Source organism: Bradyrhizobium sp. USDA 3240 (assembly GCF_054063295.1).
Map to the genome: position 1 here is coordinate 2,874,470 of NZ_JBSSGD010000002.1, position 56,067 is coordinate 2,930,536.

General features: G+C 65.0%; 53 protein-coding genes and 1 riboswitch (2 of these 54 only partly in view). Of the genes, 23 read left to right on the forward strand and 30 right to left on the reverse strand.

Translation table 11 applies throughout. The features are described 5' to 3' along the window. From ACVIGA_RS14360 to ACVIGA_RS14370, 3 genes are all read left to right on the forward strand, one after another. Positions 1–206: the 3' portion of a hypothetical protein gene (locus ACVIGA_RS14360; RefSeq protein WP_456666886.1), read on the forward strand. It extends 193 nt beyond the left edge of the window; 206 of the gene's 399 nt are visible here — the last part of the coding sequence; its start codon lies off the left edge, out of view; it ends in the stop codon at positions 204–206. A gap of 77 nt (positions 207–283) precedes the next feature. After that, the gene (locus tag ACVIGA_RS14365) at positions 284–1,054 is read left to right on the forward strand and encodes a COG4705 family protein (RefSeq protein WP_456666887.1); all 771 of its coding nucleotides are present in this window, start codon (positions 284–286) and stop codon (positions 1,052–1,054) included. A gap of 383 nt (positions 1,055–1,437) precedes the next feature. Continuing rightward, positions 1,438–3,438, forward strand: coding sequence for a hypothetical protein (locus ACVIGA_RS14370; protein ID WP_456666888.1), 2,001 nt, complete (start codon positions 1,438–1,440; stop codon positions 3,436–3,438). A 28-nt stretch (positions 3,439–3,466) separates the two neighbouring features. On the opposite strand, the gene ACVIGA_RS14375 is transcribed toward ACVIGA_RS14370, so the two are convergent. Next, a complete protein-coding gene (locus tag ACVIGA_RS14375) occupies positions 3,467–4,444 on the reverse strand; it encodes an MDR family NADPH-dependent oxidoreductase (protein WP_456666889.1) in 978 nt (325 codons plus the stop codon). A 125-nt stretch (positions 4,445–4,569) separates the two neighbouring features. On the opposite strand from ACVIGA_RS14375, the gene ACVIGA_RS14380 reads away from it, so the two are divergent. After that, positions 4,570–5,145: a TetR/AcrR family transcriptional regulator gene (locus ACVIGA_RS14380; RefSeq protein WP_456666890.1), complete on the forward strand. Its 576-nt coding sequence runs from the start codon at positions 4,570–4,572 to the stop codon at positions 5,143–5,145. Between the two features lie 126 nt (positions 5,146–5,271). Next, the gene (locus ACVIGA_RS14385) at positions 5,272–5,625 is read left to right on the forward strand and encodes a hypothetical protein (protein ID WP_456666891.1); all 354 of its coding nucleotides are present in this window, start codon (positions 5,272–5,274) and stop codon (positions 5,623–5,625) included. A gap of 54 nt (positions 5,626–5,679) precedes the next feature. Here the strand turns inward: ACVIGA_RS14385 and ACVIGA_RS14390 are convergent, their stop codons facing one another. The 5 genes from ACVIGA_RS14390 to ACVIGA_RS14410 form a co-directional block, all read right to left on the reverse strand. Then, the gene (locus tag ACVIGA_RS14390) at positions 5,680–7,755 is read right to left on the reverse strand and encodes a 2Fe-2S iron-sulfur cluster-binding protein (RefSeq protein ID WP_456666892.1); all 2,076 of its coding nucleotides are present in this window, start codon (positions 7,753–7,755) and stop codon (positions 5,680–5,682) included. Between the two features lie 48 nt (positions 7,756–7,803). After that, a complete protein-coding gene (locus tag ACVIGA_RS14395; RefSeq protein WP_456666893.1) occupies positions 7,804–8,421 on the reverse strand; it encodes a glutathione S-transferase family protein in 618 nt (205 codons plus the stop codon). A 158-nt stretch (positions 8,422–8,579) separates the two neighbouring features. Further along, positions 8,580–8,993, reverse strand: coding sequence for a Rieske (2Fe-2S) protein (locus tag ACVIGA_RS14400; protein ID WP_456666894.1), 414 nt, complete (start codon positions 8,991–8,993; stop codon positions 8,580–8,582). Between the two features lie 231 nt (positions 8,994–9,224). Next, on the reverse strand, positions 9,225–10,337 hold the full coding sequence (locus ACVIGA_RS14405; RefSeq protein WP_456666895.1) for an amidohydrolase family protein: 1,113 nt from the start codon (positions 10,335–10,337) through the stop codon (positions 9,225–9,227). A 74-nt stretch (positions 10,338–10,411) separates the two neighbouring features. Then, positions 10,412–11,476, reverse strand: a complete 1,065-nt coding sequence (locus ACVIGA_RS14410) for an amidohydrolase family protein (protein ID WP_456666896.1) — start codon at positions 11,474–11,476, stop codon at positions 10,412–10,414. A 247-nt stretch (positions 11,477–11,723) separates the two neighbouring features. Here ACVIGA_RS14410 and ACVIGA_RS14415 point away from each other — a divergent pair, with 247 nt between their 5' ends. Beyond that, positions 11,724–12,203, forward strand: coding sequence for a hypothetical protein (locus tag ACVIGA_RS14415; protein ID WP_456666897.1), 480 nt, complete (start codon positions 11,724–11,726; stop codon positions 12,201–12,203). Positions 12,204–12,210: 7 nt separating this feature from the next. Here ACVIGA_RS14415 and ACVIGA_RS14420 read toward each other — a convergent pair whose 3' ends face one another. Continuing rightward, positions 12,211–12,921, reverse strand: a complete 711-nt coding sequence (locus tag ACVIGA_RS14420; RefSeq protein WP_456666898.1) for a DJ-1/PfpI family protein — start codon at positions 12,919–12,921, stop codon at positions 12,211–12,213. A gap of 64 nt (positions 12,922–12,985) precedes the next feature. Between ACVIGA_RS14420 and ACVIGA_RS14425 the strand changes: the two genes are divergently transcribed. Next, positions 12,986–13,981 carry a GlxA family transcriptional regulator gene (locus tag ACVIGA_RS14425; protein ID WP_456666899.1) on the forward strand — a complete coding sequence of 332 codons (996 nt, stop codon included), beginning with the start codon at positions 12,986–12,988 and terminating at the stop codon, positions 13,979–13,981. A gap of 57 nt (positions 13,982–14,038) precedes the next feature. Here the strand turns inward: ACVIGA_RS14425 and ACVIGA_RS14430 are convergent, their stop codons facing one another. Further along, entirely contained in the window at positions 14,039–14,587 is a 549-nt protein-coding gene (locus tag ACVIGA_RS14430; protein WP_456666900.1) for a carboxymuconolactone decarboxylase family protein, read from the reverse strand. A 252-nt stretch (positions 14,588–14,839) separates the two neighbouring features. Here ACVIGA_RS14430 and ACVIGA_RS14435 point away from each other — a divergent pair, with 252 nt between their 5' ends. The 3 genes from ACVIGA_RS14435 (at position 14,840) to ACVIGA_RS14445 (ending at position 15,786) form a co-directional block, all read left to right on the forward strand. Further along, positions 14,840–15,121: a hypothetical protein gene (locus tag ACVIGA_RS14435; protein WP_456666901.1), complete on the forward strand. Its 282-nt coding sequence runs from the start codon at positions 14,840–14,842 to the stop codon at positions 15,119–15,121. Beyond that, positions 15,121–15,345, forward strand: a complete 225-nt coding sequence (locus tag ACVIGA_RS14440) for a hypothetical protein (protein WP_456666902.1) — start codon at positions 15,121–15,123, stop codon at positions 15,343–15,345. Before ACVIGA_RS14435 ends, ACVIGA_RS14440 begins: the two co-directional genes overlap by 1 nt. Before the next feature lie 96 nt (positions 15,346–15,441). Beyond that, the gene (locus tag ACVIGA_RS14445) at positions 15,442–15,786 is read left to right on the forward strand and encodes a hypothetical protein (RefSeq protein ID WP_456666903.1); all 345 of its coding nucleotides are present in this window, start codon (positions 15,442–15,444) and stop codon (positions 15,784–15,786) included. Between the two features lie 31 nt (positions 15,787–15,817). On the opposite strand, the gene ACVIGA_RS14450 is transcribed toward ACVIGA_RS14445, so the two are convergent. Next, positions 15,818–16,732, reverse strand: coding sequence for a LysR family transcriptional regulator (locus ACVIGA_RS14450; protein WP_456670810.1), 915 nt, complete (start codon positions 16,730–16,732; stop codon positions 15,818–15,820). 115 nt (positions 16,733–16,847) lie between these two features. Here ACVIGA_RS14450 and ACVIGA_RS14455 point away from each other — a divergent pair, with 115 nt between their 5' ends. From ACVIGA_RS14455 to rnk, 3 genes are all read left to right on the forward strand, one after another. Next, the gene (locus ACVIGA_RS14455) at positions 16,848–17,414 is read left to right on the forward strand and encodes a chromate transporter (RefSeq protein WP_456666904.1); all 567 of its coding nucleotides are present in this window, start codon (positions 16,848–16,850) and stop codon (positions 17,412–17,414) included. Next, entirely contained in the window at positions 17,411–17,941 is a 531-nt protein-coding gene (locus ACVIGA_RS14460; RefSeq protein ID WP_456666905.1) for a chromate transporter, read from the forward strand. Before ACVIGA_RS14455 ends, ACVIGA_RS14460 begins: the two co-directional genes overlap by 4 nt. A 320-nt stretch (positions 17,942–18,261) precedes the next feature. Then, positions 18,262–18,681, forward strand: a complete 420-nt coding sequence (gene rnk / locus ACVIGA_RS14465) for a nucleoside diphosphate kinase regulator (protein ID WP_456666906.1) — start codon at positions 18,262–18,264, stop codon at positions 18,679–18,681. 260 nt (positions 18,682–18,941) lie between these two features. Here the strand turns inward: rnk and ACVIGA_RS14470 are convergent, their stop codons facing one another. The 3 genes from ACVIGA_RS14470 to ACVIGA_RS14480 form a co-directional block, all read right to left on the reverse strand. Continuing rightward, positions 18,942–19,136, reverse strand: a complete 195-nt coding sequence (locus ACVIGA_RS14470; RefSeq protein WP_163162778.1) for a hypothetical protein — start codon at positions 19,134–19,136, stop codon at positions 18,942–18,944. Between the two features lie 149 nt (positions 19,137–19,285). Next, positions 19,286–20,350 (reverse strand): ketopantoate reductase family protein, encoded by a 1,065-nt coding sequence (locus ACVIGA_RS14475; RefSeq protein ID WP_456666907.1) that lies wholly within the window; start codon positions 20,348–20,350, stop codon positions 19,286–19,288. Between the two features lie 124 nt (positions 20,351–20,474). Next, a complete protein-coding gene (locus tag ACVIGA_RS14480) occupies positions 20,475–21,284 on the reverse strand; it encodes a LytTR family DNA-binding domain-containing protein (RefSeq protein WP_456666908.1) in 810 nt (269 codons plus the stop codon). A gap of 94 nt (positions 21,285–21,378) precedes the next feature. Between ACVIGA_RS14480 and ACVIGA_RS14485 the strand changes: the two genes are divergently transcribed. From ACVIGA_RS14485 to ACVIGA_RS14515, 7 genes are all read left to right on the forward strand, one after another. Next, positions 21,379–22,446 carry an alpha/beta hydrolase family protein gene (locus ACVIGA_RS14485; RefSeq protein ID WP_456666909.1) on the forward strand — a complete coding sequence of 356 codons (1,068 nt, stop codon included), beginning with the start codon at positions 21,379–21,381 and terminating at the stop codon, positions 22,444–22,446. Positions 22,447–22,645: 199 nt separating this feature from the next. Next, positions 22,646–23,869, forward strand: a complete 1,224-nt coding sequence (locus ACVIGA_RS14490) for a TetR family transcriptional regulator (protein ID WP_456666910.1) — start codon at positions 22,646–22,648, stop codon at positions 23,867–23,869. A 235-nt stretch (positions 23,870–24,104) separates the two neighbouring features. Next, positions 24,105–25,343, forward strand: a complete 1,239-nt coding sequence (locus ACVIGA_RS14495; RefSeq protein ID WP_223966933.1) for a branched-chain amino acid ABC transporter substrate-binding protein — start codon at positions 24,105–24,107, stop codon at positions 25,341–25,343. A 135-nt stretch (positions 25,344–25,478) separates the two neighbouring features. After that, on the forward strand, positions 25,479–26,426 hold the full coding sequence (locus tag ACVIGA_RS14500) for a branched-chain amino acid ABC transporter permease (protein ID WP_173638683.1): 948 nt from the start codon (positions 25,479–25,481) through the stop codon (positions 26,424–26,426). Beyond that, the gene (locus ACVIGA_RS14505; protein WP_456666911.1) at positions 26,423–27,715 is read left to right on the forward strand and encodes a branched-chain amino acid ABC transporter permease; all 1,293 of its coding nucleotides are present in this window, start codon (positions 26,423–26,425) and stop codon (positions 27,713–27,715) included. The genes ACVIGA_RS14500 and ACVIGA_RS14505 overlap by 4 nt, the downstream gene beginning before the upstream one ends. Then, complete coding sequence (locus ACVIGA_RS14510; RefSeq protein ID WP_456666912.1) at positions 27,712–28,461, forward strand: ABC transporter ATP-binding protein; 750 nt, start codon at positions 27,712–27,714, stop codon at positions 28,459–28,461. Before ACVIGA_RS14505 ends, ACVIGA_RS14510 begins: the two co-directional genes overlap by 4 nt. Further along, positions 28,461–29,156, forward strand: a complete 696-nt coding sequence (locus ACVIGA_RS14515; RefSeq protein ID WP_342709301.1) for an ABC transporter ATP-binding protein — start codon at positions 28,461–28,463, stop codon at positions 29,154–29,156. Before ACVIGA_RS14510 ends, ACVIGA_RS14515 begins: the two co-directional genes overlap by 1 nt. A gap of 300 nt (positions 29,157–29,456) precedes the next feature. Here ACVIGA_RS14515 and ACVIGA_RS14520 read toward each other — a convergent pair whose 3' ends face one another. Next, a complete protein-coding gene (locus ACVIGA_RS14520; RefSeq protein WP_456666913.1) occupies positions 29,457–30,419 on the reverse strand; it encodes an AraC family transcriptional regulator ligand-binding domain-containing protein in 963 nt (320 codons plus the stop codon). 398 nt (positions 30,420–30,817) lie between these two features. Here ACVIGA_RS14520 and ACVIGA_RS14525 point away from each other — a divergent pair, with 398 nt between their 5' ends. Beyond that, positions 30,818–31,372 carry a hypothetical protein gene (locus tag ACVIGA_RS14525; protein ID WP_456666914.1) on the forward strand — a complete coding sequence of 185 codons (555 nt, stop codon included), beginning with the start codon at positions 30,818–30,820 and terminating at the stop codon, positions 31,370–31,372. Positions 31,373–31,390: 18 nt separating this feature from the next. Here ACVIGA_RS14525 and ACVIGA_RS14530 read toward each other — a convergent pair whose 3' ends face one another. Both ACVIGA_RS14530 and ACVIGA_RS14535 read right to left on the reverse strand, forming a co-directional pair. Further along, entirely contained in the window at positions 31,391–31,516 is a 126-nt protein-coding gene (locus ACVIGA_RS14530) for a hypothetical protein (protein WP_375777068.1), read from the reverse strand. A 49-nt stretch (positions 31,517–31,565) separates the two neighbouring features. Continuing rightward, on the reverse strand, positions 31,566–32,480 hold the full coding sequence (locus tag ACVIGA_RS14535; protein ID WP_456666915.1) for a LysR family transcriptional regulator: 915 nt from the start codon (positions 32,478–32,480) through the stop codon (positions 31,566–31,568). A 107-nt stretch (positions 32,481–32,587) separates the two neighbouring features. On the opposite strand from ACVIGA_RS14535, the gene ACVIGA_RS14540 reads away from it, so the two are divergent. Then, positions 32,588–33,178: a GNAT family N-acetyltransferase gene (locus ACVIGA_RS14540; RefSeq protein ID WP_456666916.1), complete on the forward strand. Its 591-nt coding sequence runs from the start codon at positions 32,588–32,590 to the stop codon at positions 33,176–33,178. A 48-nt stretch (positions 33,179–33,226) separates the two neighbouring features. On the opposite strand, the gene uca is transcribed toward ACVIGA_RS14540, so the two are convergent. The 15 genes from uca to ACVIGA_RS14615 form a co-directional block, all read right to left on the reverse strand. Continuing rightward, entirely contained in the window at positions 33,227–36,769 is a 3,543-nt protein-coding gene (uca, locus tag ACVIGA_RS14545; RefSeq protein ID WP_456666917.1) for an urea carboxylase, read from the reverse strand. A 3-nt stretch (positions 36,770–36,772) separates the two neighbouring features. Beyond that, positions 36,773–37,411, reverse strand: coding sequence for an urea amidolyase associated protein UAAP2 (locus ACVIGA_RS14550; RefSeq protein WP_456666918.1), 639 nt, complete (start codon positions 37,409–37,411; stop codon positions 36,773–36,775). Continuing rightward, positions 37,408–38,253 carry an urea amidolyase associated protein UAAP1 gene (locus ACVIGA_RS14555; RefSeq protein ID WP_456666919.1) on the reverse strand — a complete coding sequence of 282 codons (846 nt, stop codon included), beginning with the start codon at positions 38,251–38,253 and terminating at the stop codon, positions 37,408–37,410. The genes ACVIGA_RS14550 and ACVIGA_RS14555 overlap by 4 nt, the downstream gene beginning before the upstream one ends. Continuing rightward, positions 38,250–39,083 carry an ABC transporter ATP-binding protein gene (locus ACVIGA_RS14560; RefSeq protein ID WP_456666920.1) on the reverse strand — a complete coding sequence of 278 codons (834 nt, stop codon included), beginning with the start codon at positions 39,081–39,083 and terminating at the stop codon, positions 38,250–38,252. The genes ACVIGA_RS14555 and ACVIGA_RS14560 overlap by 4 nt, the downstream gene beginning before the upstream one ends. Next, the gene (locus ACVIGA_RS14565) at positions 39,080–39,898 is read right to left on the reverse strand and encodes an ABC transporter permease (RefSeq protein WP_456666921.1); all 819 of its coding nucleotides are present in this window, start codon (positions 39,896–39,898) and stop codon (positions 39,080–39,082) included. Before ACVIGA_RS14565 ends, ACVIGA_RS14560 begins: the two co-directional genes overlap by 4 nt. 32 nt (positions 39,899–39,930) lie before the next feature. Beyond that, entirely contained in the window at positions 39,931–41,004 is a 1,074-nt protein-coding gene (locus ACVIGA_RS14570; protein WP_456666922.1) for a putative urea ABC transporter substrate-binding protein, read from the reverse strand. Positions 41,005–41,082: 78 nt separating this feature from the next. Then, a riboswitch (guanidine-I (ykkC/yxkD leader) is annotated at positions 41,083–41,193 on the reverse strand. Positions 41,194–41,492: 299 nt separating this feature from the next. Next, positions 41,493–42,137: a glutathione S-transferase family protein gene (locus tag ACVIGA_RS14575; protein ID WP_456666923.1), complete on the reverse strand. Its 645-nt coding sequence runs from the start codon at positions 42,135–42,137 to the stop codon at positions 41,493–41,495. Positions 42,138–42,141: 4 nt separating this feature from the next. Next, complete coding sequence (locus ACVIGA_RS14580; RefSeq protein ID WP_456666924.1) at positions 42,142–42,885, reverse strand: SDR family NAD(P)-dependent oxidoreductase; 744 nt, start codon at positions 42,883–42,885, stop codon at positions 42,142–42,144. A 64-nt stretch (positions 42,886–42,949) separates the two neighbouring features. Next, positions 42,950–44,146, reverse strand: coding sequence for a CaiB/BaiF CoA transferase family protein (locus ACVIGA_RS14585; protein ID WP_456666925.1), 1,197 nt, complete (start codon positions 44,144–44,146; stop codon positions 42,950–42,952). 120 nt (positions 44,147–44,266) lie between these two features. After that, entirely contained in the window at positions 44,267–45,139 is an 873-nt protein-coding gene (locus ACVIGA_RS14590; RefSeq protein ID WP_456666926.1) for a helix-turn-helix domain-containing protein, read from the reverse strand. A gap of 263 nt (positions 45,140–45,402) precedes the next feature. Further along, entirely contained in the window at positions 45,403–46,083 is a 681-nt protein-coding gene (locus ACVIGA_RS14595; protein WP_456666927.1) for a hypothetical protein, read from the reverse strand. Positions 46,084–46,162: 79 nt separating this feature from the next. After that, positions 46,163–46,741: an invasion associated locus B family protein gene (locus tag ACVIGA_RS14600; protein WP_456666928.1), complete on the reverse strand. Its 579-nt coding sequence runs from the start codon at positions 46,739–46,741 to the stop codon at positions 46,163–46,165. Then, a complete protein-coding gene (locus tag ACVIGA_RS14605) occupies positions 46,738–52,155 on the reverse strand; it encodes a beta strand repeat-containing protein (protein WP_456666929.1) in 5,418 nt (1,805 codons plus the stop codon). The genes ACVIGA_RS14600 and ACVIGA_RS14605 overlap by 4 nt, the downstream gene beginning before the upstream one ends. A gap of 336 nt (positions 52,156–52,491) precedes the next feature. Then, positions 52,492–53,739, reverse strand: a complete 1,248-nt coding sequence (locus tag ACVIGA_RS14610) for a helix-turn-helix domain-containing protein (RefSeq protein ID WP_456666930.1) — start codon at positions 53,737–53,739, stop codon at positions 52,492–52,494. A gap of 546 nt (positions 53,740–54,285) precedes the next feature. Then, the gene (locus ACVIGA_RS14615; protein WP_223966901.1) at positions 54,286–54,720 is read right to left on the reverse strand and encodes a hypothetical protein; all 435 of its coding nucleotides are present in this window, start codon (positions 54,718–54,720) and stop codon (positions 54,286–54,288) included. A 374-nt stretch (positions 54,721–55,094) separates the two neighbouring features. Between ACVIGA_RS14615 and ACVIGA_RS14620 the strand changes: the two genes are divergently transcribed. Continuing rightward, a protein-coding gene (locus tag ACVIGA_RS14620) for a putative bifunctional diguanylate cyclase/phosphodiesterase (protein WP_456666931.1) crosses the window boundary here: on the forward strand, positions 55,095–56,067 show its 5' portion. 602 nt of this gene lie beyond the right edge of the window; 973 of the gene's 1,575 nt are visible here — the first part of the coding sequence; its start codon is at positions 55,095–55,097; the stop codon falls past the right edge of the window.

Genomic DNA, 56,067 nt, shown 5'->3' on the forward strand with positions numbered 1-56,067 from the left:
GCGCCAAGACGCGGATCAAGGATCTCGAGACCAAATGGGACGAAGCGGAAGCCGGATTGAAGCCGCGCGCGGCTACGGACTGGCACACGGTCGACAAGGCGATCGATCGCGCGCTCGAGGCGGTGCGTGAGAGCAATCCGGATGCGGCCAAGTGCAAGAAGGCGCTCGCCGAGCTGCTGTCGATCATGGACTCGATGAAGGCCTGAGATCTCGATCCAGCATTTCGACCACCCGCCGGCGGCATCGTCCGCCGGCGACCGGCCTCCCGGAGCGAAAGAACCCCATGGAATTGTTATTGCACGACACCGCTGCGGACGAGCGCGCGGGAAAAGTCCCCGCCGTCACGCTCGGCTTCTGGGTCATCAAGATTCTCGCCACCACGCTCGGCGAGACCGGCGGCGACGCCGTCACGATGTCGATGAATCTCGGCTATCTCGTCGGCACCGCAATCTTCGCAGTCGTCTTCGCTGCTGCCGTCGCAGCGCAGATGGCGGCGAAGCGCTTTCATCCGGCTCTCTACTGGATGGTGATCATCGCGACCACGACCGTCGGCACGACCTTTGCCGATTTCGTCGACCGTTCGCTCGGCATAGGATATCTCGGCGGCTCATCGCTGCTCGCCGGCCTGCTCGTTGCGTCCCTTGTTGCATGGTATCGCACCATGGGAACGGTCTCGATCGCATCGATCGACAACAAGGCGGCCGAAACCTTCTACTGGATCACGATCCTTTTTTCGCAGACGCTGGGCACCGCGCTCGGGGACTGGATGGCCGATTCCACCGGCCTCGGCTATGGCGGCGGCGCCATCGTGTTCGCCGCCGGCATCGCCATCGTCGCCGCCGCCTATCTCTGGACCACTGTGTCGCGCACGGTGCTGTTCTGGATCGCCTTCGTCCTGACCCGGCCGCTCGGCGCCACCGTCGGCGATTTCCTCGACAAGCCGCTCGATCACGGCGGCCTTGCGCTCAGCCGCTACACGGCATCGATCGCTCTTGCCGCTGCGATTGCGGCCCTGGTCTTCATCCTGCCGCAACGGGCCGGTGAGCACGCGTGAACCTCAAGCCTCTGCCCGCACCGGACATCGTTCTCCGAGTGCGGGCAGGTTGGCGCGTCGCGATCACGTCTCGCGATCAATCCGATCGGGGTCGATGCTCCGCCGCGCGAACTCCGTGAACGGAGCCCCTCTGTGTGACGTGGTTACGAAGCGAGCTCTAGGACGTTTTGCCGCAGTTGGCTCGGCCAGCGGGTGTGACGCCGGTCATAGATGACGCGCTCAAATCCTGCGATCCTGATCTCGATACTGTCTGCTTTTTTGATGCGCTGCTCTCGGCCCAATGACGCTGGTTCAGCACCAGCGCGCTTCGCGAGCACAAAATTGATTGCCTTGCACCTTGGACATTAGCCGGCTTCGACCGGCGCACCACGAGGACGCAAACCATGGCCAATACCGCACCGGTCGTCACGATTGGTAACCACAGCCTGTTGTACAATCAGTGGCAGAAGATGCAGCCATGGCTGACTTATTTCGACGCCGACGGCAATCCCGCGCAGAGCTTTCAGTTCTTTGACAGTGGCACGTCCGCGAGCAGCGGCTATTTCTGGACTCCCAGCAATAGCCATTGGGATGCCGGCACCGTCATCGACGTTGCAGCGTCCGATCTCTCCGATGTGTGGGTGCGTGCCGGCTCGGTCGGAGGCTCCGAGACACTCTGGGCACGCGCCTCCGACGGGACGGACTGGAGCAACTGGACCGCGTTCACCTTCACGACGATTCCAAACACGCCGCCCGTCGCCACGATCAACGACCAGCAGTTGCACACCAACACATGGGCGCAGGTCACGAACTGGCTGAACTACTCCGACGCCAACGGCGATGCTGCGACCAAGTACCAGTTCTGGGACAGCGGAACGTCCGCCACCAGCGCATATTTCTGGACTCCTACCAATTCCCACTGGGCTGCCAACACGACGATCGACGTTTCGGCCGCCGATCTCGCCAATGTCTGGGTCCAGGGCGGCTCCACGACCGGTTCCGAGACCATGTGGGTGAGAGCGTTCGACGGAACGGACTGGAGCAACTGGGATACCTTCACGTTGACGTCGACGAACACGGCCCCCGTCGTGACGAGCGGCGACCATTCCGTGCACATGGGCCAGTGGGCCACCGTCGGCAACTGGTTGACGACGTCGGATGCCGACAACGATACGATCACGAAGTATCAGTTCTGGGACAGCGGCACGGCGGCGACCAGCGCCTATTTCTGGACGCCGACCAATTCCCACTGGGACGCCAACACCGTGATCGACGTTTCGGCCGCTGACCTCGCCAATGTCTGGATCCAGGGCGGCTCCGCGACCGGTTCGGAGACGATGTGGGTCAGGGGCTTCGACGGCACCACGTGGAGCAATTGGGATACTTTCACGCTGACGTCGACGGTCAACACGCCGCCGGTCGCGACCATCAACGACCAGTCGGTTCACGTCAATCAATGGGTCAAGCCGGAGGCCTGGCTCAGCACCAGCGATGCCGAGGGTGATACGATCACCAAGTATCAATTCTGGGACGGCGGTACGGGCGCGACCAGCGCCTATTTCTGGACACCGACCAATGCGCACTGGGCGGCCAGCACCCCGATTGACGTTTCGGCGTCCGACCTGGACAACCTCTGGCTTCAGGGCGGCTCGACGCCCGGCTCCGAGACCATGTATGTGCGGGCCTTCGACGGCACCGCGTGGGGCAATTGGGACCCCTTTACCGTGACGTCCACCAATACGCCCCCGACGGTTGCGATCAGCGATCATTCGCTGAACGCCGCGCAGTGGGCACAACTCATCAACTGGACGACGGCATCCGACGCCGACGGCGATGCGATCACCAAGTACCAGTTCTGGGACGGCGGCAGTGCCGCCAACAGCGCCTATTTCTGGACGCCCGCCAATTCACACTGGGCAGCCAGCACTCCCATCGACGTTGCAGCGTCCGATCTGGCCAATATCTGGGTGCAAGGCGGCACCGCCGGCGGTTCCGAAACCATGTATGTGCGGGCCTTCGACGGGACCGCTTGGAGCAATTGGGACAGCTTTATCCTGACCTCGCTGCCAAACCACGCGCCGGTCGCTTCGATCAGCGATCAGACCTTGCACGTCAACGAGTGGAGCCAGGTCAGCAATTTGTTGTCCTACTCTGATGTCGACGGAAATCCCGCGACCGGGTATCAGTTCTTCGACGGCGGCAATACCGCCGACAGCGGCTACTTCTGGACCTCCGCGAATTCGCATTGGGCAGCCAGTACCATCATCGACGTCAGCGCCGCTGCTGTCGATGACGTGTGGGTCCGCGGCGGCGCGGCCACCGGCACCGAGCCGATGTATGTCCGTGCGTTCGACGGCATCGACTGGGGCTCCTGGCACGCATTCGTGCTCACGACCATCGTCTAGCGGCGCTGCGGTTTCGCTCGATCACGCGCTAGTTCGGCGTGAAGATGACCTTGCCCTTGAATGCTGCCGCCTGCGCGATGGCCTCCGGGAATCCTTCGAGGCCATAGCTCCCGACAACCGGTGCGCTGATCGCGCCGGATGCGACCATCGGCACGAGATGGTCGTACATTTTGCCCAGGGTTTCGTCGGTTGCAGTCTTGCCCCAATGGCCGAGCCAGAAGCCGCGGACGGACACTTCATTGAAGATCACGCTCAAGGCCGAGCCGGAGAACGGCTGTCCGCTCATCGCACTGTAGATGACGAGCATAGCCTTCGGCGCCAGGCAGTTCATCAGGTTCAAGGCGGACGTGCCGCCGACGACGTCGAGCGCCAGCAGGATCGGCGCGCTGCCGGTCTCCTTCGCCACCCGCTTGGCGAGATCCGGCCCGTCGACCAGCACGATATCACCGCCGACCGACTTGACCTCGTCGACGACCTCCTCGCGCCGGACGACGTTGACCGTCTTCAGTCCGAGCGATTTGGCGACGGCGATTACGGCGCGCGCTGTCGCCGAATTCGCGCCGTTCTGGATCACCCAGCCGCCCTGCGGGATCTTCACGAAATCGGTTAGCAGCAGATAGGCGGTCGCCGGATTGACCGCGATCATCGAGAGTTGCCGGATATCGGCTTTCTCTGGCAGCGGCCGCTGCCAGGACGCCGTGAACTTGACGCGTTCGGTCCAGGTCGGGACGGTGAACGGGATCAGCGTGCGATCGCCGACCTTCAGGTTCTTGACTTGCGATCCCGCGGCGACGACCCGCCCGACGCCCTCGATCCCGAGCGTCGCCGGCGGCGTCGGCAGATAGCCGTAGCGCCCGGCGATGATCATGAAATCCGAGTTGTTGATCGGCGCGGCCTCCACCGCGACCACGACCTCGCTGGGGCCCGGACTGCCGACGTCGGGCACCTCATTGAGCTTGACCACATCCTGGGTACGTCCGAACGCAACGACCTGAACAGCCTTCATGGCAGCAACTCCCGATTTCGTTATGTACTATTAAGTACAAAATAAGAATGACGTCAATGGTCCGGATTGCATTCACGGCAAGGTGAAGGCTTCACATCCGACGCGGGAGTACATAAAACAGCGACATGGCAAGGCCGCGCAGCTTCGATCCGGACGACGTCCTGGAAATCGCCCGTCAGGTATTCTGGCAGAAGGGATTTCAGGCGACCTCGCTCGACGAGATCACGGCCGCGAGCGGCGTCGCCAAGCCCAGCCTCTATGCGGCGTTCGGCGACAAGAACGCGCTGTTCCTGAAAGTGCTCGACCGCTATCACGACGGCATCCTGGGCTGGGCCGAGCGCACCCTGGCACAGCCTGTGCCGGCCCGCGAAGCCATCAGGCAGTGGCTTACCGGCTTCATTCCGTATTGCTCGGGCGAGAAGGGACAGCGCGGCTGCCTGTCGATCAATTCCGCGACCGACGGCTCGCTCGATCAGGCTGAGCTCCGCAAGAGCATCGAACGCTACAACCGGCGGCTCGAAGAGCTGCTGCGCGCGCGGCTGCGCGCCGACCGCGCCGAATTCAGGAAGGGCTTCGACCCCGACGTTACCGCCCACACCATCATGGTGGTGCATGCCGGACTGCTGGCGCTAGCGCACCAGAGGCCGGATTCAAAACGGGTGAAGGCCGTGATCGACCAGGTGATGGGCCTGCTCGCCTGAGCCCCGGCGGCACACCGCGCCCTCGCACGAATGTGAATATATGTCGTCCATCATCTTATTGATGTCGCGCGTGCGATGACCATGTCCGGATTGGCTGCTGCTCGGCCGTCCGGATCTGGGGATCAGATGAACAAACCGTTTTGGCGTGCGACGCTTTTTGCCTCCGGCTTGCTGGCGCTGCCGGCGCTCGGCCCAGTGCGAGCCCATGATCACCAGCATCCCGAGTTGAACGGCTGGTACGAGAGCCTGCATAGCGGCAAGGGACCCTGCTGCGACGGCAGCGACGCGCAGCGCGTCGATGATGCCGACTGGGACACCAAGGACGGTCACTATCGCGTCCGCCTCGAGGGTGAGTGGGTTGACGTTCCCGACGAGGCCGTCGTCGCCGGCCCGAACCGCGCCGGTCGCACCATGGTCTGGCCGTATTACCTCAATGGCCACCCGAGGCCGCGTTGTTTCATGCCCGGCAGCATGGGCTGAACGTCAGCAAAGACGCCGCGTCGCGCGGGTTGCGTGGTCGGCGAACTCGGTTGATCAAAGATCCAGCTGGACCCGCCCCTCGCCGTCGCCATCCGGCTTCGCCGGCACCGCGCAGCAGATCAGCACCTCGTCGTCAGCCACCTCGGCGGTCGGCTGCTTCAGGTAGGTCACGGCGCCTGCCAACAATTTGGTTCGACAGCTGCCGCAATTGCCTTCCCGGCAGCTGAACGCGGGGCTGAGACCGCGTTCCTCCGCCAGTTCGAGCAGCGTTCCGGACTCCGGCGTCCAGCGTGCCTCCTTCATCGATGCGGTGAAGGCGACCGGGACCGGCGTGGTCGCAGGCGGCCGGCGCGGCGGCACCGGTGTGGCCACGTCCGGCTTCCGCACCAGCGACGACGGGCCGAACGCCTCGGCGTGAATCCTCCCGTCGGCGATGTTGTAGCCGCGCAGGGCGTCATAGAGCGATTGGGTGAACTGCGGCGGGCCGCACAGATAGAAATCGTAATCGTTGAACGGCAGGACACGCGACAGCAGCACCATGTCGATCCGTCCCGCGGCGTCGTAATCGATACCCTGCTCGGCGCCATCGACGTCACCGAGGACGCGGATGATCCGGACCGCGCCGCCTGCGGCCTCGGCCAGTTGCTGCAACTCGTCGCCAAACGCGCGTTCCTCCTTGGCATGCGCAGCCTGGAACAGGAAGGTCGGCCGGATGCCGCGGGTGCGCAGGCCCTCATAGACCACGTGGCGAAGCATCGCGAGCATCGGCGTGATGCCGACGCCGCCGGCGAGCAGTACCGCGGGCCGCTTCTCGCGCGCATCGATCGTGAAGCCGCCGCTCGGCGCCCGCGCCTCGATGATGTCGCCGACATGGATCGTGTCGTGGAGATGCTGCGACACCAGGCCGTCGCGCTTCGCGCTGATGCGGTACATGCCGTCCGACGGTGCGACCGACAGCGTGTAGGTGCGAATGACCGGTCTGTCGGAGCCCGGCAATGCAAGGCGAATCGGCAGATGCTGTCCGGCCTGATGCGGCAGCAGCCCCGCGCCATCGTCCGGCTGCAGATGAAACGAGCGGATCGAGCGGCTCTCGTCGACGATCCTAGTGACCTTGAACGGGCGCCACCGCGTCGCGCGTTCAGCCGCGCGGAGCCGGTCGGCGGCCTGCGCCCAGTCGCCGGTCATCAAGGCATTCGGCGACCAGCCTTCGGCACGGAACGCCCAGCGCAGCGGCAGCGCACCGCGCCTGCGCACCACGCGGCGGGCACGGAAGCTCCAGAGCCGTTCGGCGCCCTGAAATGCGGCGATCTCCGGCGAGTCCAGGATCACCTCGGCGTCGCCCGTCAGTTGCAGCATGTCGCCGGTTTCGAAATCGACGAACGCTAGCCCGGCCTTGCCGTTGACGAGGATGTTGCCGAGCGTGTTGAAGAACAGGTTGCCGGCGAAATCGGGGATCGTCAGCGTGCCGTCGGCGGCGACGCGGACGAAACCTGCTCTGCCGCCACGATGCGAGACGTCGACCTGGCGACGATCCTCGCGCTCGGCATAGGACGCGACGAAGAACGTATCGGCCGCCTCGATCGTGTCGCGCGCCGCCTGATCGAGCGTCGTGCTTTCCTCAATCTCTCCCTTGAACGGTTCATCCGGTTCGCGCACGAAGGCGAAATCGCGCAGCTGGATATACTGCGGACAATTGCCAAAGCTCTGATCGAGTTCAAAGCTGAGCGCCTTGCCTGACGATGCACGGAGCAGCCCGTTGGCACGGTTACGACGCCGCGTGTGCAATTCGATTCCGAGCAATCCGATCGCATCGCCCTCGCGCATGCCCTCGCTGACGGGATCGCTGGGGTCGGGCCGTGCATCGATCTCAAGGCTGCGCGGCGTCGGCGAAGAGATAAAGCCGGGCCGGCCGGCCAGCAACGAGGCCCAGGCGTCGCCGCGGCGGTCCACGCTGCCGACCACGATGAAGGGAATTTGCGCGAAGAAATCGCGATGCTGGTCGGGCATGAAGTCGCGCACGGCGCGCTGGCCGACGGCCGCCATCTTCTCGGCGACGCCGACCTTCTGCTGTATCGCCATCTCGCCGGCATGCCAGGTCGCGAGCTTGCTCTTGGTTCGCCTGTCGCTCATCGCATCGCCCTCCCCTGCGGGGTTGGACGGGCACGCCCGGTCGACATGTCACGCAGCGGCCGCCAGACCGGCGCGCGTCTTGGCAAAGGGGACGAAGCCCGGCAACGCCTCGATCCGGCGCAGGAACGCGTTGACGCGCGGATAGGCGGAGAGATCGACATTGCCCTCGGGCGCACTCGACAGATAGCTGTAGAGCGCCACATCAGCGATCGTCGGCTGCGTGCCGACCAGAAAGTCGCGATCGGCAAGGTGGGCTTCGAGCCGCTTCAGCAGCATGTGGGCGCGCGCGATCACGTCGTCCGGATTGAACTTCGCGCCGAACACCGTGATCAGCCGCGCAGCGGCGGGCCCGAAGGCGAGATCGCCGGCGGCAACCGACAGCCAGCGCTGCACCGTGGCCGCGCCCTTCGCATCCTGCGGCAGCCAGTCGGTGCGCCCGAGCTTGGTCGCGAGATAGACAAGGATCGCGTTGGAGTCGGCAATGATAGTGCCGTCATCGTCGAGCACCGGCACTTGGCCGAACGGATTGAGCGCGAGGAACTCCGACGTCTTGTGCGCGCCGGACCTGAGATCGACGTCGACCACCTCGTGCGGAATGCCCAGCAGGGACATGAACAGGCGGGCGCGGTGCGCATGGCCGGAGAGAGCGAAGTGATAGAGCTTCATGGTGCCGTTCCTGATGTCGTGGACGGGGTTATCCCGACCGCGACCTCAAAGTGGCCCATTGCAGCGGATATTATAATGATCGCTGACGGAACTTCATTATTGCAGATATCGCAATAACACCCGTCATGGTCGAGCACAACAAAATTCGCGGCAGCCCGTTACAGCTCGACAATCACGTAGTTGTCCTCGATGTGCACCGGAAACGTCTCGGCGACATACGGTCCCTTCTGCAACTCGGCGCCGCTCTCGACCGCGACCGGATAGGAGCGGATCCTGAACCGCTTGGGATCGAACCAGGACTGACCGTTGCGCATGTCAAACTCCCAGCCGTGCCACGGACAGCGCAGCATCTCGCCGACACGGTCGCGCTGGTAGATGCCGGGCTCCGGCGAGGTCAGGCGCGCCACGCAGGCCGCCTTCTCCAGCGGCGCGCCCTCATGCGGACAGCGATTGAGCAGCGCGAAGAACTCGCCATTGACGTGGAACACGACGATGTCGCGGCCCTCGAGGCCGAACACCTTGTTGCCGCCGGCAGGAATCTCACTGGTGCGCGCGACGATGTGACGGGTCATTGGAATCCTGGTGCAGGATGAGGTCAGGTTGAAACGGTCTCGCAACAGACTCCCTGCACCTCTCCCGCTTGCGGGGGAGGTCGTATCGCATCGTTAGATGCGATACGGGTGGGGGTTCTCTCCACGCGAAGAGTGTCGCGAGCGGCGATACCCCCACCCCAGCCCTCCCCCGCAAGCGGGAGAGGGAGCGCAGTTCCGTCGCGGTTGCTGCTCGATCCAATCTCATCACACTCAGAACTTGTAGACCGCGCGGGCGTTGCTGTTGAAAATCTTGCGCCGCTCGGCCTCCGTCAGCGGCGTCTTGAAGGCGTAGCGCGCGTCGTCATAGTCCCAGTGCGGATAATCCGACGAGAACAGCAGCCGGTCGATGCCGACCCATTCGATCAGCTGGCGCAGGTGCTTGGCTTCATCCGGCTCGTCGATCGGCTGGGTCGTGAACCAGAAATGCTGCTTCACATATTCGCTCGGCTTGCGCTTCAGATGCGGCACCTCGCTGCGGAAGCGCTCGAAATGCTGGTCCATCCGCCACATCGTCGCCGGGATCCAGCCGAAGCCGCCCTCGATGAACACGATCTTCAGTTTCGGGAAGCGCTCGGGAACGCCTTCCAGCACAAGGCTCGTGAGGTTCGAGGCCACCGTATGCGCGTTCGACTGGTGCTCCTCGCAATAATAGGACGGCCAGCCACCGCCGGTCGGCGCATGCCCGCCATAGCCGCCGACATGGATGCCGAGCGGTAGATCGAGCTCTTGCGCGCGCTCGTAGATCGGCCAGTAGCGGCGGCGGCCGAGCGGTTCGTTGGCGCGCGGCGAGACGTTGATCTGGATGTACTCACCGGTTTTGGCGCAGCGGTCGATCTCGGCGAGGCCGAGGTCGGAGCCGTCCTGCCCGACCAGGATCGAGGCCTTCAGGCGCGGATCGCGGTGCGCCCAGAACGCGAGCTGCCAGTCGTTGATGGCGCGCTGGATCGCGGCGCCGAATTCCAGGTTCTGCTGCGAGAAGATGAAGAGGTCGAGCACCTGCAGGATGCCGAACTCGACATCGAACGGATCGAGATGCTGCTTGCGCATGAAATCGAGGTCGGAGCCGGGCACGCCGCCGGTCGGCGGCCAGGCATCGCGCCGCGCGATCAGCGGCGAGGAGCGCGGATACGGCGTCGTGCCGATGTAGGGCGTACGCAGATGGCTGCCGTATTCCTTCAGATGCTGCTGCCAGCGCTTCGGCAGGAACTCGTTGAGGTCGCTGTGCGCGTGAATGCTCGGATGGATGTCGCAATCGATGATCTTGAGCCGCGTCGCGGCGGCCGTCTCCTGGTCGAGCATCGGGCGGTCGATGACGTCACTCATGCGATCCTCCATTTTGTTTGGCGCATGATCTATTCGGAAAACCGGTTCCCACTTTTCCGGATCATGCGCGCGAACTACGAGTTGAGCTTCAGGCGCGGAAAGGTTTCCAACGGGTTGTCTTCGCACATCCGCTTGACGAGGCTATCAGGCAGATGCGGCGGGACTGGATCGTCACCGTCGAACTGCCAGTGCGGATAGTCGGATGCAAACAGGAACATCTTGTCGGAGCCGATCTGGTCGATGATGTCGGCGACACCGGTCGCATCCATCGGCGCGTCGAACGGCTGCATGGTGACGCGGAAATGGTCGCGGATGATCGCGGCCGGCTCGCGCTCCACCCACGGCACCTCGACGCGGACGCCGCGCCAGGTCTTGTTGGCGCGCCACATGAAGGCGGGCAGCCAGCTCACGCCCGACTCCATCAACACGACAGTCAATCCCGGATACTTTCCGAACACGCCCTCATAGATCAGGCTCAATGTCTGCGCCTGGAACGCCTGCGCTTCGGCCAGATAATATTCGTAGCGATAGGACGGCCAGCCGACCGAGCTCGGCGCGCCGCGGTAGGCGCTGCCGGCGTGGATCGCGATCGGCAGTTTGTGTTTTTCCGCGGCCTGATAGATCGGCCAGTAGTGCCGCCGCCCGAGCAGCATCTCGCCCTGCGAGGGCACCAGCACCGAGACGAAGCGGTTATCGCCGGCGCGGCGCTCGATCTCCTCGACCGCAAGGTCCGGTGCCTGGATCGGCACCACGATCGAGGCGCGCAGCCGCGTGTCCCTGGCAAGCCACTCGGCCGCGATCCAGTCGTTGATCGCCTTGCAGAAGTCCGCCGCCATGTAGGGATCGAACACCGCCTGCGCGCCATAGACGACGTTGCAGATCGCGTGGCTGGCGCCGAGCTGGTCGAACGCGCTGCGCTGCACCATGACGAGATCGCTGCCGGGCTTGCGGCCGTCGGCCGGCCGCCAGTCGGCGCGGCCCGACAGCGGCATCGACGGCGGATAGGAGTTGAGATCCAGCCCATCGATGGCGCGGCTGACGACCTGTTCCTTCCAGTGATCGCTGAGATACGGCAGCAGCGTGGTGCGCGTTCCCCCCACCGCGGGATGGATGTCGCAGTCGATGCGCGTGGCCGCCATGGCGTTCCTCGAAGTGAAATTCTTGTCTTGGTTGTTGGCGGCACCGCTGCCGCGCAGCGGACTGTGACGCCGATGGCGCGATCGTGCAAGCGGGTCCACGCGGGGCCGCCCTGCCCTGTGCGCGCAGCGGCCTCACGTGAAGTTGCAGAATGGCATGTGAACGGCATCACCCATGCGCGCCGTCAGACATGCTAGCGATTTCGCGTCGCGGAAAGCGCAGCTTCGGGAGACGGGAATGAGAGTTGGAATGAGGCTTGACCGATTGGCGATCCTCGCATGTTCATTGTCGCTGGCCTCGTCCGCCGCATGGGCCGCGCCCGCGACCACGTCCGGCTCGGTCGCGTTGGCGCTCGCCGGCGTGGTGGCGCCCTACTCGCCGCTGCCGGCCAGGGAGAAGAAGGCGGTCGCCGCGTTCTTTGGCGGCGACAGCAATGTCCGCACCACCAGGAAGATCACCATCACCGCCGACAAGGTCGTCTGCCGCGCCAGCAATGTCGACATCACCTCGCGCTCCTGCGCGCTGACCTTCGGCAGCAGGACCCACACCGTGAAGGGCCGCGAAGCCAACGCGATCTACGCGACCGTGGCGCTCGCCGGCGTTCCCGGCGACGGCGCCGCCGGGACGATCTACGAAGCACTGTCGAAACTGTCCTGCACACTCGATCCCGCCGTGATCAAGGACAAGGCCGGCGGCGGCGCCGACTGCAGCTTCGAGCCGGGGAATTAGTCCGGGCTCAAGCTACGACGACGACGCCCAGCCTGGCAGCCACGCGGCGTGCGGTTTCCTCCCGCTGCGCCGTGATCGCGCGCACGGCCTCGCGTGACTGCTGCAGGATCTCGGGTGGCGCGGTCTCCGGCGTGCCGCTGTCGAACGGCGGCTCCGGCGCATACACCATATAGAGCTGGATCGCTCGCGCCGCATCGTCGCCGCGCAATTCAGCCGCGAGCCGCAATGCGCCATCGATGCCTGCCGTGACTCCGGCGGTAAAGACAAAGCTTCCGTCCACCACCACGCGTTCGTTCACCGGCGTCGCGCCGAAGAACGGCAGCAGATGAAACGACGCCCAATGCGTCGTCGCCCTGCGCCCCTTCAGAAGGCCCGCCGCTCCGCAGATCAGCGCGCCGGTGCAGACCGAAAAGATGCGGCATGCTCCCGCCGCCTGCCGGCTGATCCAGCCGAGCACTTCCGCGTCCTCCATCAGGGCTTGCTGGCCAAAGCCGCCCGGCACATGCAGCACGTCGAGCGGCGGCGCTTCGGCCAGCGTCGCATCCGGTGTCAGCCGCAATCCCTTGATGTCGCGGACCGGCTCGGCGGTCTTGCCGTAGATGCGGTAGGTCGAATTCGGAATCCGCGACAGCACCTCGAACGGCCCGGTCAAATCGATTTGATCGACGCCTTCGAACAGCAGTGATCCGATCCGCAAGTGGACATCGTGAGCAATCATCGCACTTCCCTCAAACTTTCTTTGCACTATGGACAAAGCGAATCTAGCGCGGCAGGTTTCGGCGATGACGCCAACCAGCCCACGTTTCTCGCCAAACGGCCGCCGCCTGATCGAAGTGCTGGCTTACCCGGCGGTGCAACTGCTCGATGTCACCGGGCCATTGCAGGTGTTCGCTTCCGCCAACGCGCTGGCGGCGAGGGCAGGCAATGCCGAGCCATATGAGGTTCGCGTCGTCGCCAAGGACGGGCCCACGATCGAAGCATCGGCCGGTGTCGGGCTCGCGGTGCACCCGCTGCCTGCCGTCAGCACAGCGGTCGACACGCTGGTGATTCCGGGCGGCGACGGCGTCAACGCAGCGGCGGCCGATCGCGCTTTGGTGGACTGGGTACGCGGACGCGCCGGGCGGGCACGCCGCACCGCATCGGTCTGCACCGGCGCGTTCCTGCTCGCCGCATCGGGCGTTCTCGATGGCCGACGTGCCGCGACCCATTGGCAATTCTGTTCGGAACTCGCCGAGCGCTTTCCCGATGTTCGTGTCGAGTCCGATCCGATCTTCGTGCGCGACGGATCGTTCTGGACGTCGGCCGGCGTCACCTCCGGCATCGATCTCGCGCTGGCCCTGCTGGAGGAAGACCTCGGCCGCGCGGCGGCGCTTGCCGTCGCTCGCTATCTCGTGGTGTTCTTCAAGCGGCCCGGCGGACAGGCGCAGTTCAGCGAAATCCTGTCGCTACAGACGACCGACGACAGGTTCGGCGCGCTGCATGACTGGATCAGCGGCCATCTGGCCGACGACCTCTCGCTTTCGACGCTGGCGAAGCAGGCCGGCATGAGCGAGCGCAGCTTCAGCCGGCACTACGCCGATGCAACCGGATTGACGCCGGCACGCGCGATCGAGCGATTGCGGGTCGAGGGCGCCCGGCACCTGCTCTCGGAGACGCGCTTGCCGGTCAAGCGAATCTCGCAGCGCTGCGGCTTCGGGTCAGAGGAGACCATGCGCCGCAGCTTCCTGCGCGTGCTGTCGACCACACCGCAGGATTACCGCGCCAGGTTTGCGCGCTGAAGCGCACGTCGGCCGCATGGCCGACGTGCAATAATTGACGCTCCGGAGAGAACCGGGTCAGCCCTTCCAGGCATGGTCCTGCAATCCCGCCTCCAGCGGTGGATTGGTCACGCTGCCGGTGTAATTCGTGATGGTCGATGCCGCCACGATGGTAATCACTTCAAGCACAAGGTCCTTGTAGAACCCGGCCGCCAGGAATCGTTCGATCTCCTCGTCGTCGAGCCGCCCACGCTTTTCGATCAGCGACCTCGCCAGCGTCGAGAGCGCACCGAGGGTCTTGTCGGCAGGCGAGCGGCCGGCACGCATCGCGTCGACATCCCGGGGATCGAGCCCGGCCTGCAAACCGAGCGCGGAATGCAGTGCGACCGCCCAGGTGCTGCCATTGGTCACCGCATCGGTGAGCAGCACGGTCTGGATCTGCTGCTCGGTGAAGCTGCCGCCGTGAACCTTGTCGAAGATGCCGATGAAGCTCTGGATCAGCACCGGCGACGTCGCCATCGTCGCCGCAAGGTTCGGGATCATGCCAAACCGCGCCTCGACGTCACGCAGTGCCGCCTTCGAGGCTTCCGGGGCGGAGTCGAGCGTATGGACAGGAAAACGTGCCATTGAACTGCCTTTCACTGTGGTGATTGAACCCGAGGCCGCCGGACGCAACCGAGCTGTTGCGATCGACGCGTCGGCATCAGGGTTCGATGGGAGCTATCTAGCCGCGCCCCGACGCGCGCGTTCGCCAAACTCCCCACATTCCACGCCATCCCTGCCGGCCGGTTCGCCCCGCGGGCCGCACGGATGCGCACAAACGCGGACAAGTCGACACAGCGCCATCGGCGGTGTGCCTAAGCTTGCAGGGATTGACCGTTGCGGCAGCTCGGCTTGTCGCCGACGTTCTGCGCGCTCACCTCATCAATTCCGACTGGCGACATGAACCTCATAAAAGCACCCGGCCTTTCGCGTTTGCAGCCCGTGACCTGGTCCACCTGGCTCGCCTGGGAGTTCGTCTCCGCGCTGATCCCCGTCTTCACCGTGCTATCGGCTACCGCCATCGGCAAGCAGGTCTCGCGGACCGCCGAATACCGCGGGCTGATCATGAATGGCCTGCTGGCCGCTGTCGTGCTCGCCACGCTGGCCCCCCACCACTGATGCAGGGGATCGTCCTCAAGTGCATCCTGCCACGGCTGAGCATCGCGGTCTGGTTCCTGGGCGCGCTGCTGTCGTCAGCACTGTGGCTCGTAACGGCCCTGCACGTCGCTGGCCGAGGGCCCCTCGCGATCAGCTTCGAGTCCGAGTTCCGGCTGCAAAGGGCTGCGCTGGCCGAGCGCGTGCACGGCACGCTGACCGCGTCACGTATTCTCGATTTGCCGTGAGGACCGTTTCTGGTCTGGACGATCGTGATCGGTGCGTTGACGTCGTTGATTCCCGCCTGCGTGCTCGGCATAGCATCCGGACGGCGAAGGACAGCGTTGACCTTCCTCAGCGCGTCGATCGTCGGCAGCGTCATCTCGGCGATCGTTGCACAACTCGATCACATGACCATCGACCCGCTATTCCTGGACCGGTGGGCACTCAATGGCCAGCCGTGGTCTCGTCGCCTTCAGGTGCTGGCCGGCCATTTCAGCGCCGGCGCGATCTGGGGCGCGACCACTGCGACTTTCGTGACGCTGATGACGCGAGGTCTGGCGGATACCGCCCCGCCGCGAGACCATGTCCTCGCGCTTCATCGCGCCTGTGGCATCGCCGTGGCATTGATCGCGCTCTTGCCTCTTGCGTTGCTGGCGCCGCTCGCAACCTGCTTTCTGAGACCGTGAGCTCTCGCTGCCGTCGCTTCCGAGGCTCACGCTACGCGCTAGCCCGGTCCTTCACCCGCCGCGTCACGATGCCGAGCAGGCGGCCGAGCGTGCCAGCGGCGGGGCCCTTCTTGCGCGCCAGTGCGAGCGGCGCGACGAGGCCGGTGGCGCGGTCGAGGCGGAGATAGGACACGCCTGCGGTCTCCAGCCGCGCCATCGATTCCGGCACGATCGAGATCCCGAGCCCGGCCGCAACCAGGCTCAGCGTCGACACCATCCGCGTCGCCTCCTGCGCCACCTTCGGGCTGAAACCCGCTGCACGGCAGGCGGCGATGATGCTGTCGTAGAGGCCCGGACCGGTCGGGCGGCGGTAGAGGATCAGCGGCTCGTCGGCGAGCGAGGCCAATGAGATCCGCCGGCGCGTGTCCTTGCGGGCGCGCGGATGATGATCGGGCAACGCGACCAGCATCTCCTCGTCGAGCAGATGCGTGATCGTGAGGTTCTCCAGCCGCTCGCTCGGCGAGCGCACGAATGCGGCATCGAGCCGGTCGGCCTCGACGGCTTCGATCAGCTCGCCGGTCGAGGCCTCTTCCAACGACAGCGTGATCGCCGGCGCGCGCTCGCGCATTTCGCGCATCACCCCGGTGACGAAGGGATGGAAGGCTGCCGACGACGTGAAGCCTATCGCAAGCTGGCCCTCCTGGCCGCGGCTCGCGCGGCGCGCCGCTTCCACGGCGAGCTCGGTGTCGCGCAGGATCGCGCGCGCCTTGCCGACGAAGGCGCGCCCGGCGGCGGTCAGCTCGACCCCGCGCGGCTGCCGGCGAAACAGCGGCGCGCCGATCGCGGCCTCCAGCGCGCGGATCTGCTGGCTCAGCGGCGGCTGCTGGATGCCGAGCCGCGCGGCGGCGCGGGTGATGTGACCTTCCTCGGCGACCGCGACGGCATAGCGGAGATGGCGCAGTTCGATCATCAGGCGATCCATATGCAATAGATATGCAAATTAACTTATCCATATATTGGATATTTGGCACATGGCCAACTAAAGTCAGGTCAGCAACGAACGAACCGGAGCCGCCCCGCCGATGGACGCCATACCCGCCGCACAGACCGCCAAGCACGACGCACCTGATATCGGCGAGTTGTTCACGGGCTTCTTCATTCTCGGGCTGACCGGCTTCGGCGGCGTATTGCCGCTGGCACGCCACATGATGGTGGAGAAGCGCGGCTGGTTGACCGGCGCCGAGTTCACCGACCTGCTCGGGCTCTGCCAGTTCCTGCCCGGCGGCAACATCATCAACATGTCGGTGGCGGTCGGGCTGAAGTTTCGCGGCATTCCCGGCGCCCTCGCTTCGATCCTCGGCCTGATCGCGGTGCCGACCGCGGTCGTGATCGGCCTCGGCGTGATCTATGGCCACTTCGCCGACGACCCGGTGGTGCGTCATCTGTTCGGCGGCCTCGCCGCAGCAGCAGCCGGGCTGCTGATCTCCACCGCAATCAAGATCGCCTGGCCGTTGCGGCGCGATGTGCTCGGCCTCGTCATCGGCGCGCTCTGCGTGCTCGCGATCGCGGTATTCAGATTGCCGTTGCTGCCAACGCTGTTGACGCTCGCGCCGCTCAGCATCGTCCTCCGGTCGAGGCAGGCGTCATGACCGCAACCCTCGTTACGCTCGCCCTGATCTTCGCCGAGCTCTCGCTGCTCGCCTTCGGCGGCGGCAACACCATCCTGCCGGAGATGCAGCGCCAGGTGGTCGACATCCATCACTGGATGACCGCGCAGGAATTCGGCGCGCTGTTCGCGCTGGCGCAGGCCGCACCGGGACCGAACATGATGGTGGCCCCGCTGGTCGGCTGGCATGTCGCCGGCTTTTCGGGCGTATTGGTGACCTCGCTCGCCAAGTTCGGGCCGTCGTCGCTCGTCACCGGCTTCGCGCTTCGGCTCTGGGAACGCTTCAAGGACCGGCCGTGGCGCCGCACAGTGCAGGCCGGGCTCGTTCCGGTCACCGCCGGCCTCGTCACCGCCAGCGCCATCGTCATCACCCGTTCGTCGACCTCGAGCTGGGGCACCATCCTGATCGCGGCCATGGTCGCGATCGCGACCACCACGACCCGCATCCATCCGCTGCTCGCGCTTGCCGCCGGCGCGGTGCTCGGCCTCACCGGCATCGGCCAGCCCTGACGCAAAGCCGTTGCGGCGATGTCGCGTCGTTCCGCGGCACGCGCATGCGCGCTTTCGCCGCAATGGATGCATCGTCATGAGCGGCTATGTTGATGGTGCCATGATCGACATGTTGAGCATCGACACCCGCATTGCGCGCTTCGGCTTGCGCGCTGGACGTCTGCACGCAGGCACTTAGCCGGCCGGCGATCGCGCGCCGTCCGGATTCTCGTCATCGTCAAAATCATAGCTTCATCGAAATCATTCGCTCCGTCGCGTCGCGTCAGACATCCGCGCGACGGCGTCGCCGCGCCTGCGACCAACCGCAAAGATCATCCGACATGACCCGAACCATTCAGAACGACTTCATCGCTGCCGCATTGCCGCCGATCGTGATCACCGCCAGCGAGGCGCATCGCCTCAGCGCGCTGGCCGATTCCAGCATGGCGGTGTTTCCCCGCGTGGCCCAGTTCCTCGCCCGCGAGACCGACCGCGCCCAGGTCGTCGCCGACGATTCCGAACTGCCCGACGTGGTCCGCATGGGTTCGCGCGTGCGCTACCGTGACGACGAGACCGGCGACGTCAGGGAAGTCGTGCTGGTGTACCCGCACGAAGCCGACATCGCGCTGCGACGGATCTCGGTGCTGACGCCGGTCGGCGCCGCGCTGATCGGGCTTTCAGTCGGACAGACGATCGATTTCCAGACCCCGAGCCACCGGACACGCGCGGTGACGATTTTGGCCGTGAAGCAGCAGAGTTAGCGGCGTGTAAGGGAGCCACCGCCGGGAGGGCTCCCTCTCCCCTTGTGGCAGAGGGTTGGGGAGAGGGGTGCCACACGACGTGCTCTCTCCGAATTCGTTGCGGCGACATGCGAACACGATTGCGCGGTCAGAGCCCTCGTCAATCATCTCGCCCGGGGCCACCCCTCTCCCCAACCCACCCCACAAGGGGGGAGGGAGCCTGGTTAGCGCGCTCACCTCACGAGGATAGGTTCCGATACCCGAACGCCGTGTTCGCAATCCTACGCCGCAAGATGGCACTGCCCCATCTCGAGCCCGTGCCGGCGTCCACGCGCGATGCCCTCGGCGATCGCCTTCACGACGATCTCGGCATCATCAGGGGAAAGATGGTCGAGCGGCTGCCAGGCGCGCATGATGTCGCGCGCGCGATCGAGGTCGCCATAGATGGCAAGGAGAGGAAGCGATTTGATCGGCATGTCGGTGGCTCCCAACCGCAAATCTCGTGCGAGCCTACCTCAGCTGAACAAGTCGAGCCATGCGTTCGGCAACCGCGATTGCGCGCTTTTGCCGAGCGCCGACGCATGGCGAGGGCGCTTCCCACCCCCACCATCAAGGTGCGTTCCCGTTACTGGGCGCCCGAGCCGCCCTGCACGATCTTCTCGTTCAGCTTCTGATCGACGGTCTCCACCGTGCGGTCGATCTCGGCGCTCGGCGTGCCGAGCTGGTGCGAGATCAGCTTCACCAGCAGATCGACGCGCTCGATGAACGGCGCGCCGGCGGCGACCGCGCGGGCCGCCGATGACGGCTTGAGCAGGCTTTCAGCCGCCTTGGCGTATTTCGCGAACGGCACCTGATCGGCGGGATCGGCGCCGAGCTTCCGCGCGATGCCGTCGACATGGTCATAGATCGCCTGCGAGCGCGTCAGGTCGCCGTGGACGGCATCGCGGATCGATTGCGGCTCTGTCGGCGTGATGCAGCGGTAATTGCCGGTCAGCAGCATCGACCATTTCGCCAGCGGCACGAACAGCGAATCGAACACTTTCAACTTCACCGGAACGTCCTGGCCGTCGAGCGTCACCGCGTCGATGTCAGCTTCGAGCTCGCGCAGCACCTTGTTGTGCTTGTCGTCGGCGAAGACGGAGGCCTTGAAGTTGGTCGGCAGGCCGACATGCAGCACGTTGGCCTTCTCCTCCGGCGGCCGGAACGCCTGCGGATCCGGCGAGCACAGCGTGACGAGGCCCGGCTCGAAGCGCTCCCAGACCTGGGCGTTGGTGTAGGCCTCCTCGAGGTCCATGCCGGCGAGCGCGGGGATCCGCTTCAGATACGGCAGCGGCGGCATGTTCATGATCGACAGGCAGGGTAGCTTCGCCGCCGCGATCTTGATCATCAGCACGCGAACAGTGTGGTTGGTGTATTGCGGCTCCTGCATCGCAAGGCCGACCATGTCGTAGCGCGACACGTCGACCTCGGCGGGCGTGACGGCGTCGAGCTTGCCCGGCAGGTCGCGTGAGAAGATCGAGCGGTGCTCCTTCTCGTCACGCAGCTTGATCCGAACCTCGGTGCCGTCGCGGTTGATCAGATCAGCGGTGTTCTTGCGGCACACCAGGGACACGTTGTGCCCCGCCATCAGAAGCTTGGTCCCCAGCAGGGAGCCGTAGGAAGCCCCAAGGATCAGAATGTTGCGCGCCATGTTCCCTCTCTCAAAGACCAATCCCGGACCTCTTGCCGGTGGCCCGTGGTATACCAGATACTTGTCTTACGATGTTCCGGCGATCCGGCCAAGCGCCTTGGCGCGATGATGGGGCTTGGTCGGCTTAGGCGCCGAGCGGCATTCTATCCTGCTGATTACGCAGTAGTTTCTGTCCGGTGCGGCTCACCGGCAGCACCAGATTGTCGTCGAGCCGGACGCCGAGCCGGCCGGACTGACGCGTCAGCACGCGGACGGCGGTGTGGGCGACCCAGTGCGACCGATGGATCCGTACCCCGGTTTCCGGGCCCAGGGCTGCGACGGCATCGGCTAGCTTGATCAGGATCAGGGCCTCACCACGATCGGTGCGGACGCGGACATAATGGTCCTCTGCGCTCAGGGACAGGACGGCCGCGCTGCGGAGTGCAAACGGCAATTTCGACCGGAACGAGCAAGCTGTGGCCAGCGGGGACGTCGGCTGTGACGGGGCGATGGCAGGATCGGTGGCTCCGACGGGCACCCGCCGGACCGCCCAGACCAGCGGGCCGAGGAACAGGTTGATGGACAGCACCTGCAGGGTGAGGTCGCGGTAAGTCACGAAGGGAAGTGCCTGCGGCGCCAGCAGCCATAACAATTGTTGAACGATCCAGCCGCCGGCCGGCGCAACCGCTATCGCGACGCCGATCGCGGCCCAGAACGGCTCGGCACCGGAGAACAGATAGCGCCGCACCAGCGCCGTCACGCCAATGACCAGGGTGGTGATCAACAACGCGCCCGCAACGAAATGGACCAGCCGCGTCAGCAACCCCATACCGACATAGGTGCCGAACGCGCCCACGATCGCGAGCCCGACACCGGTCACCACAGGCAGCACCAGCGCGGCGTGGCGCCGCGGCAAGGCCATTGAATCCTGGCGAAAAAGCTCGGTGATGGTCATTGGCGAATAAGAACTGCCGTTCGCGAAGTGGACGTGGACCCGAGACCGCCCCTTCCTATAGCAGCCGGACGGTCGATCATTCGAGGACTCGCACATGAAATTTTCGTTGGTTCCGGCGGCTCGCCTTCCGCTGCTCTGCTCCTGCCTCTGGTCCTGTCTTGGCTTGCTGGCCCTCCCGGTCCTGATGCCCCCCTCCGCGGCCGAGGCCGCCGAGGCGGGCTGGCGCCAGATCACGATCCCGGTCTCCGCCACCAACCCGGCGGCGATCCCCGTCGCACTTTATTACCCGACCCAAATGCCGGCCCGCGCCATCCCGATGGGGCCGTCCACGCTCCGGGTCGCGATCGGGGCGACGCCAGACGCGAAGGTCAAGGGGCTGATCATCATCAGCCATGGGACGGGCGGCTCCGAGCTCGGGCATACCAGCCTCGCCGAAGCGCTGGCCCGGCACGGCTATCTGGTCGCGGCCTTGCGGCATCCCGGCGACAATTGGGAGGATCATTCGATCTGGCAGCAGCCACCGGGGACGTTCTTCACCGAGCGGCCACGCCAGGCGTCGCGGGTGATCGATGCGCTGCTGGCCGACCCCGAATGGAACGACAGGATTGCGACCGATGCGCAGGGTCCGCGCATCGGGGCGGTCGGACACTCCGCCGGCGGCTACACCGTGATCGCGCTGGCGGGCGGCCAGGTCGACCTGTCCCGCATCGGCGCGCATTGCAAAACCGACAGCAAGGACGATCCGTTGTTCTGCAGCATGGGGGGCGACTCCAAGTCACCGCCGCCGGCGACGACATTGCTGCCCCTGGCGACCGATCCGCGGGTGCGCGCGGTGGTGGCGATGGCGCCGGCCGGCGTGTTCTTCACCGCGGCATCGCTCGCCGCGATCAAGATACCGACCGCGGTCTATGCCGCCGAACGCGACCGCTGGCTGATGCCGCGCTTCCATGCCGAGTGGATCGCACAGAATGTGCCGCACGCCGAATTTCACATGATCCCCAACGCGTGGCACTTCGCCTTCATGGATCGCCCCGGCACACCGATCCAGACCCTGGATGGCGACGCCGCGGCAGATCCACCCGGCTTCGATCGCGAAGCACTGCTCGCGCAGTTGCGCAAGGATCTGCCCGCCTTCTTCGACAAGGCATTTGCGCAGGAGTAGATGGCGACGCAGCTGACCGTGCCGGGATCGGACTCACGCAACGAGACGGGATCATGATGCGCGCCGCTGCGTCATGATCTCATGCTCCGGATCACGCGATAGGGCGTTGGTCGGATCAAATCGGCGATTGAAAGTCCCACGCCGAGAGGATTATCTCCCGTCTGGATTGGCATCCGGCAACTGGAAAGGGCATCGGAGCTTGCAAGTCGCTGCGCTGACGGATCGAGCTGAAGAGATTCTGGTCGCTGCATCCCGGCTGTTTGCCCGCCACTCCTATGCCAATGTCACGATGGAGCAGGTTGCGGCGGCGGTACAGGCCGTGCCGGGCGCGCTGTATCATCACTTCCGCGACAAGGAAGACCTGATCTTTCATTGCTACCTGCGCGGCCTCGCGATCTACAGGCGCGAGATGGAGGCGGCCGCCGAGCCCGGCATCGATGGGCTCGAGATCGTCAGGCGCTTTGTGCGCGGCCGGCTGCGGTCCGAAGCCCAGCGCATGATCCTGTTCACCGATATCGATGCGCTGGCTGCGCCCTACAGCAGCGAAGTCCATGCCAAGCGCTGGCAGAATGCCGCCTGGCTTGCGGACATTCTGGATCGGGGCGTGGCGGACGGCTCGATCGCCTGCGACGAACCGCTGCTCACGGCGGTGGCGCTGATCTCCATCCTGGACTGGGTGCCGTTCTGGCTGTCCGAACGCGACTACTACACGCGCCAGCAGGCGATCGATGCCATCGATGACATCATCACGCACGGGGTTTACCGGCGCGAGATCGCGGTTCCCGAGATGCCCGAACCGCTCAGCCTTGCGCCGTTCCTGGAGTCGCGTGCGGCGTTGAACAAGCGGGCCGCGAAGTTCGACAGGATGCTTTCGATTGCTTCCGACAGCTTCAACCGAAGGGGCGCGTCAGGCACGTCGCTCGAGAGCATCGCCGTCGATGCGGGCATGACCCGCGCCGGCATCTACTATCACTTCAGCGAAAAGGAGAGCCTGTTGTTGGCTTGCCTGCGGCGCGGGCTCGCCGGCGAGATCAGCATTCGCGAGCACCTGCAACAGCACAGCCTCGGCGCATTCGATCACATCGTGCAGAGGATCCGCCTTCTGCTGATGCTGCACGACACGCCCTGCGGTCCGAAGGCGACCTACCACAACATCAACTATCTCAATGACGTCGACCGGAGAGCCTACGTCGGAGACGTGCTAGCGACGATCCGGCAGGACCAGGACAGCTATCAGCGCTGGATCGACGAGGGCTGCTTCCGCCGCATCGATACCTACTTCGCAGAGCGCATTCTGACCGGAATGGGCCATTGGTATCCGATCTGGTTCAAGACCAGGCGCGACTGGTCTCCGGCAGAGATCGCCGATCATTTCGCGCGGTTGTTTCTCGCGGGCCTCAAGCCGCGACGGCGTCCGACCTGAGCATCGGTTCCAGAATGCTGGGCGGGCGGGCGAACGCCGGCCTCATCCAAAAGTTTACTTCTAATTCAAAACAGCGACCAATTCCGAAGCAATATAGCCTATAACATCATACTACCTTCCGCTAAAACTTGGCGCTAAATTCAAAGCGAAAGTTGCGAAGGCGCTGCAATTGGGGTTATGAGACGGCCTCGATCGCTTAAGATCAATCAAAACACGAGCAAGGGAGGAACGCAGAATGCATAGGCTGATCATTGCCGCCGCGGCAGCGCTGACGGTGTTGGGAGGCGCGGCGTCCGCGCAGGAATCCATCAAGATCGGCTATATCGATCCGCTCTCCGGCGGCGGCGCCAGCGTTGGCGAAGGCGGCCTGAAGACGTTTCAGTATCTCGCCGACGAGCTGAACGCCAAGGGCGGCATCCTCGGCCACAAGGTCGAGATCGTCCCGCTCGACAACAAGACCAATCCGCAGGAAAGCCTGGTGCAGGCGCAGAAGGCGGTCGACGCCGGCATCCACTACATCACCCAGGGCAACGGCTCGTCGGTCGGTGCGGCGCTGGAAGACTTCGTCACCAAGAACAACTCGCGCAACCCCGGCAAGGAAGTGCTGTACTTCAACTACGCCGCGGTCGATCCGAGCATGACCAACGAGAAGTGCAGCTACTGGCATTTCCGCTGGGATGCGAACTCGGACATCAAGATGGAAGCGCTGACCAACTACATGAAGGACCAGGCGTCCATCAAGAAGGTCTATCTGATCAACATGGACTACTCGTTCGGCCAGTCGGTGCGCACCGCGGCGCGCAAGATGCTGGGCGAAAAGCGGCCGGACATCCAGGTCGTCGGCGACGAACTGCACCCGATGCTCAAGGTCACCGACTTCTCGCCCTACATCGCCAAGATCAAGGCGTCCGGCGCCGACACCGTCGTGACCGGCAACTGGGGCCAGGACTTCGCGCTGCTGCTGAAGGCCGCGGCCGATGCCGGCCTCAAGGTCAACTGGTACACCTATTATGCCGGCGGCGCCGGTGGGCCGACCGCGATCAAGCAGACCGGCCTCGAGAACCAGGTGTTCCAGATCAGCGAAGGCGTGCCGAACTCCGGCAACAAGGCGGCGATGGATTTCGAGAAGGACTTCCGCGCCAAGACCGGCATTTCCGTGTGGTATCCGCGCGCTGTCAATGAGATGCGGATGTTCAAGGCCGCCGCCGAGAAGGCCAATTCGATCGATCCGGTGAAAGTCGCGGCCGCCCTCGAGGGCATGAAGTTCGAAGTGTTCGACGGCGGCGATGGCTTCATGCGCAAGGACGACCACCAGTTCTTCCAGCCGATCTACATCTCCTCGTTCGGCTCGCTGACCGACAAGGCCAAGGAGCCGTTCGACGAAGAGAACACCGGCTGGGGCTGGCACATCGTCTCCAAGATCGACACCGATAAAACGATGCTTCCGACCACCTGCAACATGAAGCGGCCCTGATCGGCCGCTGCAAGGCGCCTCCGCGACCACAGGGTTGCGGAGGCGTTCGCCTTCCGGCAGCGTGATGGTGCCGTAGTTCATTTCACCGACAGGTTATTGATCACGTGAACCGTTCCAGTCTCAAGCGGGTGCGCCGTGGCTGAGCTCATCGTCATCTCGACACTCAACGGCGTGCTGTTCGGCATGCTGTTGTTTCTGCTGTCCAGCGGACTCACCGTCATCTTCAGCATGATGGGCGTGCTCAACTTCGCGCATGCGAGCTTCTACATGCTGGGCGCGTTCTTCGGCTTTCAGCTCACCCGCTGGATCGGCTTCTGGCCGGCGCTGGTGATCGCACCGCTCCTGGTCGGCGTGGTCGGCATGGGCGTCGAGCGCTACGGCCTGCGCAACACCCACAAGCACGGCCATGTCGCCGAACTGCTGCTGACCTTCGGTCTCGCCTTCGCCATCGAGGAAATCGTCTCGATGATCTGGGGCAAGAGCCCGGTCGACTACCGGGTTCCGGCGGCACTCGACTTTCCGGCCTTCACCGTGTTCTCCACCAACTACCCCGCCTACAAGATCTTCATGCTGGTGGTCTCGGTCGTGATCTTCATCGCGCTCCTGGTCACGCTGAAGCGGACGCGGGTCGGCCTGATCGTGCAGGCCGCGCTGACCCATCCGAGCATGGTCGGCCATCTCGGTCACAATGTCGGCCGCGTGTTCATGCTGGTGTTCGGCGTCGGCAGCGCGCTGGCGGGTCTCGCCGGCGTGATCGCCGGTCCCTCGCTGGTGACGCAGTCCGACATGGCCGCGCTGCTCGGCCCGATCCTGTTCGTCGTCATCGTGTTCGGCGGCCTCGGTTCGTTGCCCGGCGCCTTCATCGCCTCGCTCCTGATCGGGTTGATCCAAACCTTTGCGGTCGCGCTCAACGGTTCGCTCGCCAGCGTGTTCGGGCCGCTCGATCCGAGCCTCGGCGCCTCGCCGCTGACCGACATCTGGAACGTCACGATCGCGCAGATCGCGCCGATCCTGCCCTATCTGCTGCTGGTGCTGGTGCTGATCTTCCGCCCCATGGGCCTGCTGGGGACGCGCGAGTCATGAGCAACGCCGCTATCCCCACCTCAGCCGCGGCCAAAGAAGAGTCCGCCAGCGCCCTGAGCTTCTATGGCATCTGGCTGATCGCAGCCGTCGCACTCGTCGTGCTGCCGCTGATCTTCTCCTCCGGCGGCTCGTTGACCTCGTTCTGCCTGATCGGCATCGCGATCATCTTCGCACTGTCCTACAACATCCTGCTCGGCCAGACCGGCCTCTTGTCGTTCGGACACGCCGTGCAGTACGGCCTCGGCGGCTTCCTCGCCGTGCACGCCATGAACGCGGTCGCGGGCCACAACTGGCCGATCCCGCTGCCGGTGATCCCGCTGATGGGCGGCATCGGCGGCATGGCCTTCGCATTGCTGGTTGGCTGGGTGATGACCAAGCGCGCCGGCACGGTGTTTGCGATGATCTCGCTCGGCATCGGCGAACTGGTCGCCTCGTCGTCGCTGATCCTGCGCAGCGTGTTCGGCGGCGAATCCGGCATCACCACCGATCGCACCTCGCTGATGCCGATGTTCGGCTGGACCTTCGGGCCGCAGATCCAAGTCTACTATTTGATCGCGTTCTGGGTGCTGATCTCGGCGATCGCGATGTACGCGCTGACCCGTACGCCGCTCGGGCGCATCTGCAACGCGGTGCGCGACAATCCGGAACGGGTCGAGTTCATCGGCTACGATCCGCATGTGGTGCGCTATCTCGCCTACATGTTCGCCGGCTTCTTCGCCGGCATCGCCGGCGGCCTGACCGCGATCAACTTCGAGATCGCCAACTCGGCCTATCTCGGCGCGACCCAGTCGGGCCTCGTGCTGTTCTCGGCGTTCATCGGCGGCACCGCCTATTTCTTCGGTCCGATCCTCGGCGCCATCCTGGTGACCTATCTGCAGCTCGGGCTGACCAGCGTCACCTCGGTCTGGCAGCTCTATTTCGGCATCATCTTCATCGGCATCGTGATGTTCGCACCCGGTGGCATCGCCGGCATCCTGATGAAGCACCGCCCGCTGATCCGCGCCGGCACGCTAGGCACCGTGATCCCGTCCTATCTGGTCGCCGCGATCCCGACGCTGGCGTTTGCGCTCGGCATCATCCTGACCATCGAGACCGTCGCACGCTTCTCCGGTGGCGACCCGATCAATCTGCTCGGCATTCCCTTCGTTGCAGCCGCGCCGACGACCTGGGCGGCTGCCGCGGTTCTCGTCGTCGGCGGCTTCCTGGTCGCACGCATCACCTGGCGACGCATTGCGGAAGCCTGGGATCGCGCCGCGACGGTGGCCCGTGATCGGGGGTATCTGGCATGACCGCTGCCATCCAAGTCAACGCCGTCGACAAGAGCTTCGGCAACGTCCAGATCATCCGCGATCTCAATCTGAGCGTCGCCAAGGGCGAGCGTCACGCCATCATCGGCCCGAACGGCGCCGGCAAGTCGACGACGTTCAACCTGATCAGTGGCTACATCAAGCCGACCTCTGGCGAGATCCGGTTGAACGGCGAGGTCACCTCGGGCCTGCGGCCGTTCGAGATCAACCGGCGCGGGCTGTCGCGCTCGTTCCAGGTCACCAACGTGTTCGCCCGCATGACGGTGTGGGAGAACGTCCGCTGCGCCGTGCTGTGGGCGACCGGCCACCGCTACGCGTTCTGGAAGAACGTCGACAACCTGCCCGAGGTGAAGCAGCGCACCGCGCAGATCCTCGACGACATCCATCTCACCCATCGCCGCGACGTGCCGGCAGGCTTGCTCACCTATGCCGAGCAGCGCGAGCTCGAGATCGGCATCACGATCGCGGGCGGCGCCAGCGTCATCATGCTGGACGAGCCGACCGCGGGCATGAGCCATGCCGAGACCGAACGCGCCGTCGCACTGATCCGCCGCCTCACCGAAGGCCGCACGCTCGTCATCGTCGAGCACGACATGAGCGTGGTGTTCGGCCTCGCCGACCGCATCTCGGTCTTGGTCTACGGCCACATCATCGCTTCCGGCACCCCGGAGGAAATCCGCGGCAATCCGAAGGTCAAGGAAGCTTATCTCGGCGAGGAGGTCGACTGATGCTCGAGGTCAGGAATCTCCACGCCTATTACGGCAAGAGCCACATCCTTCAGGGTGTCGATCTCGACATCGCCGCCGGCGAGGTCGTCAGCCTGCTCGGGCGCAACGGCGTCGGCCGCTCGACCACCGTGAAGGCGATCATGGGCGAGGTGCCGCCGCAAGGCACTATCCGCTTCAAGGGCAAGGACATCGCGGGCCTGCCGAGCCACAAGATCGCCCGCCTCGGGCTCGGCTACGTGCCCGAGCATCGCGACATCTTCCCGAGCCTGACGGTACGCCAGAACCTGATTCTCGGCATCAAGGACCCGCGCCGGCCCGGCAAGTGGCGGCTGCAGGAGATGCTCGACATGTTCCCCAACCTCGCCCGCCGCGCCGACACGCCGGCCGGCGTGCTGTCGGGCGGCGAGAAGCAGATGCTGACCACCTGCCGCACGCTGCTCGGCGATCCCGAGCTGATGATGATCGACGAACCGACCGAAGGGCTGGCACCGCTGATCGTGCAGCAGGTCGGCGAGCTGATCGCGCGGATCGCCAAGGCCGGCGTCGCCATCCTGCTGGTCGAGCAGAAGCTCTCGATCGCGATGAAGATCTCGAACCGGGTCTACATCATGGGCCACGGCCGCGTGGTGTTCGAAGGCACCCCCGACCAGCTCAAGGCCAACGCCGCCGTCCGCGAGGAATGGCTGGAGGTGTGAGGCGAGTTGCCGTCCGGGCTGCCGTGGCCTCAAGGAATCCACAAACGTCGCGTCGCGACACCGGGTCAATTCAGGAAAACGACCCAGATCAGCGCGATCAAGAGACTGTGAAACAAAACTATCGAAGCCAGGAACAGCCAGTCGTCTTTGCTCATAAGGCCGAACACCGCGACCCTGGTGCGGCGCCAGCGAAGCGCGAGTCGAGACAAGAAGCTTGAACGCATGGCACTCGCCTAGCGCAATACAGCCCGCCAAGTCTTGCTGTTCTGTGCCAGGGATTTGAGGGCTTGTGTCAGCCCATCACCGAATGCCGTTCGAATCACGATAGGCCGTGGGCGTGAGGCCTGTCCAGCGGACGAAAGCATGCGTGAACGAGCTGACCTCGCTGTAGCCCAGCAACCATGCGATTTGAGAAATCGGCAGCTCCGCTTCTTCAAGATAGCGGCGCGCAAGTCCGATTCGAAACGTCTCGAGAACATTCAGAAAGCCCGCCCCCTCGGACGACAGTGCCCGAGCGAGCGTTCTCCGACTCATACCAAGACGGCGCGCAATAGCCTCGGCATTGGCTTTGCCGTGCGGAAGCAACCGGGCGATCTGATCTTCAACGCGAGACCGCACGCTGGTCCGTCCCGATGCCCGGTGGCTTAGCGCCTCGTCGGCATATTGAAGCAACATCTTGTTAAGGTGCAGATCAGCCCCCACGACAGGTAATGCGCCAATATGCGAAGAAAACAGGAGGTCATCCCTATCAGCTGCAAACTTGATCTCGCAACCCAGAAGAGATCGCACATCCAGAGGTGTTTCGCGCCTGTAGTGCTTCAACTGAATTCGCCTTGGGACCAGCCTGCCTTCAGTCAATGCTCGGCAAATACGGACAAGCGCAATCAGCCAAAATTCAGCGTGGTGGCGATCGGACGACCGGTCGATGTTGACATACTCGAATCCGATGGCGAAGCCACGCGCCAGAGAAATCCGCAGCCGCACGCCTTCGTTGTTGATCGCGCAGTAGCGTCCCCCATTTTGCAGAGCGTCGGCGAGATCCTCCGATGATGCCATGACGTAGTACAGAAGCCCGATCTCCCCCATCTCAAAACCCTGCGCCAGATGGAATCCGAAGCAGTCGTCCTGCAGTTCCTTGGCCGCGAGCTCAAGCAGTCTCATCTGCGCCCGCGCGTCGATGCGGCGCTTGCGGTCCTCAACATCATTGATCGTCAGGCCTGCGGCTGACACGATCGGAGCAAGTTCAATTTGTGCATCGCGCATTCGGGCGCATGCGAGACGCGCTATCCCCCCGGCAGAGCTCGGTATCGATGGCAAGGCGCTTACGAGGCGTTTGGCGATCTTCATCTGGCACCGGACTATGTCGTCGCTAAACGTCGACGGCTTCGAGCACCGTATTTTGACCTATGTCAAACAAGGCCATCCGTTCGAGGCATCCAGCCTGACAAAACCTCGCAATTAAATGACCCAGGTTCACAAGACGCCATGGAGGCAAATCATCTAGCCAATTGCTTCGCGGCCGTTCCATTTCTGCCTTGAAACGACGGCAGTTGACTTCCAATTGGACCCGCAAGGACGAACCTGTAATGCGCTTGGTCAAGCATGCAAATTCGGCGGCAGGGACGTTCGCCGCCGAAACGGCTCGCCGTTTGAGCTAAGTCGTGGTTCGCCAAACAGGCGCCCAACTGAGCGGCGTTCATCGTTCAATTCATTTCCTCATCATTGAAGCCGAGGCTGCGGGCACTTGGCGTTACTCGTTTTTCATCGGCGATCGCAACTTCTCGGGAACGGTGCAGGCGGTCTTGGGATTGCTGGCGGCTCGCCGCGTGAGGATGAAGATCGATCGGGCGTTAAGGCAAAACGCGTCGATAGAGGCCCATACCGACACCGCGTTCGAGCCGGATGTGCCTCCCAATCCAATCGCGCCCCCGCCCGCAGCAAGCAGCACCGCTTCAAACACCTTCGGCGACCGTCCAGAGTTGATGTCGCCGCAGTCCGAATGTTCGAGCACCGTCGCGTTTAGCTGCGCCGGCTGCAGCGTCATTTACCAGACCGTGCAGGTCAGCACTGCGGCGAAGGGAGTCTTCCGCTGCACAGCCTGTTACCAGCCGGTCCATCGCTGGGATGGCGCATATGATTATCGCAGCTGGCAGCGGCTGGAGATGGAGGTCGAGACGCTCCCTCTGCTCGTCCCACCCACCGATCCCAAAGAATAGCGCCGCTGCGCAGCCGCGCTAACCCGGCAGGATCAACGCCACGACGTCGCCCGCACGCGGCGTCCGGCCGGGCTTCACCGGCACCGACGTAATCCTGCCTGGCGCGTGCACGCTGATCTCCATCTTCATGGAGTTGACGGGCATCCAAGCTCGCCCTGAAGCGCCGCATCCGGGCAAAGCGGCCCGGATCGGGTCAGGCCGGAGCGCGCGCGGGCTTCCTGTACTCAGCGGTCTCGGCGCGAACCAGGTCGCAGAATTCGAGCGCAAGACGGCTGCGCGGCCGTTGCGACGGAAACAGCAGTACAGTGGTGATCTCCAGCCGCGGCGTGAACGGCTTGAGCACGATCCGGGCGCTGGCAAAATCCCGCGCCACGACGGGATCGACGATCGAGAAGCCCAGCCCCTGCGCAACCAGAGCGCAGCGCTGCATGCTGTACTGTATCTCCGCCACCGTTCTGACCACGACTCCGGCGTCTTCGAAGGCGCGTTCGAGGCGCGTTCGATGCGGCGCGCCTGGGGCCGGCGCAATCATCGCCTCGCCGTGCAGGTCCTTTGGCATGATCAATCGCTTGGACCGCAGCCGGTGCTGACGCGGCAGCACGCAGATGGCGTCGGCCGTCATCAGAAGTTCGTCGTCGACCGCCGCAAAACCCGACTGGGGTCGCGCCAACCCGACGTCGCACTGGCCCGCAGCAACCAGACTCCAGACCCGTTCAGGGCTATGCACGGCGACCGACAGCATGATGCCGGGGTTCTTCCTGGAGAATTTGCTGACGATCCGCGGCATCAACGAATAGGTGAATGCCGGAAGGCAGGCGATCCTCAGCGTCCCGCTGCCCCGCGCGCGAATGCCGCGCGCCGCACGCGCCAGATACTCCAGCCCGGCCTGGTTGCGCTCCACCTCATGCAGGAAGATCTCGCCTTCCGGCGTCAACGTGACGCCGCCGCGCCCGCGCTCGAACAGCGCGAAGCCGATCTCGCGCTCCAGCCGCGCGATGGCGCGACTGACGAAGGGCTGCCCGATCCGCAGGCTCAGGGCCGCTTTGGTGATTCCGTTGTGACGCACGACCTCGCGAAACAAGTCAACGTGTCTCGGATTCAGGGACATGACCAATCTGCATATGAACTGCCATTCCAGTCATTTGACGGCATGTTAGTTCGATGCGTCAATAGGGCATGCAATTCGCAGACAGCCATGCCGCCTTGGATGCCGCCTTGGCCACCGACCGCATCCTGCTGACCAGGATCCACGGTTCCGAGATCGCGCGGGTCAAACCGCTCGGGGACGCCGGCATGCTTCGGCAGCTCGATCGCGGCAGCTCCCGCCAGGCGGCGGCCGCGCGCATGGCAGCCACGCTGAGCTGCGCGAACGACACGGCCGCGTTCGCGATCGAGGACGCCGGGTCAGGCGACATCATCGGCCTTACCGCTTTCGCGACACTCGAGCCGGACGAGAAGCGGGCGAGGTTTGCGCCGATCTGGAGCAGCGGACGATTGGACGAGGTCCTGCTCATCAGCCATGTCGCGCATCTCATGACGCGGTATGCTTTCGAGGTGCTCGCCGTCGAGCGGGCCGAGGTGCATCTGGATTGGCGCCTGCGGCGTACGCTCGAGCTCTATACCGGCCTCGGCTTCCACTGCGAGGGACGGCTTCGCGCCTATTTTGCCTGCGATGAAGGTCCATCCGCCGACGCTGCCGTCCTCAGCGTGGTACGCTCCGGATGGCCTGCCATCGCCGACCGACAGCGCCGGCTCCTTGCCAATGAGACATGGCGCTGTCAGCTTCCGTCCGATCGTCCCCCATAGCGCAGGACCGCAGCAGATCGGCACGCGAGGCTCGGGACGTGGCCGAATCTACTCCGGCCGGATCAACGCCACGACATCGCCCGCGCGCAACGTCTGTCCGGGCTTCACCGACACCGACGCAATGCGGCCCGCGCTCGGCGCGTGCACGCTGATCTCCATCTTCATGGACTCGATGATCGCAAGCACGTCGCCGGCTGCGACCTTGGCACCCTCTTCGACCAGGATCTTCCAGATATTGCCGGGCACCTCCGAGAACGCACCGATCTGGCCGTCGGGAATGCCGGTCATTGCGACGCTCGCATCGATCGATTCCGCCGGCGCCTCGTCGAGCTTCATCTCGCGCCAGCGCTGGCGCTCGGCATCGAACGCGGCCTGTTGCGTCGCCTTGAATGCCGCGATCGACGGCTGCGCGTCGGCCAAGGACTTCGCGTAGTCGGCGTAGGAGAACTCGCCCTGCTCGATCCTGATGTCGTATTGCCCGTGCGGGAATGCGGCGCGTGCGTCCAAGAGCTCATCGGCATCGACCGGGAAGAAGCGGATCTTGTCGAAGAACCGCAGCAGCCAGGGATGACCCGGCTCAAACACTTTCGTGGTGCGCCATGTGTTCCAGACCTGGATGGTGCGGCCGAACAGCTGGTAGCCGCCCGGCCCTTCCATGCCATAGATGCACATATAGGCGCCGCCGATTCCGACTGCGTTCTCCGGCGTCCAGGTCCGCGCCGGATTGTACTTCGTGGTCACGAGGCGATGCCGCGGGTCGAGCGGGGTTGCCACCGGCGCGCCGAGATAGACATCGCCGAGGCCGAGCACGAAATAATCGGCGTCGAACACGATGCGGCGGACATCGTCCTCGCTGCCGAGCCCATTGATGCGCCGGATGAACTCGACATTCGACGGACACCACGGCGCATCCGCGCGCACCAGCTCCTGATACTTGCGCATCGCAAGCTCGGCCTCTGGGTCCCGCCACGACAGCGGCAGATGCACGGTGCGGCTCGGCACCCGCATGGCATCGACCGGCGGCAGGTCGCGCTCGATCCGCCTGAGCACATCGAGCAGCTTCGTTCGCGACAGCGCCGTGCCGTCATAATGGATCTGCAGCGAGCGGATGCCAGGCGTGAGGTCGATCAGGCCGCCGAGCTTCGCATCCTCCAGCGCCTGCGCCAGCACATGGACGCGCAGCCGCAGCGCGATGTCGAGCTCCATCGGACCATATTCGACCAGGAGATTGTCGTCGCCGGCGCGGCGGTACACCACCGGGATCGGGCCATCATCGTTGCGGCCGACGATGGCGGCGCCGAGCTCGGGCGCGTGCAGCACCGTGGGGCCGGAGACCGGATCGTCGCGTTTCGCCGGAACGAAGCGGACGGTGTCGCCGGGCTTGAGCTGACCGACCTTCCAGAGTTCGTCGCGCGCGACGACCGCCGGACAGACGAAGCCGCCGAGACTTGGTCCGTCCGGCCCCAGAATGATCGGCATGTCGCCGGTGAAATCGATCGAGCCGACCGCGTAGGCATTGTCATGAATGTTCGACGGATGCAGCCCAGCCTCGCCGCCATCGGCGCGAGCCCAGCGCGGCTTCGGACCGATCAGCCGCACACCGGTGCGGGCGCTGTTGAAGTGCACCTCATAGCTCGACGCAAACAGTGCTTCGATGTCCTCGTCGAGGAAGAAGTCCGGTGCACCATGCGGGCCGTAGACCACGCCGATCTGCCACGCCGAAGTCAGCTCCGGCCGCTCGTCCTCCGCAGCGGGCCGCGGCGCCGCAAGGTCTGACGTCTCGGCACTGATATGCAGCACATCGCCGGCCTTGAGCGATCCCGTCGCATGGCCGCCAAACGCGCCGAGCGCGAACACGGCGCGCGAGCCCAGGATCTCCGGCACATCAATGCCGCCACGCACGGCGAGATACGCGCGCTGGCCCGCGCCCCTGATACTGCCGATGACGAGCGTTTGACCGGCGCGCACCGCGACCGGCTCGTCATGGGCGACATCGGCGCCGTCAAGCGATGCCTTCATGCGTGCGCCCGAGAGCGCGACGATCGCATCGGTGTTGAAGCGCAGGGTCGGCCCGTTGACGGTCAGCTCCAGCGCGGTAGTTACTTCCGGATTGCCGACCACGCGGTTGGCAAGACGAAACGATCGCTCGTCCATCGGGCCGCTGGGCGGCACGCCGACATGCCAGAGATGCAGCCGGCCGGGCAATTCCTGCACGCCGCTCTGCGCCCCCGGTGCGACGACGTCGATGGTGCGCGGCCGATAGCCGAAGGCGCCGAGCACGCTGGTCGCCACCCGCCCACTGCGGAACACATCGGACGCCGCGATCGCGCGGAGATAGTCGAGATTGGTCTCGATCCCGGCCACCACCGTGTCATCCAGCGCCTGCGTCAGCTTTGCGATTGCGGCATCGCGCGTCTCGGCCGACACGATGATCTTGGCCAGCATCGGATCGTAGAACGGCGACACCTCGGTGCCGGTCTCGATCCAGCCGTCGATCCGCGCATCCGTTGAGAAGCTGACCTGGGTCAGCCGGCCCGCGCTTGGGCGGAAGCCCGCGCCCGGATTCTCGGCATAGAGCCGCACCTCGATCGCCGCGCCCTTTGGCGTCAGCGTGCCGGCATTGCCAAGCACGTCCTCACCGGCCGCCTGCCGGATCATCCATTCGACGAGGTCGACGCCAGTGACCTGCTCGGTGACGGGATGCTCGACCTGGAGACGGGTGTTGACCTCGAGAAAGTAGAAGTCCTCGCGCGCGACGTCATAGATGAACTCCACCGTGCCGGCGGATTCATACGACACCGCCTTGCCGAGCGACACCGCGGCCGCGTGCAGCCGCCGCCTGATCTCGGCGGAGAGGCCAGGCGCGGGGGTCTCCTCAAAGACCTTCTGGTTGCGCCGCTGCAGCGAGCAATCGCGTTCGCCGAGCGCGACCACATCGCCCTTGCCGTTGCCGAAAATCTGCACCTCGATGTGGCGCGCCTGGGCGACGAACCGTTCGAGATAGACCCGGGCATCGCCGAAGCTCGCCCGCGCCGTGCGCTGCACGGATTCAAAGCGCTCGCGCAGCGTCGCCATGTCATGGCAGAGCTGCATGCCGATGCCGCCGCCGCCGGCCGTACTCTTCAGCATCACCGGGAAGCCGATGGCTTCCGCCTGTTGCAGCGCCTCGTCGATGGTCTCGAGCAGGCCGGAGCCCGGCAGCAGCGGCACGTCGCTGCACTCGGCGATCTCGCGCGCGCGGTGCTTGAGGCCGAAGGCGTCGAGATGCTCAGGCCGCGGCCCGATGAACTTGATGCCGTGCTCGGCGAGCCGCTCGGCAAAGCGCCGGTTCTCCGACAGGAAGCCGTAACCGGGATGCACCGCCTGCGCGCCGGTCGCGAGGCACGCCGCCATGATCGCATCGACGTTGAGATAGCTCTCCGCCGCCGGCGCCGGGCCAATGCGCACCGCCTCGTCGGCCTCAAGCACCGGCCACGTGAAGCGGTCGGCATCGGAATAGACCGCAACCGAGCCGATGCCCATGCGGTGCAATGTTCTGCCGATCCGCCCGGCGATCTCGCCGCGGTTGGCAATCAGGACTTTGCTGAACATGCCTCACGCCTCCGGCTCGAAGATCGTGACCTGCACCGGCGTCGGGAAGAAGCCGTTGCAGGGATTGTTGATCTGCGGGCAGTTCGAGATCAGGCACAGCACGTCCATCTCGGCCGCCAGCTCGATGGCGTCACCGGGCTTGGAGACGCCGTCGACCACGGTGAAATTGCCGGCGGGATCGATCGGCACGTTCATGAAGAAGTTCAAGTTCGGCACGATGTCGCGCTTCGACATGCCGTACTTCGCGGCTTCGATCACAAAGTTCTCGCGGCAGGCGTGCTGGTAGCGGGTCTGGTGCCCGAACCGCACGGTGTTGCTCTCGCAGGAGCAGGCGCCCGCCGACGTATCGTGCAGGCCGCAGCTATCAGCCACCACGCACAACATCACCCGGCCTTCATTGGACATGATCTTCGTGCCGAGCCCGACATAGGCCGAGCCTTGCGCGCGCAACGTATCCTGCCCACTGTAGCGCTCCTGATGGTCATCGGCGCGATAGAACAGCGTATCGACCGCCTGCTGGCCATGGGTATCCGTGATCCGCAGCGTCTGCCCCTTGCGGATAACGGCGGACCACGGCTTGCGCGCGGGAATTTCCACGTCGAGAACGATGCGGCCACGGGTCTGAGCGAACTGTGTGGTCATCGCACGGCTCCTTCGCTCATCTCGCCGAGATACAGCGCGTTGTTCTGATAGGCGCGGATCGCCTCGGCCGTCGCGTTGCGGCAGAGATCATCGGCCGCGAGCTTGCTCGCGCGATAGCGCACGATCTCCACGCTCGTTCGCGGATAGCTCTCCGCCGGATCGAGCGGATGCGGACAGTTCGACAGCGCGATCAGCAAATTCATCTCCGCGCGCAGATCGACGAAATCTCCCTTTTGCCGGCGCGCGTCGGACCAGACAAACTTGCCGTCCGCGTCGATCGCGACCGGTGCAAAGAAGCTGACGCAGGGATGCACGTCACGGCGATCGAGCCCGAGCTTCGCCGCGGCCAGGATGAAATTGTCGCGCGTGTTGCGGAAATTCCCCTCGCCGTATTTCGCCTGATTGGTCGCAGCCGTCGAGCCGCCGACCACCGCGTCATGCGCGGCACTGCTGTCCTCGATGATGCCGAGCAGCGCACGCCCCATGTCCGAGAGCAGCACGCGTCCCTTCTGCAGCCGCGCCGCCCACTGCACCTTGATGGTGTCGGCGTGGTTGAGCCGCTCGGCGGTGTCAGCGCTGTTCCAGGCGAGCAGGCTGACGGTCGATGTCCCCGAACTGTTGACGATACGCAGCGTCTCGCCGCGGTTCAGTCGCGTGGTCCAGTACCAGCCGGCCGGAATCGTCTCGCGATGGATGATCGCATCAGTGGCGATCGGCGCGGCGTCGCGCGCGGTCGGCGCCGGCAGCGCCCGCGGCGCGTGCTCCTGCCCGGCAGCCTTCAGCTCGTTGTAGCGTCGGGTATGCGCCGCGATCTCGGCCTTCTGTTCCTCTGTGAGGATCATGGTTGCTCCTTCAAGACGAGAGCGCCGGGCCGTCCCGGCTGATGCTCCTGGTCTGACCGGGTCGTCCCGGTCGGAGCTGGTTGAACCGACGACCGCAACTCGGCGCTGCGGCGTGGAAAGATCTCGAGATCGCGCGACACGGTGGCGCCGTAGCGCTCGCGCTCCTCGGGCCGGTTGCGCTGCCGCTCCAGCGCGATCACGCGCGTCGCGAGCCCGAACGCCTCGCTGAGGTCATGCGTCACCATCACGACCGTCAGATGGGTCTCATTCCAGAGCCGCTTCATGAGCAGATGGATGTCGGCGCGAATTCCCGGATCTAGCGCGCCGAACGGCTCGTCGAGCAGCAGGATCTTTGGGCCACGCATGATCGCCTGCGCCAGCGCGAGGCGCTGCTGCATGCCGCCCGACAGCGCCGACGGGTATTTGCTCTCCTGACCGGCGAGCCCGACCTCGGCGAGCAGCGCCATGGCCTCGTCGGTGGCGGCGCGCCGCGCGGCGCCGAACAGCCGGGCCGTGAATTTGGCGTCGCGCAGTTCGCGGCCGAGCAAGACGTTTTGCAGCACGGTCAGATGCGGAAACACCGAGTAGCGCTGGAACACCACGCCGCGGTCGGCATCCGGCTCGGCCCGCAACGGCTTGCCGTCGACCAGGATCTGGCCGCGGCTCGGCTGCTCCTCACCGAGCAGCATCCGCAGCAGCGTGGTCTTGCCGCAGCCGGACGGACCAACCAGTGCAATGAAGGCGCGCGGCTCGACCTCCATCGTGATGCGTTCGAGCACGATGTGGTCGCCGTATTCCTTCCAGACGTCGTCGAACCGGATCGCGCTCATTCCGCCCTCACCGACGCAAACCAGGGAAACAGCCTGCGCTGCAGGACGCGCAGTCCGACATCGATCAGGAACGCCAGCAGCGTGATCCAGGCGACATAGGGGATGATGACGTCCATCGCCAGATAGCGGCGCACCAGGAAGATCCGGTAGCCGAGCCCGGAGTCGGAGGCGATCGCCTCGGCCGCGATCAGGAACAGCCAGGCCGGGCCGAGCTGCAGCCGCAGCACGTCGATCAGCCGCGGCAGGGTTTGCGGCATCGCGATGCGCAGCGCGATCTGCCAGGTCGAGGCGCCGAGTGTCTGCGCCTTGACGATCTGCTCGCGCGGCAGCTCCTGCACCTTCATGGCGAGGTCGCGGATCATGCAGGGTAATGTCCCGATCACGATCAGCGCGATCTTCGAGTTCTCGCCGAGGCCCATCACGATGAACAGGATCGGCAACAATGCCAGGGGCGGCACCATCGAGGTGACCGACACGAAGGGCCCGAGCAGGGCATTGGCGCCCGGCAACAGTCCGATCACGATGCCGAGAACGAGCGCCGCCACCGTCGAGACCGCCAGCGCCGACCCCAGCCGCCCCAGGCTGGCAATGGTGTCGGTCGCCATCAGATAGCTGCCGGTGCGCGGGTCGACCTCGAATGCCATCTGCTTGACGGCCTGCACCATGTTGGGCAGCGCCGGCAGCAGCTTGTCGTTCGGGTTTTGCGCGAGCCGCGCGCTGGAGCCGGCGAAGTAGGCGATTGCGACCAACAGGAACGGCAGCGCGAGCAGATAGAATCGCATCTGCCGTCCCGGCCGTATGTTCACAAGTCGCATGTCCGGCTCCTGCTCGAAGCAATGCTACGTGGTCAGAGCTTGCCTTTGGCGGCTTCGTCCATGTAGGTCGGGTCGAAGCGCAGCTTGACGTTCGACTTGTCGCCCAGCACCGACTTGTCGGCGAGCTCGATCCCGACGGCATCGGCGGATTTCGCGCCCTTGCCCAGCAGATCCTTGTCGAACAGGAACTTGCGCACCCGATCCATGGTCACGCCGATGGTCTGGCTGCGCGTAAAGGCTTCCGCGTCGGTTGCCTTGTCGAACAGTTTTGTGGTCGAGAGCTGGCTGTCGAAACCGGCGAGATCGGTGCCGGAGGCCTTGGCCATCGCCTCCTTGGCGGCCTTCGCCGCGGGATCGTTCGCCGTCATCTTGGAGAGCGTCTCATACCAGATGCCGACCAGCGCCTTGGCGAAATCCGGATTGTCCTTGGCGACCGCGGTGTTGACCACCATCAGGTCCATGATCTCGCCCGGGATCTGCGAGGAGTCGAACACCTTCTTTGCGTCAGGCGAGCCGAGGATTTCCGTCACGATCGGATTCCAGGTCACGACCGCATTGACGTCTGATGTCTTGTAGGCGGCCGCGATATCGGCATCGGAGGTGTTGACGACCTTGACGTCCTTCTCGCTCAGCTTGCTGGTCTCGAGCGCGCGGGCCAGCAGATAGTGCGACACCGAGAACTCGACCAAGTTGACCGTCTGCCCCTTGATCGCGGCGAGATCCGACTTGTTCTTGAGGATCACGGCATCGTTGCCGTTGGAGAAATCGCCCATCACGACCGCAGTGGTGTCGACACCGCCGGCCGCCGGAATCGACAGCGCGTCCATGTTGGTGATGGTGACGGCATCATAGCCGCCGGCGGTGTACTGGTTGATCGATTCGACGTAGTCGTTGAACTGCTTGACCTCGATCGCGATGCCGTATTTGTCGGCCCACTTCTTGACGATGCCGGTGTCGGCCGCATAGCCCCACGGCATCCACCCGACATAGATCGACCAGGCGACCTTGAAACTTTTCTTCGGTGCGGCGTCAGCGACGGATGCTGCCGCGAGCACGATCGCGCAGCCTGTGACAACAGAGCGGAGGAAGAAAGAGAACTTGTTCATTGCCGATCCCTCTTGCGAAACTTCACAAAAAGGGACTGGCGAAAAGACCATCGCTCCGCCAATCCCTTGGCTAACGAGGTCTCCCGGGCTTTTATCCCGCCGTGCACCTGCGGGGATGTCTCCCCCGCAAGCGGCTGCTCTCGGACCAGCACCTTGCTTAGCAAGATCGGAACCCTAGCGGCCAACTCGACGCCATTGATGCACGAGGCGTGCCACAGCACCGGCGTTTGAATCTCATAAGATTTTTCGTCACACACCGCGTAGCCGCGTGAACGCTCTGCTTAAAAACTACGCAGGCCTGCCCAGAATTGGCTCTGTCATTCCGTTACCGGCGTCAGCAGGATGCCTGCTATCGCTGATGTCGAGGGGAAATTCGATGCGGATGCTCTTGAGGGCCCTTTGGCGCGGGCTGCATGGCCGCTACGGCCTGACGCCGCGATGCGATGTCGGCGGTCCGGCGAGGACCAGGCTCTGACGCGCGTGACCAGTCAGCTCTTCACGGTATTGATCGCGACACTTTCCTTATAGGCCGCCCGTGCCGTGACGCGGTCGAGATAGGGCGTTGCGACCTCGCAGACCCCGACACCGTAATCGATCGCCCACACCAGGCAGGTCGTCAGCAGGATATCCGCGCTGGTGAATTGATCGCCCATCAGATATTGCCGGCCGTCCGACAGGGCGACTTCAACGTGCCGCAGTTGCTGGCGAAAATACTCGGCCGCTTTCACGACAACGTCCGGAGCATGGCCGTAGATATGGGCGAGGCCTTGGACGTCATGGCGGCGCATCACATAGAGGCTGGTCGAGTCCAGCTCGGCCACGATGAAGAAGCACCATTCCAGCCATCGCGCAAAGTCGCGCTCCTCGACGGGAACGAGCGAGATGTTCCGATTTGAATAGTGGCGCGCCAGATAGGCGACGATGGCGGCACTCTCCCCGATCGTGAAGTCGCCGTCCTGCAGCAGGGGAATCTTCTGCCGTGGATTGAGCAAGGTGTATTCCGGCGTCTTGGTCTCGCCCGAACGCGGCAGGATCGGCTTGCAGTGATAGTCCAGCCCCAGTTCGTGCAACGCCCAATGGGCCCGGATCGTCCGCGATGTCCCCACCCCCCATAACGTCAGCGTCTCCGTCATAATGTCACCATTTCTCGACGGAGGGACGCAGATCCAGTTCATGGCTCCATCCGTCGCGGCTCTGCTGGTGCACGAACCAGTAGGCCTCCGCGATCGAGGACGTCCGGGTCAACGTGTCAGGTGGGATCTCTGATGCGTCGACGCCGGTGGCGGCCTTCATCCGCTGGTGGATGGCCGGGCTGTCGACACCGGCATCGATCAGGAGATGCGCGACGTGGATGTTCTTCGGCCCGAGCTCGCGCGCCATCGCCTGGGCGACCGCGCGCAGGCCGAACTTGGCGGATGCGAATGCGGCAAAGCCGCTGCTGCCGCGCACGCTCGCGGTCGCGCCGGTGAACAGCATGGTGCCGCGGCCATGCCGCAGCATGTGCCGGGTCGCCTCGCGCCCGACCAGAAAGCCGGCGAAGCAGGCGAGCTCCCAAGCCTTGAAGAACAGCTTTTCGCTGGTCTCATGCAGCTCCTTCTTGACGTTCGAGCCGGCATTGAACAGGCAGACCTCGATCGGCCCGAACTCGCGTTCGACCCGCTCGCATAGCTCCTGCACCTCACTCTCGCGCCGCGCGTCGACACTGAGCGCATGCACCCGGCTGCCGGCGGCGGTCAGTTCCTCCACCAGCGCGCCCGATTTCGCCGCATCGCGCCGCGCGATGCAGACGGTGTAGCCGCCGGCGGCGAAGCGCCGCGCCACCGCGGCGCCGATCGCATCGCCCGCGCCCACCAGCAAGGCAGTCTTGTTTGTCTCGGCCATAGGACATCTCCCACCGACGGCAGTTGTTCAGTTCAGCAATGGTGACGTTGCGTGGCGCGATCGCTCAGACCGCGCGCACGGCCTTCTGCTCGATCATCTCTGCGATGGCGGCTTCGCCGTAGCCGAGGTCGGACAGCACCTGTCTCGTATGCTGGCCGATGCGCGGGGCCGGGCCGCCGATCGCGGCGGCATCGACCTCGAAACGCGCCGCGGGTTTCGGTTGCCGCACCGTGCCGACGCCTGGCTGCTCGAGCTCGGCGATCAGCCCGCGGGCGACCACCTGCTCGTTGGCGATGATTTCGCCGCGCCGCAGGATCGGCGCACAGGGCACGTCGGCCGCATCGAGCCGGGCGAGCCATTCGGCAGTGGTGTGTCTGCCGATATAGTCCTGCATCCTGTTGATGCGCGCCGTTGCATTGACCGAGCGCGAAGCCGGCGTGGCGAAGCGTTCATCTCTGGCAAGCTCCGGATCGCCCGTGGCCTTGCAGAAGCCCTGCCATTCGGAATCGGAGATCGTCCCGCAGGTCAGATAGCCGTCCGAGGTCTGGAACACGAGATCCGGACGATCGTTCGGATCCGCCGTCCCCTGCTCCCGGCCGACCACCGTGTATTGCATCATGCCTTCCGGCCAGAGATAGGCGATCATCGCGTCGAGCATCGCCACCTGGATATGCTGGCCGCTGCCGGATTTTTCCCGCGCGTACAGCGCCGCCGTGATCGCCTGCGCGGCATAGACCGCCGTCGTCTTGTCGGCCACGATGGTCCGGATCATCTGCGGACGGTTGGTCACCGGCTGCGCCTGGATATCGCAGAACCCCGACAGAGCCTGCACGATGGGGTCATAGACGCGCTTCTTGGCGTAAGGCCCGTCTTCGCCGACGCCGCTGATCGAGACATAGATCAGCCGCGGATTCTTCTTGCGCACCTCGTCCGGACCGAGCCCGAGACGCTCCATCGTGCCGGGCCGGAAATTCTGCACCAGCACGTCGGACTGCATGACCAGCTTGCCCAGCACGTCCCGGCCGGCATCGGTTTTCATGTCGATCGAGAGCGAACGCTTGCCGCGGTTCGACGAGATAAACAGTGCCGAGAACTCGCCGGTCTTGTCGACATTGGCCCGGCTGCGGCGGGTGATGTCGCCGCCGATCGGCTCAACCTTCAGAACATCCGCACCCTGATCGGCCAGAAACATCGTCGCGAACGGGCCCGAAACGACACCGGTCAGATCAAGTACGCGAACTCCCGCCAATGGCCCTGGCATGCTTTGCTTCCTTTTCCAATGCGCGGATGCGACCAAACCCTGAGCGCAACCTCGGCATACGATGGACCGTCCACTGGTGCTTGCGGGAAAGCGCCTCGACTTGCAAAAAAGCGCCGAAACTTACGCCCGGCCCTGCTGCCGGAACATCGACGGACTGACACCCGTGACCTGCCTGAATGTCGACGAGAAATGCTGGGCGTGGCTGAACCCCGATGCCAGCGCGATGCTGGTCAGGCTTTCATCGGTGTCGCTGAGGCGACGCTTGGCGGTTTCGATGCGCAGGCCCAGCACATAGCGATGCGGACTGGTGCCCATGCTTTCCTGGAACGCGCGCAGGAAATGCCGCTTGCTCAGGCCGGCAACATCCGACAGTGCCGACAGCGAGATCGTCTCGCCAAGATTCTCCCGGACGAACGCCTCGATCCTCCGCAACTTGAGCGCCGGCAGTCCGCCACGGCTCGGAGCCTTCGCCGGTTCCGCGCCGCGCGACAGCCGCGCCATATGGGCCAGCGCCTGGCTGGCCCAGCCTTCGGCGAACAGGTCGAACAGATTGTCCGGCGTGGTTGCTTCCTGGCAAAGTTCGGAGAGACCGCGGCAGAGCTGGTCATGGCCGAACGCAATCGCGGGCGTTTCGATCAAGCCATGGAGACGGCTCTGTACGAACTTCGGGTCGAGGAACACGACCACATAGTCGAACGCCGGCCCGACCGACCACTCGCCCTCGATCTCGGTACCGGCCGGAAACAGCGCGAGGTTGGCCGCGCTGGAGAACTCATATTCGACCGGACGGCCGTTGATCGTGGCCTGCAACCGCGAGCAGCCGTTGCGGAACCAGAACAACGTCAGTTCGGGCTGGCGGAAGTGCCAGTTCATGCGGGGCCGCGAGGTCCGGCTGAGCAGCTCGACCCTGATCGGCTCCGATCGCGCGATGACGGACGATACAAGCTCACCGCCGACCTTGCGGACAAACCGCTCCGGACGCGCTTCCTCCATGGGACATCTCCTCCGCGTATGGCACGGATGGTAAGTTCCAAATCAGAATTGACTATTCGGAGCCAGAAATCCAGCCCTTTGATGGCTGATCGCCAAGATGTTAGCGGGCAGGTTCGGCGGATAGCGCACGCGAGAGACCGCGTGCCGCCCTCACATTCGGTGGCGCGCGGGGGGATCGGCGCCGCGATTGCCGGGCGCCTTGCAGAGGAGAGGTGGATGGGAGGCGGCAGGCGCCCGGCGCAGCGCGCGCCGAGCGGGCCGCATTATCCGGCGACCCGGAGCGCGGTCACCGCGACGCAGGCGTTGCCGAACGGAATCAGCACCACCTGCGCGCCGTTCGGCAGCGCGATCGTCGCGAGGTCACCAAGCGTGCCGTTCTGCCCGTTGAGCTTTGCGAGTTCGGCTGCAACTGTCGGGCAGCTCTCCGGGCTCGGCGTCACCCGCACCAGATTGCCTTCACAGGACGACCCGACCGGCGCGGCAAACACGATGCCGGCGGCGCGCTGGGCAGCGCTGCCCTGAGGCGCCTGGAGTGGCGCGAGCGCAACCAGCGACTGCACCGAATGCGAATTGCCGGCTTTGGAATCCCACTGCGACTGCGCGGTGTAATTGGAGTTGGTCGCGAGACCGCGGCCGAGCAACCCGAACAGATTGGCGCAGGTCGCGACGTTGCCCTGTCGCGCATGCTCGTCGAACACGGTCGGTTGCTGCCCGGCCTGCTGCGGCGGAACGGATGCCGCGGCAGCCGGTGGCGTCTGCGCCTCCTGCGGACGCTGCTTGTGCGGCTGCGGCTTCGCGGCAGCGGCGGCAGGCTTCTTGGCCGGCGCGGGTACGGCCGGCTGCAAGGGTACAGGTTGCGTTTGCTGCGCGTAGACCACGACGCCGGCAGCACCGAGCGCGGCCACGACGACCGCAACAAAGATCAATCCAAGGGTGCGCCGCATCGACAATCCGTCCTTTTCACTTCGCACTTCAGTTTCGAGTTGGACGCCGGAATTCCAGATCCGCATGTCCGACCTCGCTTCATTTCAGCTTCGCCAGCACGCCGGACAGTCCGTCGAGCGGCGCTTCCAGCACGATCGGCCCTGCTTGCGGAAGCGGATAGGACACCAGGCACGGCGTCGCCGCGCGGATATGCCGCCTCAGCACATTGCCGATCGCGATCGTGGCAAAGCAGAAATTGGCGTCGCAGCGATCGGTCTGCGCGACGATGCGGTCCGGACTATTGCCCATCGCAAGCTCGATCTGGGCGCCGACGCCGGCGGCTGTGGGAATCCGCATCGCCATCAGCGGCTTGCCGTCGGCGGTCGCAATCAGCGACCAGTTGAAGGCGACCGCGCCCTGCGCGTTGACGATCGACTGCGTGACGTTGCAGACGCGGCGCTTCGATTTGAGGCTCTCGTCGCAAATCAAGGTCCAGTTCTTGAACGGCTGGATCATCCGCCTGAACTCGCCGAGCGTCTCGCCTTCCGGCACCGCGACGTCCGACGGCTTCACGGTGTAGGCGGATGGCAGCACGCCCTGCGCGGCCGCATTCACGGCCGCGCAGAGCCAGATCGCCAACGCCAGACACGCCAGCCGCCTCGTCGCCGTCAGGGTCAATTGAGCGTCAGGCTCACGCCGGCGCTGACGCCCCAGTCGCTGCCGGCGGTGGTCGCCGCCAAATTGCTGCGCAGCCGGCTGTTCTCGCTGGTGTAACCGATGCCGAAGGCGAGCGCGCCCTGGCTGCGCCAGACGCCGCCGCCGGCCGATGCGCTGATCTTGCCGGGCCGGTCGTCATAGCGCAGCGATGCCGCGGCCATGCCGATCGCGGCGGCACGCCAGGCGTCCTGCCGCACCTCGCCGATCTGACCATTGAGCTGCTGAAATGCGCTGTTGAGCTGGTTGACGTTGACCGCATCGGTGCCAGCGACGCCCGCCGCCACGTTGCTGATGGTGACCGGCCCGCTGCTGCCGCTGTTCAGCGTCACCTTGTTGGTGGTGTTCCCTGAGGCATCGGTGTCGTAGCGGATCGAGCCGCTGGAAACCGCCTGCAGCTGGCTGACATTGACCGCATCGGTCGCGGCCGATCCGGCGGCAACATTGGTGACGCGGCGTTCGGCCCCGGACGAGCCGACCGACACTTCGCCGGTCGCAACCCCCGCGACGCTCTTGCCGACGACGGGCGTATAGGCCGCATCGCTCAGATTGGCCGTGGTGGTCGAGTTCGCGCCGAGCGCAAGCGAGTTGGCCGAAGTCGCCTTGGCGCCGGCGCCGATCGCGACCGAGTTGGCGCCCGATGCGGCCGAGCCGTTGCCCATCGACACTGCGTTCGCGCCGCTTGCGACCGATTGCGGGCCGATCGCAACGCTCTCCGCGCCGGTGGCGGACGAATCCGCGGCGGTCGAGTTGGCGTGGAAGTACTTGATGCCGCCGCTGCCAGTCGAGATGTTGTTGACCGTCGTATAAAGAGCGTCGAGCGAGGTGTTGGTGGCCCAGAGCTGCGAGCCGTTGATCGCGTCCGTCGAGGTCGAGCTGATCTGGCCCGCGGCGACGTTGGTGACGGTGCGTTCCGCCCCGACGCTGCCGACGCTGACGGTCGATGCCGGCGCCGTGCCGGCGAAGGCGTAGGTGGTGCCGCCGATCGTGGTGTTCTTGGTCGCGACCACCGCCTGTGTGGTCGAATTGGCGCCGAGCGCGACGTCGCCGGCCTGTGCCGTCGCCTTGGCATTCGGACCGAGCGCAACGCTGGTCGGGTTGGTGGTCTGGGATCCGGCGCCGATCGACACCGACTGGATGCCGCCGGCCACCGCATTGGTTCCGAACGCGATCGAGTCGGCGAAGTTCGATACTGAATTTTGGCCGATCGCGATGCCGCCGGGTGCGGTCTGCTGCACGGTTGCACCAAAGCCCATGCCGATGCCGTTGTCGCCATTGACCACGGTCTGCGGTCCGACCGCGACGGAATTGTTGCCGACCGCGAGCGAGTCGGCGAGCGTCGAGTTGGCGTGGAAGTATTTTGTCGTCGTGGTCGCGAACGACGACAGCGCGCCGGTCAGCTGCCGCACGGTGACGGCGTCGCTCGACTGGGTGCCGTCGGCGACATTGGTGATCTGCCGATAGCTCGTGGCATTGCCGACCGACACCGCGCCGAGCAGCGCGAGATCGGTGGTGTTGTAGGGAATGATGGTGCCGCCGATGATGCCGGACGCCGGCGCGATCGCGCGGTTGGAGATCGAACCCGAGCCGATCGCAACGCCATCGGTGACCGAGGCCTGGGTGTTGAAGCCCAGCGCCGTAGCATTCGCGGCCGTCGCCGACGCGGCGACGCCGGCAGCCATCGAGTTGACGCCGGTCGCTCCGTTGTTGGTGTAGTTCGCCTTCTGGATGCCGCCGTCGTTGACGCCATAATAATGCGTCAGGCCGTTGCTGACGAGGGTCGAGAGGCTGTCGATCGCCGAAGTGGCGGCAAACAGCTGCGAACCGTTGATCGCATCGGTCGAGCCGTTGCTGATCCGTCCCGCGGCGACGTTGGTGATGGTGCGCTCGGCACCAACGGCGCCGACGCTGACGGTCGAGAGCGGTGTCGTGCCGGCGAAGCTGTAGGCGGTGGTGCCGATGGTGATGCCTGACGTGCCGACCGCCGTGGTGGTCTGGCTGCCCGAGCCGAGCGCAATATCGTTGGCGTTCGCGGCGGTCGCGCCGCTGCCGATCGACACCGAGCCGCTGCCGGTCGCGGTCGACACCGGCCCGATCGCAACCGAATTCGTCCCGGCGGCCGACGAGTCGGCCAGCGTCGAATTGGCGTGGAAATACTTGATGCCGCCGCCATTGTTGATGTTGTTGACGGTGGTCGCGAGACCGTCCACGGCCTGGTTGGTGGACCAGAGCTGAGAGCCGTTGACCGCATCCGTCGAGCCGTTATTGAGCCGTCCCGCGGCCACGTTGGTGATGGTGCGCTCGTTGCCTACCGTGCCGACGCTGACCGTCGAGGTCGGTGTCGTACCGGCGAAGCTGTAGCTCGTACCGTTGATCACCGTATTCGGGGTACCGACCGCCGTCGTGGTCTGGCTGCCCGCGCCGAGCGCGACATCGTTGGCATTCGCGGCGGTCGCGCCGTTGCCGATCGACACCGAGCCGGCGCCGGTCGCCGTCGACACCGGCCCGATCGCGACCGAGTTCGTCCCGACCGGAGACGAATCGGCCAGCGTCGAATTGGCGTGGAAATACTTGATACCGCCGCCGGTGTTGATGTTGTTGACGGTGCTCGCAAGGCCGTCGACCGCCTGGTTGGTGGCGAACAGCTGCGAGCCGTTGACCGCATCCGTCGAGCCGTTGTTGAGCCGTCCCGCCGCGACATTGGTGATGGTGCGCTCGGCGCCGACGGCGCCGACGCTGACGGTCGAGCCCGGCGTCGTGCCGGCGAAGCTGTAGGTGGTGCCGTTGATCACGGTGTTCGGGGTGCCGACCGCGGCGGTCGTCACGCTGCCGGAGCCGAGCGCGACCGCATTTGCGTTCGAGGCGTTGGCATTGGCGCCAAGCGCGAGCGAATTGGCCTGGCTGGCCGTCGCGGACGTACCGCCGGCAAAGGAGCTGGCGCCCGATGCCGTCGCACCGGCGCCAACGGCGCCGGATGAAGAGCCTGACGCGGTCGCGGCGGTGCCGAGAGCAATCGAATCGTGACCGGATGCCTTCGGACCGCCGCCAAAGCCGTTGCCGATCGCGATGGCACCATCATTCGTGGCCTGCCCCGCACCGATGGCAACGGCCCCGGTCTGCGGCGAATTGCTGAGCGACGCGGCAAGCGCGCCCGAACCGAGCGCCGTGTCGGATGATGCCCGCGCCGCGGCGCCGGTGCCGACCGCAACACTGCTCGCGCCGGCGGCACTCGCACTGACGCCGGCCGCGAGCGCGTTGGCGCCGGTGGCTCCGGCGTTGTTGTAGTTGGTGTCGGTTCCCGGCGTCGCGCTGTTGACGCTGTAGTCGTGGATCGCGCCGGCGGCGATCTGGCTCGAGAGCGTATTGGCAACACTGTAGAGCTGCGAGCCGTTGATGGCGTCCGTGCTCGACGTGCTGATCCGTCCGGCCGCGACGTTGGTGATGGTGCGTTCCGCGCCGACCGCGCCGACGCTGACCGTCGAGGCCGGGGTGGTGCCGGCGAAGCCCGAATAGGTGATGCCGTTGATCACCGCGTTGGGCGTGCCGACCGCGGCAGCCGTGACGCTGCCGGAGCCGAGCGCGACATCGCCGGATTTTGCCGCCGCCGTGGCGCCGTTGCCCAGTGCGATATTGCCGGCAAGACCGGCGGCGCCCGCGGTGGAGCCGTTGCCGAGCGCCACGGAGCCCTGCCCGATCGCCTTGTTGTTATTGCCGATCGCGACCGCGCCGTTGGCCTGGTTGGCGGCGGTGGCGCTCGCCGTGCCGTCACTGTTGGCGATGTTGTTGGCGCCGCCGGTGAAGGCGCCGGTGCCGCTGGCATAGCTGGGATCGCCGATCGCCACGGCGCCGTTGCCATAGGCGGTGTTGTTCGCGCCGATCGAGACGGCCTGACCGCCGGTTGCCACCGCGTTGGTGCCCAAGGCCACCGCGTTGGCGGAACTGGCCGCGGCATTGTTACCGATAGCGATGGCGCTTGTAGCCGACGCCTTGGCGCCGATGCCGAGCGCGGTACTGGCTACTCCGCTGGCGGTGGCGCTGACGCCGGCCGCGAGAGAGTTATCTCCTGTCGCGTTCGCTCCGGACCCGAATGAGGAGGCGTTTTGGCCGCTGGCAACGGCTGTGTTGCCAACCGCAGTGCTGGCAGCGGCGCTCGCATTTGCGGCAGTGCCGATCGCCAGCGAACTCGTGCCGGCGGCACTGGCTCCAACGCCGGTCGCGTTCGAATTGATGCCGGCGGATGCCGCATTGTTGCCGATCGCGATGCCGCCGGTCGCCGTGCTGCTAACGATTGCGCCCGATCCAATCGCGACCGAGCCGCCGGTGCTGAGCGCCTGCGCCTGGTTGCCCACAGCCACGGCAAAATCTGCACCTGCTTTGCTGGAGCTGCCTCCGGCGAATGAGTTGATCCCCGACGCGACCGCCTGCTTGCCCAAAGCAGTCGCGCTGTCCGCCGAGGCAACGGACGACCAGCCTCCGGCCCACGAAAAGTTACCGCTCGCCGAGGAGCTGACGCCGACAGCGGTCGCATTTCCACCGGTGGCAGCAGCGAATGTGCCCAAAGCGCTGGCACCGGCTGCGGCCGCATTGGCGTTGACGCCGAGCGCGACCGCATTGATGTTGCTTGCGATCGTGCCGGCACCCAGCGCCATTCCGCCGTCGCCCGTGGCCGATGCGTTCCGACCGAGTGCGACCGCATATTGTCCTGATGCTGCGGCAAGGTAGCCCTGCGCGATCGCATAGATGTTGCTGGCGCTCGCGCCGTTTCCGATCGCAGTCGACTGATTTCCCGTCGCACTGGCGGAGGTGCCGAACGCGCTCGCGCCGGTGCCGCTCGCGGTGGCCGTCGTGCCGACCGCGGTCGACCATGGTCCGGTCGAGTTCGTGCCGGTACCGATGGCGATCGCCTCGAAGCTGAAGCCGGCGGGAGCGGTGCCGCTCGCATTGGAAGCGGCGCCGATTGCGATCGGAGAGCCTTGCCCGATTGCGTTGGCCTTGGCGTTGGCGCCCATCGCGACGGCAGACCCGGACGAGGACGTCGCCGACGCATTGGTGCCGACTGCCGTTGCACCGCCGCCCGAGGCGACGCTTCCAGTGCCGGCGTTGTAGTTCTGCGCGCTCGCAACCGAAGTAGCGGCGACCATGATCGCGAACGCACCGAGCGTTGCGGCCATCGTGGAGGTGACCCCGCCGACGCCGAGCGCACCAAGCCCGAGCCGGTCGCGCTTCACACCCAGTGTCCGGTGCGCCTGACGCAGCACCGCCAACAGCCGACGCCGCAGCGAACGGCTGCCCGCATCGCCCGAGGCGACCCAGCTCCGCACGAAGCCGGTGCGGCCTTGACGCTTCAGCGATTCGGATGAGTTGCGTGCGACAACCATGGTGCGACCCCTTCGTGACATCTTGTCCAGACGTCGGGGGTGCCATGCCGCGGACTGTGCCGACATGCGTGCCCTTTGGGACCGCATGTGACGAAATGAAGACAGCGCAACGCACGCCTGCCTTCCTGTCCCGGCCAACGATGTGTCGAACTCAACGAGCGCGATCTTGCCACCCAGCGCTCGCTCGACTGCCCCATCAATGTGCCCCGAGTCGTCATATCAAAAATGATAGACACATATTTGACAACGTCACTCAGCAGCCCGTCCAAATAGCGCGCAGATCGTCTCACAAGTTGAATGATTTGCTCGATGCACCGTGGGGTAATCCGCAAATATTCAACCGGCAGTTGACCTGCGACGCACGCGTTCACGCATCTCGCGCGGACTGACGCCGAACTCGCGGCGAAACGCGCGCGTGAAATCCGACGCCAGCTTGAAGCCGTGACGATAGGCGATCTCCTGCACTTGCCTGTCGGTGGATGCGACCAGTTCGGCATGTGCTGCGCGCAGCCGCTTGCGCAGGATATATCCGGCGACGCCGCCGACGCTCTCGAATGCACGGTAGAGTGCAGAGCGCGATATCCGCAATTGCTGCGCAATGCGATCCGGCGTCAGATCGAAGTCGCCGAGATGCGTCTCTATATAAAGACGAGCACGCTCGAACAGCACCGATTCGATTGCGCCGCGCGCCTGCTCCAGCCGGTCCGAAGACAGCTGAATGCATGCGGCGATCATCTGTGCGGTCGCTCGCCCCGCCTGCCTCAACTCCTCCGGCGACATCAGGACCAGGCGCGTTTCGAGTCTGTCGAGATAGTCGGACAGCAGTTCGATCAGATTGCCCGAGAGCAGAATGTTGCAGGCGTCGTTAAGCTGATCGGCCACGTCTGCGAATGACCGGCGCGGCAAAGCAAGCACCAGGCCATCATAGTCGGTGATGCTGCCGCGGAAATCATCGTCGAGCGAGATCAGGAACATCGCGCCTGGCCCGGCGTGAACCCGCCGCTCTGCGGTTTCGAAGCGGGCTTCGCCGGAGCGCAGGCGGAACAGCCACCAGATATCGACCGGCGCGCCGTGCGAGGGCTCGACGACGCGCGCGAATGTTTGATCGGCAACGCGTCCTGACGTGAAGACGACGTCGGCCATGTTGCAGGTCAGGTACTCCACCTCGAACCCCTGCGCGGGGCTGTAGCCATCGGGCGGCGCGACGTCGATCAGCGAGGCCATGCGCGCCTTCCAGACCCCGAACTGTTCCGATGGCGGATAGAGCCGTGTCGTGAAAAGCCGCGGTACCGCCGGGACTATGTCCCTGATGTTCCGGGGCTCGCGCGGCAGGGGAACTTGTTCGAGGAGCCTGGCGGCACTTGCCGGCGCATTGTCGTCTTCTGGCATGTCATTCCGTCCCCCGTGGTCGCAAACGACGAACGTCGTCTCAACGGGGGCGCATTCCCAAGGTTGCGTCGCCGGCCGCTGACTGGCAGGCGAATTTCTGGCGGACAAGGAAGCAGCATTTTCGGATGCGGACATCACCCGCTTACGCCGGCCGCTCCTGATAGGGCCGATGGGTCCTGCGGCAGTCGGGCTCACACATGGCATTCATCATTGTCGCGTCATAGCCGGATCCGGCCCGGAAGCTCCGTCACCGACTCGGTCTGACCGATCTAGAGAACAATCTGTGCGAGAACCAGAGCGGCAGCAACGTGCGCCGTGAAGAAATCCAACATTGCTTTCATGCGATGCGATCGGGCAACGCAACATCGCAGAGACTTCAGAAAATTTTCTCGATCTTCGCGCTGGGACAAAATGAATGTCGAGAGAGCGCCGCAACTTATGCACGGTACATGACACATCGCGAATCCCGCGCAAAGAATTCGCGTCGACCGCGCCTGAAGACGCTTGCCTAATCATGCGGCATTCCACCACGTGCGACGTCAATGAGATCGATGGGAACGGAACACGCGCGCACGAGGCGCACATGTCGCAGCACGCTGCGGCATTTTCATCTGAACGTCGAGATGACGAAAGTCATGATGGCTCATGACATTCGCCGGTCAACACGCCCGCCATGCCGAAGGGCGAGCCTGATCGCACGCCGGCGACAGAGCATGCGGTCCTCGATCGGGCGTCGCCCGGCTATGCCTTGCCTTGCCCGATCCCGTCGAGCCATGCCGCAAAGCGCGGATGCTTCGCGAACCTGCCTTGCACGACCGCCAACTCCTGCTGGAAGACCGGCAAAGAGAGCACCCGTTCGATGTCGGGCTCCCTGATCTTCCAGATTCCCGGCGGAACGAAGCCATGCACCTTGAGCTCGTAGAGCTCAAAGATCGAGAAGATGACTTCATGCACAATTCGGCGCTCGTCCGGCGTCATCTCAATGGCGCCGCCAGCGCCCTCGTCATGGAACGCCGCCGTTGGCAGGCGACGCCGCAGATCGGATATGCGCTCGGAATATCTGAGGAAGATGTCGGCTCCCAGACGCCGGTTGTTGGTGTGCAGCGCCGTGTAGATCGCGGTGACGCCGACGATAATGGTCCCGAGCGTCATGAACTTCAGGATATGATCGAGCACTGCGATGTCTCCTTCGACCTTCCGTGATCGTGCCGGGAGCCCTGTGCACACTGTGCCCCTCGCCCTTTATTGCCCGAGGCGCCGCGATCGTCGAGATGCGGATCACTGATTGAAGGCCGCCGGCCTCAGGAGCCGGGGTCATTCTGGTGGCCGATTATCCCGGCAACCGCGCCCGTTCCGGATAGCCATGCGTCGGCACGGCGGCAATTGGCCCTCGACGAAAGTCGCAATAAATGGACCGCGCGCCTGTCGTAGATTTGTAACCATCTTGCAAATCGTTATCGGGCAAAAGTCGCGGGCAGCCTTCACGCAACCTTTTGCAAACTCCAGACTGCCTACCGTCACCGGATATTATAGTGATAGTGGGGACGGGAATGGCTGGACTGCGGCCGAACATTTCAATACGGCTCGGGGCCGCGATCAGGGAACAGCATTCGGGCGTTGAGCGTGATTCCGCCGTTCCATCGGTCGGAACAAACCCCGAGGTCGAGCGCCTGCGCGGCGTCATTGCACGCCTGATGCACACGGCCGCGCATGACCAGCTGACCGGACTTCCGACGCGCAGCCTGCTGCTCGAGCGGCTGGATCTCGAACTGGCGCGCGAGGCCGATGACGGCGCGCGGATCGCGGTCCTGTTCGTCGATCTCGACAACTTCAAGCTCGTCAACGATTCACTCGGCCATAGCAGCGGCGACGAGGTGTTGTCCGAAATGGCCCGGCGCATCCTTGGCTGTCTCGGGCCGGAAGATACTGCGAGCCGGTTCGGCGGCGACGAGATGGTGGTTCTCCATCCGCGCGCCTCGGGCTGCTCCGGAGCGGACCTCGGCAGGCGGATCCTTGCGGCGCTGGCGGAACCGATCCTGCTCTCCGGCAAGGAAGTCGTGGTATCGGCGAGCGTGGGGCTCGCGCACTGCAAGCCCGGCACCAAGGGCGCCGAACAATTGCTGCGCGAGGCGGATACCGCGCTCTATGCGGCAAAGGTCCGTGGCCGTGCGCGACTGGCAGAGTTCAACGACGAGCTGCATGCCCGCGCCGAGAAGCGCGTTCAGATCGAATCCGATTTGCGGGCGGCGCTGCGGGAATCGCAGCTGTTCGTGGAGTATCAGCCGCAGGTCCGCCTGAAGGATGGACGCGTCGTCGGCGTCGAGGCGCTGGTGCGCTGGCGACATCCGGAGCGCGGCATCATCTCGCCCGCTGACTTCATCCCAGTCGCTGAGGAATGCGGGCTCATCGTCAAGATCGGACGGCAGGTGCTGCAGGAATCCTGCCGCCAGCTCGCCGAGTGGACGAGGCTGATGCCTGGCTGCCCGCTTGCCATGACCGTGAACGTGTCGCCGCGCGAGCTCG

Excerpts from the sequence above, each read along its gene's own strand:
- ACVIGA_RS14365 (WP_456666887.1), top strand. The coding sequence starts at position 284 with ATGGAATTGTTATTGCACGACACCGCTGCGGACGAGCGCGCGGGAAAA.
- ACVIGA_RS14370 (WP_456666888.1), top strand. The coding sequence starts at position 1,438 with ATGGCCAATACCGCACCGGTCGTCACGATTGGTAACCACAGCCTGTTG.
- ACVIGA_RS14375 (WP_456666889.1), bottom strand. The coding sequence starts at position 4,444 with ATGAAGGCTGTTCAGGTCGTTGCGTTCGGACGTACCCAGGATGTGGTC.
- ACVIGA_RS14380 (WP_456666890.1), top strand. The coding sequence starts at position 4,570 with ATGGCAAGGCCGCGCAGCTTCGATCCGGACGACGTCCTGGAAATCGCC.
- ACVIGA_RS14385 (WP_456666891.1), top strand. The coding sequence starts at position 5,272 with ATGAACAAACCGTTTTGGCGTGCGACGCTTTTTGCCTCCGGCTTGCTG.
- ACVIGA_RS14390 (WP_456666892.1), bottom strand. The coding sequence starts at position 7,755 with ATGAGCGACAGGCGAACCAAGAGCAAGCTCGCGACCTGGCATGCCGGC.
- ACVIGA_RS14395 (WP_456666893.1), bottom strand. The coding sequence starts at position 8,421 with ATGAAGCTCTATCACTTCGCTCTCTCCGGCCATGCGCACCGCGCCCGC.
- ACVIGA_RS14400 (WP_456666894.1), bottom strand. The coding sequence starts at position 8,993 with ATGACCCGTCACATCGTCGCGCGCACCAGTGAGATTCCTGCCGGCGGC.
- ACVIGA_RS14405 (WP_456666895.1), bottom strand. The coding sequence starts at position 10,337 with ATGAGTGACGTCATCGACCGCCCGATGCTCGACCAGGAGACGGCCGCC.
- ACVIGA_RS14410 (WP_456666896.1), bottom strand. The coding sequence starts at position 11,476 with ATGGCGGCCACGCGCATCGACTGCGACATCCATCCCGCGGTGGGGGGA.
- ACVIGA_RS14415 (WP_456666897.1), top strand. The coding sequence starts at position 11,724 with ATGAGGCTTGACCGATTGGCGATCCTCGCATGTTCATTGTCGCTGGCC.
- ACVIGA_RS14420 (WP_456666898.1), bottom strand. The coding sequence starts at position 12,921 with ATGATTGCTCACGATGTCCACTTGCGGATCGGATCACTGCTGTTCGAA.
- ACVIGA_RS14425 (WP_456666899.1), top strand. The coding sequence starts at position 12,986 with ATGACGCCAACCAGCCCACGTTTCTCGCCAAACGGCCGCCGCCTGATC.
- ACVIGA_RS14430 (WP_456666900.1), bottom strand. The coding sequence starts at position 14,587 with ATGGCACGTTTTCCTGTCCATACGCTCGACTCCGCCCCGGAAGCCTCG.
- ACVIGA_RS14440 (WP_456666902.1), top strand. The coding sequence starts at position 15,121 with ATGCAGGGGATCGTCCTCAAGTGCATCCTGCCACGGCTGAGCATCGCG.
- ACVIGA_RS14455 (WP_456666904.1), top strand. The coding sequence starts at position 16,848 with ATGGACGCCATACCCGCCGCACAGACCGCCAAGCACGACGCACCTGAT.
- ACVIGA_RS14460 (WP_456666905.1), top strand. The coding sequence starts at position 17,411 with ATGACCGCAACCCTCGTTACGCTCGCCCTGATCTTCGCCGAGCTCTCG.
- rnk (WP_456666906.1), top strand. The coding sequence starts at position 18,262 with ATGACCCGAACCATTCAGAACGACTTCATCGCTGCCGCATTGCCGCCG.
- ACVIGA_RS14470 (WP_163162778.1), bottom strand. The coding sequence starts at position 19,136 with ATGCCGATCAAATCGCTTCCTCTCCTTGCCATCTATGGCGACCTCGAT.
- ACVIGA_RS14475 (WP_456666907.1), bottom strand. The coding sequence starts at position 20,350 with ATGGCGCGCAACATTCTGATCCTTGGGGCTTCCTACGGCTCCCTGCTG.
- ACVIGA_RS14480 (WP_456666908.1), bottom strand. The coding sequence starts at position 21,284 with ATGACCATCACCGAGCTTTTTCGCCAGGATTCAATGGCCTTGCCGCGG.
- ACVIGA_RS14485 (WP_456666909.1), top strand. The coding sequence starts at position 21,379 with ATGAAATTTTCGTTGGTTCCGGCGGCTCGCCTTCCGCTGCTCTGCTCC.
- ACVIGA_RS14495 (WP_223966933.1), top strand. The coding sequence starts at position 24,105 with ATGCATAGGCTGATCATTGCCGCCGCGGCAGCGCTGACGGTGTTGGGA.
- ACVIGA_RS14505 (WP_456666911.1), top strand. The coding sequence starts at position 26,423 with ATGAGCAACGCCGCTATCCCCACCTCAGCCGCGGCCAAAGAAGAGTCC.
- ACVIGA_RS14510 (WP_456666912.1), top strand. The coding sequence starts at position 27,712 with ATGACCGCTGCCATCCAAGTCAACGCCGTCGACAAGAGCTTCGGCAAC.
- ACVIGA_RS14515 (WP_342709301.1), top strand. The coding sequence starts at position 28,461 with ATGCTCGAGGTCAGGAATCTCCACGCCTATTACGGCAAGAGCCACATC.
- ACVIGA_RS14520 (WP_456666913.1), bottom strand. The coding sequence starts at position 30,419 with ATGCGCGATGCACAAATTGAACTTGCTCCGATCGTGTCAGCCGCAGGC.
- ACVIGA_RS14530 (WP_375777068.1), bottom strand. The coding sequence starts at position 31,516 with ATGCCCGTCAACTCCATGAAGATGGAGATCAGCGTGCACGCGCCAGGC.
- ACVIGA_RS14535 (WP_456666915.1), bottom strand. The coding sequence starts at position 32,480 with ATGTCCCTGAATCCGAGACACGTTGACTTGTTTCGCGAGGTCGTGCGT.
- uca (WP_456666917.1), bottom strand. The coding sequence starts at position 36,769 with ATGTTCAGCAAAGTCCTGATTGCCAACCGCGGCGAGATCGCCGGGCGG.
- ACVIGA_RS14550 (WP_456666918.1), bottom strand. The coding sequence starts at position 37,411 with ATGACCACACAGTTCGCTCAGACCCGTGGCCGCATCGTTCTCGACGTG.
- ACVIGA_RS14555 (WP_456666919.1), bottom strand. The coding sequence starts at position 38,253 with ATGATCCTCACAGAGGAACAGAAGGCCGAGATCGCGGCGCATACCCGA.
- ACVIGA_RS14560 (WP_456666920.1), bottom strand. The coding sequence starts at position 39,083 with ATGAGCGCGATCCGGTTCGACGACGTCTGGAAGGAATACGGCGACCAC.
- ACVIGA_RS14565 (WP_456666921.1), bottom strand. The coding sequence starts at position 39,898 with ATGCGACTTGTGAACATACGGCCGGGACGGCAGATGCGATTCTATCTG.
- ACVIGA_RS14570 (WP_456666922.1), bottom strand. The coding sequence starts at position 41,004 with ATGAACAAGTTCTCTTTCTTCCTCCGCTCTGTTGTCACAGGCTGCGCG.
- ACVIGA_RS14575 (WP_456666923.1), bottom strand. The coding sequence starts at position 42,137 with ATGACGGAGACGCTGACGTTATGGGGGGTGGGGACATCGCGGACGATC.
- ACVIGA_RS14580 (WP_456666924.1), bottom strand. The coding sequence starts at position 42,885 with ATGGCCGAGACAAACAAGACTGCCTTGCTGGTGGGCGCGGGCGATGCG.
- ACVIGA_RS14585 (WP_456666925.1), bottom strand. The coding sequence starts at position 44,146 with ATGCCAGGGCCATTGGCGGGAGTTCGCGTACTTGATCTGACCGGTGTC.
- ACVIGA_RS14590 (WP_456666926.1), bottom strand. The coding sequence starts at position 45,139 with ATGGAGGAAGCGCGTCCGGAGCGGTTTGTCCGCAAGGTCGGCGGTGAG.
- ACVIGA_RS14595 (WP_456666927.1), bottom strand. The coding sequence starts at position 46,083 with ATGCGGCGCACCCTTGGATTGATCTTTGTTGCGGTCGTCGTGGCCGCG.
- ACVIGA_RS14605 (WP_456666929.1), bottom strand. The coding sequence starts at position 52,155 with ATGGTTGTCGCACGCAACTCATCCGAATCGCTGAAGCGTCAAGGCCGC.